Source organism: Drouetiella sp., from assembly GCF_059504425.1.
In genome coordinates, this window is the sequence record NZ_JCACIN010000081.1 from 57672 (window position 1) to 105008 (window position 47337).

General features: G+C 50.1%; 34 protein-coding genes and 1 pseudogene. 23 read left to right on the forward strand and 12 right to left on the reverse strand.

Annotated features, from left to right (window positions below; translation table 11 throughout):
- The first annotated feature begins 599 nt into the window (after positions 1-599).
- Together AC5JMP_RS18790 and AC5JMP_RS18795 are read left to right on the forward strand one after the other, a co-directional pair.
- A complete protein-coding gene (locus AC5JMP_RS18790; protein WP_495853013.1) occupies positions 600-956 on the forward strand; it encodes an NINE protein in 357 nt (118 codons plus the stop codon).
- A gap of 33 nt (positions 957-989) precedes the next feature.
- Positions 990-1493, forward strand: coding sequence for a ComEA family DNA-binding protein (locus tag AC5JMP_RS18795; RefSeq protein WP_495853014.1), 504 nt, complete (start codon positions 990-992; stop codon positions 1491-1493).
- Here the strand turns inward: AC5JMP_RS18795 and lepB are convergent.
- Positions 1490-2245 carry a signal peptidase I gene (gene lepB, locus AC5JMP_RS18800; RefSeq protein WP_495853015.1) on the reverse strand — a complete coding sequence of 252 codons (756 nt, stop codon included), beginning with the start codon at positions 2243-2245 and terminating at the stop codon, positions 1490-1492. The two genes, AC5JMP_RS18795 and lepB, sit on opposite strands and share 4 nt — an antisense overlap.
- A 63-nt stretch (positions 2246-2308) precedes the next feature.
- Here lepB and AC5JMP_RS18805 point away from each other — a divergent pair, with 63 nt between their 5' ends.
- The 6 genes from AC5JMP_RS18805 (at position 2309) to AC5JMP_RS18830 (ending at position 8755) form a co-directional block, all read left to right on the forward strand.
- The gene (locus tag AC5JMP_RS18805; RefSeq protein ID WP_495853110.1) at positions 2309-2536 is read left to right on the forward strand and encodes a DDE transposase family protein; all 228 of its coding nucleotides are present in this window, start codon (positions 2309-2311) and stop codon (positions 2534-2536) included.
- 20 nt (positions 2537-2556) lie between these two features.
- The gene (locus tag AC5JMP_RS18810) at positions 2557-3141 is read left to right on the forward strand and encodes a hypothetical protein (protein ID WP_495853016.1); all 585 of its coding nucleotides are present in this window, start codon (positions 2557-2559) and stop codon (positions 3139-3141) included.
- Between the two features lie 161 nt (positions 3142-3302).
- Positions 3303-5780, forward strand: a complete 2478-nt coding sequence (gene ptsP, locus AC5JMP_RS18815) for a phosphoenolpyruvate--protein phosphotransferase (protein ID WP_495853017.1) — start codon at positions 3303-3305, stop codon at positions 5778-5780.
- Complete coding sequence (locus AC5JMP_RS18820) at positions 5777-5905, forward strand: hypothetical protein (RefSeq protein ID WP_495853018.1); 129 nt, start codon at positions 5777-5779, stop codon at positions 5903-5905. The genes ptsP and AC5JMP_RS18820 overlap by 4 nt, the downstream gene beginning before the upstream one ends.
- A complete protein-coding gene (gene pfkB / locus AC5JMP_RS18825) occupies positions 5902-6840 on the forward strand; it encodes a 1-phosphofructokinase (RefSeq protein ID WP_495853019.1) in 939 nt (312 codons plus the stop codon). Before AC5JMP_RS18820 ends, pfkB begins: the two co-directional genes overlap by 4 nt.
- Positions 6841-6913: 73 nt before the next feature.
- Positions 6914-8755 (forward strand): PTS fructose-like transporter subunit IIB, encoded by a 1842-nt coding sequence (locus AC5JMP_RS18830; RefSeq protein ID WP_495853020.1) that lies wholly within the window; start codon positions 6914-6916, stop codon positions 8753-8755.
- Between the two features lie 79 nt (positions 8756-8834).
- Here AC5JMP_RS18830 and AC5JMP_RS18835 read toward each other — a convergent pair whose 3' ends face one another.
- Positions 8835-9038: a hypothetical protein gene (locus AC5JMP_RS18835; RefSeq protein WP_495853021.1), complete on the reverse strand. Its 204-nt coding sequence runs from the start codon at positions 9036-9038 to the stop codon at positions 8835-8837.
- Positions 9039-9360: 322 nt separating this feature from the next.
- On the opposite strand from AC5JMP_RS18835, the gene AC5JMP_RS18840 reads away from it, so the two are divergent.
- The 9 genes from AC5JMP_RS18840 (at position 9361) to AC5JMP_RS18880 (ending at position 25147) form a co-directional block, all read left to right on the forward strand.
- Positions 9361-11679, forward strand: a complete 2319-nt coding sequence (locus tag AC5JMP_RS18840) for an NACHT domain-containing protein (RefSeq protein WP_495853022.1) — start codon at positions 9361-9363, stop codon at positions 11677-11679.
- Between the two features lie 337 nt (positions 11680-12016).
- Positions 12017-13897, forward strand: a complete 1881-nt coding sequence (locus AC5JMP_RS18845) for an NAD(P)H-quinone oxidoreductase subunit F (RefSeq protein WP_495853111.1) — start codon at positions 12017-12019, stop codon at positions 13895-13897.
- Positions 13898-13917: 20 nt separating this feature from the next.
- Entirely contained in the window at positions 13918-15423 is a 1506-nt protein-coding gene (locus AC5JMP_RS18850; protein WP_495853023.1) for an NADH-quinone oxidoreductase subunit M, read from the forward strand.
- A gap of 76 nt (positions 15424-15499) precedes the next feature.
- On the forward strand, positions 15500-16807 hold the full coding sequence (locus AC5JMP_RS18855; protein ID WP_495853024.1) for a CO2 hydration protein: 1308 nt from the start codon (positions 15500-15502) through the stop codon (positions 16805-16807).
- 638 nt (positions 16808-17445) lie between these two features.
- Positions 17446-18564: a hypothetical protein gene (locus tag AC5JMP_RS18860; protein WP_495853025.1), complete on the forward strand. Its 1119-nt coding sequence runs from the start codon at positions 17446-17448 to the stop codon at positions 18562-18564.
- Positions 18565-18645: 81 nt separating this feature from the next.
- The gene (locus tag AC5JMP_RS18865; protein WP_495853026.1) at positions 18646-21450 is read left to right on the forward strand and encodes a two-partner secretion domain-containing protein; all 2805 of its coding nucleotides are present in this window, start codon (positions 18646-18648) and stop codon (positions 21448-21450) included.
- Between the two features lie 145 nt (positions 21451-21595).
- The gene (locus tag AC5JMP_RS18870; protein WP_495853027.1) at positions 21596-23296 is read left to right on the forward strand and encodes a VWA domain-containing protein; all 1701 of its coding nucleotides are present in this window, start codon (positions 21596-21598) and stop codon (positions 23294-23296) included.
- 4 nt (positions 23297-23300) lie between these two features.
- A complete protein-coding gene (locus AC5JMP_RS18875) occupies positions 23301-24035 on the forward strand; it encodes a hypothetical protein (protein WP_495853028.1) in 735 nt (244 codons plus the stop codon).
- Positions 24032-25147 carry a substrate-binding domain-containing protein gene (locus tag AC5JMP_RS18880; protein ID WP_495853029.1) on the forward strand — a complete coding sequence of 372 codons (1116 nt, stop codon included), beginning with the start codon at positions 24032-24034 and terminating at the stop codon, positions 25145-25147. Before AC5JMP_RS18875 ends, AC5JMP_RS18880 begins: the two co-directional genes overlap by 4 nt.
- A 114-nt stretch (positions 25148-25261) precedes the next feature.
- Here the strand turns inward: AC5JMP_RS18880 and AC5JMP_RS18885 are convergent, their stop codons facing one another.
- Positions 25262-26137, reverse strand: a complete 876-nt coding sequence (locus AC5JMP_RS18885; RefSeq protein ID WP_495853030.1) for a dienelactone hydrolase family protein — start codon at positions 26135-26137, stop codon at positions 25262-25264.
- A gap of 493 nt (positions 26138-26630) precedes the next feature.
- Here AC5JMP_RS18885 and AC5JMP_RS18890 point away from each other — a divergent pair, with 493 nt between their 5' ends.
- Complete coding sequence (locus AC5JMP_RS18890) at positions 26631-28013, forward strand: efflux RND transporter periplasmic adaptor subunit (RefSeq protein WP_495853031.1); 1383 nt, start codon at positions 26631-26633, stop codon at positions 28011-28013.
- A 52-nt stretch (positions 28014-28065) separates the two neighbouring features.
- Complete coding sequence (locus tag AC5JMP_RS18895) at positions 28066-31356, forward strand: efflux RND transporter permease subunit (RefSeq protein WP_495853032.1); 3291 nt, start codon at positions 28066-28068, stop codon at positions 31354-31356.
- Positions 31357-31468: 112 nt separating this feature from the next.
- Here the strand turns inward: AC5JMP_RS18895 and AC5JMP_RS18900 are convergent, their stop codons facing one another.
- Positions 31469-32494, reverse strand: coding sequence for a 2-hydroxyacid dehydrogenase (locus AC5JMP_RS18900; RefSeq protein WP_495853033.1), 1026 nt, complete (start codon positions 32492-32494; stop codon positions 31469-31471).
- Positions 32495-32642: 148 nt separating this feature from the next.
- Positions 32643-35078 carry a phosphoketolase family protein gene (locus AC5JMP_RS18905; protein WP_495853034.1) on the reverse strand — a complete coding sequence of 812 codons (2436 nt, stop codon included), beginning with the start codon at positions 35076-35078 and terminating at the stop codon, positions 32643-32645.
- A 1867-nt stretch (positions 35079-36945) separates the two neighbouring features.
- Here AC5JMP_RS18905 and AC5JMP_RS18910 point away from each other — a divergent pair.
- The 3 genes from AC5JMP_RS18910 to AC5JMP_RS18920 all read left to right on the forward strand — a co-directional run bounded on the left by AC5JMP_RS18910 (position 36946) and on the right by AC5JMP_RS18920 (position 40681).
- Positions 36946-37464 carry a GtrA family protein gene (locus AC5JMP_RS18910; protein ID WP_495853035.1) on the forward strand — a complete coding sequence of 173 codons (519 nt, stop codon included), beginning with the start codon at positions 36946-36948 and terminating at the stop codon, positions 37462-37464.
- A gap of 218 nt (positions 37465-37682) precedes the next feature.
- Positions 37683-39176, forward strand: coding sequence for an MptA/MptB family glycosyltransferase (locus tag AC5JMP_RS18915; protein ID WP_495853036.1), 1494 nt, complete (start codon positions 37683-37685; stop codon positions 39174-39176).
- 44 nt (positions 39177-39220) lie between these two features.
- Positions 39221-40681: a glycosyltransferase family 4 protein gene (locus AC5JMP_RS18920; RefSeq protein ID WP_495853037.1), complete on the forward strand. Its 1461-nt coding sequence runs from the start codon at positions 39221-39223 to the stop codon at positions 40679-40681.
- Positions 40682-40795: 114 nt separating this feature from the next.
- On the opposite strand, the gene AC5JMP_RS18925 is transcribed toward AC5JMP_RS18920, so the two are convergent.
- Positions 40796-41362 (reverse strand): FKBP-type peptidyl-prolyl cis-trans isomerase, encoded by a 567-nt coding sequence (locus tag AC5JMP_RS18925; protein ID WP_495853038.1) that lies wholly within the window; start codon positions 41360-41362, stop codon positions 40796-40798.
- Positions 41363-41485: 123 nt separating this feature from the next.
- Positions 41486-41809 (reverse strand): phasin family protein, encoded by a 324-nt coding sequence (locus AC5JMP_RS18930; RefSeq protein WP_495853039.1) that lies wholly within the window; start codon positions 41807-41809, stop codon positions 41486-41488.
- A 316-nt stretch (positions 41810-42125) separates the two neighbouring features.
- Between AC5JMP_RS18930 and AC5JMP_RS18935 the strand changes: the two genes are divergently transcribed.
- A complete protein-coding gene (locus AC5JMP_RS18935) occupies positions 42126-42431 on the forward strand; it encodes a TIGR03792 family protein (protein ID WP_495853040.1) in 306 nt (101 codons plus the stop codon).
- Positions 42432-42479: 48 nt separating this feature from the next.
- Here the strand turns inward: AC5JMP_RS18935 and acs are convergent, their stop codons facing one another.
- From acs to AC5JMP_RS18960, 5 genes and pseudogenes are all read right to left on the reverse strand, one after another.
- Entirely contained in the window at positions 42480-44444 is a 1965-nt protein-coding gene (gene acs / locus AC5JMP_RS18940; protein WP_495853041.1) for an acetate--CoA ligase, read from the reverse strand.
- 216 nt (positions 44445-44660) lie between these two features.
- The gene (locus tag AC5JMP_RS18945) at positions 44661-44915 is read right to left on the reverse strand and encodes a hypothetical protein (RefSeq protein ID WP_495853042.1); all 255 of its coding nucleotides are present in this window, start codon (positions 44913-44915) and stop codon (positions 44661-44663) included.
- 163 nt (positions 44916-45078) lie between these two features.
- A pseudogene (locus AC5JMP_RS18950) lies at positions 45079-45183 on the reverse strand (IS982 family transposase); the annotation flags it as partial.
- A gap of 58 nt (positions 45184-45241) precedes the next feature.
- The gene (locus AC5JMP_RS18955; protein ID WP_495853043.1) at positions 45242-46165 is read right to left on the reverse strand and encodes an RpnC/YadD family protein; all 924 of its coding nucleotides are present in this window, start codon (positions 46163-46165) and stop codon (positions 45242-45244) included.
- A 243-nt stretch (positions 46166-46408) separates the two neighbouring features.
- Positions 46409-47337: tetratricopeptide repeat protein (locus tag AC5JMP_RS18960; protein WP_495853044.1), on the reverse strand; the 929-nt coding region annotated here is incomplete at its 5' end.

Below are 47337 nucleotides of genomic sequence, written 5' to 3' on the forward strand. Positions count from 1 at the left end.
GGAATCACTAGGTTGAGTTAAAATAGGCGCAGCCTTCTCAGTTAAGAGCTTTAGTAGAGTCAGCGTTAGTAGATCACAACACTTCCCTACTTTCTATGTACGTTTCTCGACTACTCCGTAGATTCATTTTTTAGTAGCAGAAAGCACAGCAAGAGCCAGTCAGTTTCCTGGCGATCGCTGAGATAATTTAGACTAACCCAATAGAGCGATAAACCCCAATAGATTCACCAGATTCACCGCTTCGGTGCTAAGTTCCAAGCGGCCCAATAGAAACTGCTGAGCAATCTTTAGACAGTTGCCTCTGGCTCTCCAGACTCTAACTCTGTAAAAGCTGACCATTCAACCTATGTAATCTTGAGCCTTGACCCTGAAGGCTTTATCGTACTTTCTAGTACGTCGGTAGATTTAGATTGACTGAATGTAGATTAGTTAGATGCAAATTAATCATAGCCTAACTTAAGATTTTGCTCGATATGGCAACCGCCAAGACTGTTAGGACGGAGACATTTAGGGTGGGGCGCTTCGCGCCCCACCCTAAATGTCCTAAGCAAACTGACGACAGCTATATCATGAGGGAAGGTCATTCTTTATTAGACTGCATGTTAAGCAAGCCGAAAGACCGAAGAATCGCTGTCCTCCTAGCTTTGGTGGGAACAATATCGCCCGTTTCAGGATTCCATAAGTTTTATATGGGGCAACCTAAGTGGGGCATCTTGTATTTGTTATTGTCTGCAACGCAAGTTCCTAGGATTGCCAGCGCGATCGAGGCAATTTACTATCTGTTTCAGGATGATGCCTTTGCTCACTCGCCATCTGGTGCTCAGGAAACGGCACCCATCCAGACGATCGCTGTTGCAGATGCGCTGCGGCAGTTGGAGCAGCTCCGGCAGGAAGGGCTGGTTTCAGAATATGAGTTTGAGCAAAAACGGCGACAGTTGCTTGATCGCATGGGTTAAGGCATGAAAGGGTAAGAGATAAAAGGTTAAGGCATGAAGGGAAGTGTGCGATCGCAAATTTTGAATGACCCTTACTATCGGCTGCAATCGTTGGCTGAGGTGCGTTTGGCAGCTGAGTTGGGCGTACTCATAGATGTGAATAGAGCCTGCGTAGATGATTGGCTAAGGTTGCCCGGACTGTCGATTCATCAGGCGCGATCGCTGGCGGCTCTCAGCCAGTCGGGGGTGCAGTTTCATGCGATCGAGGATATTGCTGCCGCGCTGAGTTTGCCTGTTGCGAGGCTGCTGCCCCTGTCGCCCGTCCTCCAGTTTTGCTACTACGACTCGGAAAGCCCTGTTGAAGCACAGCCCATTAGTCCTAATCTCGCCTCAGCAGAGCTATTAATCCAGATTCCGGCAATAGATCTATTTTTGGCACGGGCGATCGTCCAAAATCGTCAGGCCTATGGAGCCTATCGCAGCCTTGCCGATCTCCAACGGCGGCTGGCGCTGCCCGGTCAGCTAACGGCTGATTTAATGCACTATTTGAGGTTTTAAGAGATGGGCTGAGATTCGGAGGGGTAGGGTGATTCAGGTTGATCGGGTGCAAATTTCACCCGTCCGATTCGATCGATTGGAAAGAATCGAAACACGGCGCGGCCAATCACGTTCTCTTGAGGCAAAAATCCCCACACGTGGGAGTCATTGCTGTTGTTGCGGTTGTCGCCCATGACGAAGAGCTGGTTGGGCGGCACCTGCACTGGCTCCATTTCGTAGTCGGGTGGCTCAGCTGTGTAGGGTTCGGTGAGGGGCTGGCTATTGAGATAGACCTCGCCCTGCTTTACCTGCACAATATCGCCCGGAGTACCAATTACTCGTTTGATAAAGGCTTTATCGGGCGCATAGCCATAGATCTGGAGCTGTTGCGGCGGCTCAAAGACCACGATATCTCCCAAAGTAGGCGGATGAAAGCGATAGCTGATTTTTTCGATGACCAGGCGATCGCCAATCAGTAAAGTCGGCACCATCGAATCGGAAGGAATGAAGCGCGGTTCGGCAATGAACAGGCGAATGATAACGGCAAGGGCGAGGGCGATCGCCACAATTTGCAGGTTTTCCTTCTGAGATTTCTGGAGACGAAAGCTCGGCTTGTCTAGATCGGGTTTGCTGGCATTGGGTTTACTGGAATTTGGTTTGCTGAGATCTGGTTTACCTAGATCCAGGTAAGCGGAGCTAGTATCAGAAGATTCGCCTTGGGGCTTCAAGATTTGCTTTTCGGGATTGCCAGCGTTTTGCTGTTCAGAACTCATAGAGAAGCCTGGGCGAAAGAGTAAAGTAGAGAGGCAAGTGAATTCACTCGACATGGAGCAATGATGATGACATCAGCAACCTGGTACGTCGTTAAGCAACCTGACGGTCACTGTGAAGTTATGCAAGATGAGATTATACCAAACGCAGGAATGTCCGATGATGCCAGCGCACCGGACGGTAATGCTGAAGGGCAGCCGAGAGCCGATCGCTGGGGCCCTTTCGAGTCTCAGGCAGAGGCGATCGCTCGTCGGGTTGGGCTAATTCGCGCTGGGAAATGTCAACCGCTCTAGCCGAATATTGAGGTAGTCCTATGGAGCATACCTTTCTCCTGTCAGATCCCAAATTAGACTGTTTACGTGCAGTTCTCGGTCGTCATGCTCTACATATGTTCACGCCGACCATACATGTTTCTGAGCATTCTACTCGTGCTCGTGATTTCTCAATTGCACTCAGTTCAGGTTTTTGCGTAGTAGAGAGCGATTGGGGCGACACTAAGAAAGAAGCCATCGACTACCACGTTATGCATGTGTCGCTTGCAGATCATCCTAAAAATGTGCCGATGATTGAAGAGCTGCTTGGAAAAGACGGAAAGGGTCAGCTCGTCTATCGTAGAGGTATGCCTTCTTGCAGTTCTGTACATGTCGGTGGGGCATATGCAACTTCCACTCACCTTGCCGAGGTTGTAAAGATTGAAGTCTTGGAATATCAGAAAAGAGGCATTGAAGATCACGTTCGCTATGACCACAGTATTCTCGTGACTTTTGATAATGCTCGACAGTTTATATTCTCACCACCGCAATCTATGTCTATTCTCGGAGGATTAGAGTTCACAGGTGACGCAGCGACGATTGAAGCGTTGATACCAAAGTTAACAATTCGATGCACTTTAGAGTAGTTCACACGAGAACTCAAGTTTTTCGATATGTAACAGTTTTGGTATACAGAGTGTAACTCTCTCGTTAGAGTGACCAAGACAAGATTGTATCCGTGGTAGCATTTTCATCTGAATGAAACTGGCGTTTAACATCCTCTTCAAGTCGCCAGCTTAAAGATAATATGCTCGATTTAAATACAAATAATGTTTTGCTTCAGGCAGCGATCGCCAATAAAGCTGAGGCGATTCGACAGGTCGGGGCATTGCTGGTGAAAAACGGCAATATGCGATCGCGATATGTCGATAGCATGATGGCTCGTGAAAAAGTCGCCAATACCTATTTAGGTAACGGTATTGCGATTCCTCACGGATTGCCCAAAGACCGAGACTTGATTGTGCAGACTGGAATTGCCGTGGTGCAGATTCCTGAAGGCGTGGAATGGAACACCGGAGAAGTGGTTCATCTGGTAGTGGGTATTGCCGCCAAATCCGATGAGCACCTGGAAGTCTTGGCTAATCTCACCCACATTTTGGATGATGAAGCCACGATCGCTTTTCTCTCTAAAACCACCAATCCCCAAGACATTATCCAGCGCCTAACGCAGGGAGCCGCTAGCTCTGGTGAAGAAAACAAGTTTGGTGAAGACAGCAAGCAGGAAAAAACGGGGCTAGATTTCACCCAAGGTGTAGAGGTGAAGATCGCAGGTAAAGCAGGGCTACATGCCCGTCCGGCAACGGTGCTAGCCAGTCTGGCGAAGCAATTTGAGTCAGAGATTCAAGTGCGCTACGGCAACCAGACAGCCAATGCCAAAAGCCTGCTGTCCCTGCTAAAGCTGGGGGTAGAAGGGGGCCGATCGGTTCTCTTAATGGCTCAGGGTGCTGATGCGGATGCGGCACTAGAGGCTTTGCAAAAGGCGATTGTAGCGGGGCTGGACGATGAGCCTGAAGAGAAGATATCCATTCCTTCGGAGCATTCCCTTCGCTTCGATTCTCCCGCCATTTTTGGAATTTCGGCATCTCCCGGACTGGCGATCGGCACTCTGTTTCAGCTCAAGCGCGGCAAGATCTCCTTCGATGCGACGGCAAAAGATCCGGTGGCAGAAGAGCTGAAGCTGCATCAGGCGATCGAGATGGCAAAAGCACAGCTCCAAGAGCTTTATAACGATGTGAAGGAGCGATCGAGCGCTGGGAAAGCCGCCATCTTTCTAGCGCATCAAGAATTTCTAGATGATCCGGATTTAATGGCAGCCACGATCGCCGATCTCCAGCCCAATCGCAGCGCGGCTTGGGCATGGCAACAGGCTTTTGAGCAGCGGGCGCACTCGTTAGAAAAGCTCTCCGATGCCTTGATCGCGGGACGAGCAACCGATCTGCGGGATGTAGGGCGACGGGTGCTGCGGCTGTTGGCAGACAAGGTGGAGGATGAGCCGAGCTTGCCCGATCGCCCCGCTATTTTGATTGCTGAAGATCTGACTCCTTCTGATACAGCAGGACTCAATCCTAGTCTTACCCTTGGCTTCTGTACTGCCTATGGCGGCCCCACTTCCCATAGCGCCATCATCGCCCGATCGCTAGGCATTCCGGCGATCGTGGGGGCTGGAGAGACAGTGCTAAACCTGGCAGACGGCATTCCCTGCATTCTGGATGGGGAAAGCGGTGCGCTATATCCGCAGCCCGACCAGGCGGATTTGGATAAGGCAGCGATCGCTCAGCAAAATTTGCAGGAAATCCGGGCTGCCGAACAGCTCTCTTGCTATCAGCCTGCTTTAATGACGGATGGACACCGGGTGGAGGTGGTGGCAAATATCGGTGCGCCAGCAGAAGCAGAACAGGCGGTAAATGCCGGAGCCGAGGGCGTGGGGCTGCTCCGCACAGAGTTTTTGTTCCTTAACCGAGTCGAGCCGCCGTCAGAAGAAGAGCAGTTTGCGGCATACCGACAGATGACGCGCGCCCTCAACGGGCTGCCGCTGATTATTCGCACGCTTGATATCGGCGGTGACAAGGCAGTGCCCTACCTCAACCTACCAGCCGAAGAAAATCCCTTTCTAGGCGTGCGGGGCATTCGTCTTTGTCTACAGCGTCCCGACCTCTTTAGACCGCAGCTGCGAGCCATCTTTCGCGCCTCCCAATTGGGGACGATCGCGATCATGTTTCCCATGATTTCTACTCTAGAAGACCTGTGGACGGCTCGCCAAATTGCTGAAGAAGTGCGGCTGGAAATAGGCGCTGAACCTGTCCAGATTGGCATGATGGTTGAGGTGCCTTCTGCGGTCGTGATGGCGAACGAGTTTGCCAAGGAAGTCGATTTCTTTTCGATCGGCACCAATGATCTGACCCAGTATGTCTTAGCAATGGATCGGGGACATCCTACTCTGGCCAAACAGGCTGATGGCTTACATCCGGCTGTGCTGCGGATGATTCATCAGACGGTACAAGCTGCCGATACCGCAGGGAAGTGGGTCGGAGTCTGTGGCGGCATTGCCGGAGATCCAAAGGGAGCCGCAATTTTGGCGGGGCTAGGAGTCAAAGAACTCAGCGTCAGCATTCCTAGCGTTGCGGCAGTTAAAGCTAAGCTGCGGACGCTCTCTTGGTCGCAAACGCAGGAATTGGCCACCCGCGCCTTGAAGTGTCGCACGGCTCAGGAAGTTCGCGCCCTGTGATTTTTGACCTGCAACGAGCCTGTAACGAGCCTGTAACTTTTGAGCCAGTAGTCGATTGCCGCGATCGGTTCGGCGATCGTCCAGCCTGCCATACCTACCCTGAAGCCTTGCCACAACCGCCATGAAGCCCAGCATTGCTACCATTACCCTAAACCCAGCCGTTGATCAAACGGTTTCTATTCCTAACTTTCGAGCCGGAGAGGTGAACCGAGTCGAGTGGGAACAGTCTGATCCGGGCGGCAAGGGCGTTAATGTCGCCTCGTTTTTGGCGGACTTTGGCTGTTCTGTTTCAGTCTCTGGTTTTTTGGGAAAAGACAACGCCGAGCTATTTCAAACCTTTTTTGCGCAACAAGGCATCCAAAATCGGTTTGTCCCTGTGGCTGGTAAAACTCGCGTCAACATCAAAATTACCGATACTCTGCTCAACCAAGTTACGGATATTAATTTTCCGGGTCAGCCGCCGATCGCTGCCGATCTGGCAACCCTGCACCGGGTAATTGATGATTTGGCGATCGCCCACGACTGGTTTGTCCTTGCTGGGAGCCTTCCCCACGGGCTGTCCCCTGCCATCTATGGCGAGTTAGTCGCTCGGCTCAAAGCTCAGGGCAAAACCGTGGTTTTGGATGCCAGCGGCGAGAGTTTTCGTCAGGCAATTCCCTTTGCGCCCTATGCTATCAAGCCCAACGTGGAAGAATTGCAGGAGTTGTGCGGTCAGCGTTTAGAGACTGAGGCAGCGATCGTCCAAACGGCTCAAGACCTTCTGAGCAAAGGGATTGAATGCGTCGTGGTTTCTATGGGTGCCCAGGGAGCTATTTTTGCCGAAGCCAATGCGATCGTCGTTGCTCGCCCTCCCAAAATTGAGGTGGTTAGCACGGTGGGAGCGGGAGATGCCATGGTGTCTGGCTTGATCATGGGTAAATTGCGAGGATTTTCTCTCTCTGACTGTGCGCGACTTGCAACTGCTTTTTCCATGGGCGCACTCAGCCAGGTGGGACCTAGACTGCCCCCTCAAGAGGCGATCGAGTCCTTGATGCAGGAGGTGAGGGTGGAAACGCTGTAGAAAATTTTGGTAGAAAAGGTTTGGTTCTAGTTTGACAACTTTACGAAAGGCTTTTAGTTAACAATTAGATATTATGAAATCCATTCAAAAAATTGTGGCGGTGACAGCTTGCCCTACAGGCATTGCCCATACCTTCATGGCAGCTGAAGCGCTTAAAAAAACGGCTGAGATGATGGGCTATGACATCCAGGTGGAAACACAAGGTGCCAATGGTGTGAACTCGCCACTGACTGATGCAGCGATCGCTGCTGCCGATATTGTGATTACAGCTGCAGATATCCATGTGGATGCTTCGCGATTCATCAACAAACCCATTTATGCAACCTCTACGAGTCGCGCAATTCGAGAAACTCGGACGGTGATTGAAGAGGCGGTTCAACAGGGGCAGCAGAGGGGTAGGGATACTTATGTTACATCCAACGTGAAATCCTATGCAGTGGAAGGAGACAGAGGGGCGATTCCCGCAACCGTTCCCTCCGTTGTTGCCACGCCCCCAGCGGTCGAGCGCGCTCGGCTCGTGGGCATTACGGCCTGTCCTACAGGTATTGCCCATACCTTCATGGCGGCCGAAGCCCTGCGCAAGGCTGCCGTCGAAATGGGGCATGATATTCGGGTGGAAACTCAGGGTTCTGTCGGTGCAAAAAATTCGCTCACTCCTGAAGAAATTGCCCAAGCAGATGCTGTGGTGATTGCGGCAGATACTCACGTCGATCTCTCTCGCTTTGCCGGAAAAAGAGTCTATGAGACTTCCACCAAGCAGGCGTTAAAATCCGGACGATCGGTGATTGAAGCGGCTCTGGCTCTCCCTGCTGAAGCTTCTAGTCTGTCTGGCACTACAGAGGGTGACTATTTACAGTCAGTTCAACGGGCTAAGGCTGAGCAGTCGGCTAGGCGATCGGGTCCCTACAAGCATTTGCTGACTGGGGTTTCCTACATGCTGCCCGTGATCGTGGCAGGAGGCTTAATTATTGCTCTGTCTTTTGTCTTTGGCTTAAAACCAGAGCCGGGAAGCCTTGGCGATGCGCTGCTACAAATTGGGGGTAAGTCGGCCTTCGCGCTAATTGTGCCCGTCCTGTCGGGATTTATTGCGTTTTCCATTGCCGATCGCCCCGGCTTGGCTCCTGGTCTGATTGGCGGGATGCTGGCGGCAAACCTAGGCATGGGATTTTTGGGCGGCATTCTCTCAGGCTACCTTGCCGGATATATTGCCTTGTTTGTGCGAGAAAAACTGAATCTGCCTGCCAACTTTGAGGGGCTGAAACCGGTGCTAATTATTCCTCTACTCTCAACTCTGGCGGTAGGACTGCTGCTGTTTTATGTCTTCGGCACGCCCATCAAAGCCGTGATGGATGGTCTGACGGCTTTCTTGCAGAACATGGGGCAAACTAATGCGGTGCTGCTGGGCTTGGTGCTGGGGGGAATGATGGCGATCGATATGGGAGGCCCGGTGAACAAGGCGGCATACACCTTTGCAGTGGGGCTGCTGGCTAGCAACGTGGATCAGCCGATGGCGGCAGTGATGGCAGCCGGAATGACTCCGCCGCTGGGATTGGCATTGGCGACCCTAATTGCAAAGCGACAGTTTAACCAAGATGAGCTTCAGGCAGGTCGAGTGGCAGCGGTGCTGGGCATTTCCTTCATCACAGAAGGTGTAATTCCCTTTGCGGCAAAAGATCCGGTGAGAGTTCTCCCGGCCTGTATCTTGGGTTCTGCTATCACAGGTGGACTGTCGATGCTGTTTGGCTGTAGTCTCCGGGCACCCCATGGTGGCATCTTTGTGCTGGCGATTCCCAATGCTGTGAGCCAAGGCGGTTTGTATGTGGTAGCGATCGCGGTTGGTACGCTGGTAACGGCTGTGGCAGTCACTCAATTTAAGCGTTGGCAGCCCAAGTCTCAGGTTAGTTCACAGGTTTAATTTCTCTCGGAAACAAACAGAAAGAGGGATGCAGCGTTGCATCCCTCTTTCTGTTTTTAGAACCTTAACTTTTAGAGTCTTAATTGAGGTAGTCCAGATTTAAAACTTCGGTACGTTGAAGTCTCTTGCGGATCATAGAAGGTAGAGCGATCGGCCAGAAAACCGTTGCGACTGTCAAAACTATCCAGGAAGCGACGTGATCCTTAGGAGTGGTCGCGTCTTTCAGGAAAGCGTTGAGTAAGATGCCGAAGACTACCGTTGCGCCTGCAAAATAGAGTGTCATAACTGCTTTCCTTATTTCAGTTGGTTTCCTGATGTTTCTATGAAACCATCTGTTTTAGGAGAATACTATTGCTGGAAACACGGAATTGGAGGGGATACGCTCCGGTCTTTGAGGCAGTAACTCCGTGTTCCTATCAGGGAAGCTCCACCCATAGCATTACGTCATTGAGTCAGGACGAGTTATTTTTTGAGAGCTGTGCTCCGCGCAGCTCTCAAAAAATAACTCATTGGAGCTATGCGCATAGCGCCATACGATTAATTCGTCCTGTTGGCAAAGGCTACCGGGTGAAAGAAGAAAAAGCCCTTGTGGGTGCTCCGAATCAATGACGCAACCTTCCCCCAATCCGCAGACTTCATTTATTGAACAAATTAAAAAGCTGGTTCAGGACACTCTGCTGAGTTGGGGGTTGCCCGGAGCAGGGGTGGGCTTGACCGTGCATTTTGGCTTGCAGGGAAACTGGGGTGGGGCGATCGTCTCCCTGCTCGGCACCGCTATTCTCACCTTTCTGCTCAAGTTTTTCACCAAGCTTGATCCGCGTCTGGATGCTTTGGCAGAGTGGAGTGTCAGCCAGGTTGAGCAGTTTGCTCTATTGCTGTGGTGGAGCGTCACCGGACAATTTCAGGGCAAGTATTACCAGACGCTAATCTATCGACTGCGAGATTTCCGCGTTCAGGGATTAAAAACTAAAGGCTCTTTTTCCCTGGACTTGCAGAAGGTGTTTGTGCCATTGCGGGTGGCTCCTGAGAGTGCCGATCGCGTCCCTTCTGACCTCATCCAGACGCTCATTCAGGCTAGAGAAAATAACAAGCTGGGCATCTGGGATTTTTTGGCGGTCTTGCCACAGCAACCTAGCTTTCGACGCATGGTGATCTTGGGGCCTCCGGGTTCGGGCAAAAGCACGCTGCTAGAACATTTGGCGCTCAGCTATGCCCAAAATTCTCGCCAGCCTACACATCAGCGAGTCCCTCGACTGATCCCGATACTGCTGTATTTGCGGGACGTGCAGGAGGCGATCGCTACCGATTCACCGCCAACGCTGGCAGCCTTAATGGATCAACAGGAAAGCCTCCAAGAGCTGAGGCGATCGCCCCACTGGTTTGAGACGCGACTGAAGCAGGGCAGGTGTCTGGTGATGCTGGACGGACTAGACGAGGTTGCCGATCCGCACAGACGGCAGCAGGTGAGCCAGTGGTGCGATCGCCAGATTCAGCGCTACCCGACTACGCCGTTTATTCTCACGTCGCGTCCCTTTGGCTATCGATCGGCTCCACTGATGCAGGTCGGTATGTTGCTGGAGATCCTGCCGTTTGATTTGAAGCAAATGCAGCAGTTTATCCAAAACTGGTATTTGCAAAATGAGATCATGCGGGGGTTGGGCAGAGATGATCGGGGAGTGCGCCATCACGCCGAGCAGCAGTCGCGTGATCTGATTAAGCGGATTCAGTACAGTCCGGCGATCGCAGCTATGGCGCTGAACCCGCTGCTGCTCACCATGATTGCGACCGTTCACTGCTATCGGGGAGCGCTGCCTGGACGCAGAGTAGAGCTATATGCCGAAATTTGTGATGTGTTACTGGGACGGCGACAAGAGGCTAAGGGGTTGCCCGACAAACTTACTGCTCTTCAGAAGCGATCGGTGCTGCAAGTCTTGGCGCTGAATCGAATGCGGAAAGAGTCGAGTGACTTTACCTTGCTGCAAGGAAGTTTACTGATTCAAAAAAAGCTGGTGGCGGTGGCGGGAGACCGCGTTTCACCAGAGGAGTTTCTGAGGCAGGTCGAAAATATCAGCGGTCTGCTGTTGGAAAAAGAGTCAGGCAAATATGCCTTTGCCCACAAAAGCTTTCAGGAGTATCTGGCTTCAGCTCAGATAAAGGAAAGCCAACAAGAACTGCTGCTGGCTCGACATATTGACAATCCCTGGTGGGAGGAAACGACTCGCCTTTATGCTGCCCAAAGCGATGCTAGTTATCTGATCTGGACAGCGCTGCAAAAGGGCACAGTGGAGACTCTAACTCTGGCTTATGACTGCCTAGAGGAGAGCCTGAGCGTTGAGGATGGCAAAGTCCGTAAAGAGCTGGAAGAGAGACTAGAGCAAGGGTTGGAGGCGATCGATCCAGCCATTTTTAAACTAGCCGCAGAGGTAAAGCTCCAGCGCCGCCTCCATAAGTTGCTCCGCATTGACGATCGCACCGAAATTGACATGGGCTATGTGAGCTGTGCGGAGTATCAGCTTTTTGTAGACGAAAAGCGGCTCTCTGGTGAGAACTATCAGCCGCAGTATTGGACAGGCGATCGCTTCCCGCCCGGAACGGCAAATCAGGCGATCGTTGGTGTCCGAGCCAGCGATGCCAAGGCGTTTTGTGAGTGGCTAACTCAACATAGCAGCACTTTGGGCGAGACTTATCTAGAGGGCGAAGCTGCCGTCTTTATGGGAGAATTTCGCTTTCGATTGCCTACTCTTGATGAGGTTCAGCAGCATTCTGGCGCAGTCTCAATTAGCTGCTGGTGCTGGGATGGCGATCGCGTTGTGACTCACGGTATTAAATCGCGTGACCTATGGTACGACCAGAAACGTGACCCACAGCGCACAGATAAAATTCCTGCTTGGGATGGTATTCGGATCGTTCGCTACATCTGTTAAAGAATTTATTGTTTATTGAAAGCTGCTACCCTTATACCCATTTAAACTGGTTGTAAGGCAGATATTTTTTGCGAGTCACGCGGAGTGTGACTCACAAAAAATATCTGCCCCGTTTAGATTTTAAAGCGGTATCAGCGAACATTAGTTTTGCTTATATCTCTTGAAAAATCTGTTGATGGCAGCTGGATTCCCTTTGGGCGATCGTTGATGTACGATAAAGACTAATTTCAATGATTAAAGTTAAATACATAGATGAAAGTCTATTCTTTTTGATAGCTGAGTCTATTTCTCAAAGCACAGTTTTATCTGCACTTTTAGAGACACAAGGATGTCATCAATGCTCCAGTTTTTGGTTCAAACTGCATGGTTCATCCCCTGCTATCCGCTGGTGGGCATGGTGCTGTCGATCGCCTGGTTTCCGGCAATCACGCGGCGCACAGGCCCCCGTCCCGCAGGCTATATCAATGCCATTACTACTTTTTTGGCGCTGCTGCATGGGGTGTTGGCGTTGTTTCTTGCACTGCATCAGCCGCCACAGTACCTTTCGGTATCCTGGCTTCAGGTGGCTGGGCTAGATTTGAGTATTCCGGTAGAAATTTCGGCGCTGACGATCGGCGCAACGGTTCTAGTCAACGGGCTGAATTTTTTGGCGCAAATTTATGCGATCGGCTATCTAGAAATGGATTGGGCCTGGGCGCGGTTCTTTGCTATGTTGGCGCTATTTGAAGCGGGGATGTGTGCCCTTGTCCTGTCCAATTCGCTGTTTATTAGCTATATGATCCTGGAAATCCTGACGCTGGGAACCTATATGCTGATTGGCATGTGGTTTAACCAGTCCTTAGTGGTGACAGGTGCGCGTGATGCTTTTCTCACCAAGCGGGTGGGCGACTTGTTTCTGCTAATGGGGGTGCTGGCGATCTATCCGCTGACGGGCACCTGGGATTATAACCAGATGGCAATTTGGGCAGAAACGGCAAATATTGATCCCAAGCTTGCGGCGTTGGTGGGGCTGGGTTTGCTGGCAGGACCGATGGGCAAGTGCGCTCAGTTTCCGCTGCATCTGTGGCTAGATGAAGCGATGGAAGGTCCTTTGCCCAGCACGATTCTGCGGAATTCAGTAGTGGTGGCGACGGGGGCCTGGGTGCTGGTGAAGCTGGAGCCTGTGCTGTCGCTGTCGCCTGCGGTGATGAACACAACGATCGCCATTGGAGCCGTTACGGCGGTCGGCGGCACGCTAATCGCCATCGCCCAAATTGATGTGAAACGATCGCTCTCCTATCTGGTGAGTGCCTACATGGGTGTGGTGTTCATTGCAGTGGGCAGCCACCAAACCGAGGCAGCGCTGCTGCTGGTCTTGACCCACGGGATTGCGATGGCGGCGCTGGTGGCTAGCACCGGATCGATCGTGCTGAATACAGTCACCCAAGATTTGACGCAGTTAGGCGGGCTGTGGTCACGGCGACCGATCACCGGGCTGTCGTTTATTGCGGGAGCGATCGGATTAATCGCGCTACCGCCCTTTGGCACCTTTTGGGCAATGCTAAAGCTAGCGAATGAGCTGTGGGAAACGCACCCTTGGCTGGTGGGATTGCTGCTGGTGATCAATAGCTTGGCGGCTTTTAGCTTGACCCGCACCTTCGGACGGATGTTTGCAGGGAAACCTCACGCGATGGCGGTACGATCGCCTGAAAACATTTGGTCAGTAACCTTGCCGATGACGATCCTTGCCGGATTCTCGCTGCATGTGCCGATGATTTTGCAGAGCCTCAATTTGCTACCTGCTTGGGCAACCCTCAACAAAGATCTGGCTTTGCTGCTCACTTGGTCAAGTATTTTCGGTCTGAGTCTGGGTGGTTTAGTTTACGTTGGCAGCTATGTCGCTAAGCCTGTGCAGCTTCCCTGGAAGCCACTGCAAAACCTCCTGGCTTATGACTTCTATACGCCTACCCTCTATCGCTCTAGTGTGGTTGGCAGTGTGGATATTGTGTCTCGACTAACGGACTGGATCGATCGCTATATTGTGGATGGCTTAGTCAACTTCGTGGGTGTCTCTTCGCTGTTTGGAGGGGAGGCGTTGAAGTACGGCAATTCTGGTCAGAGTCAATCCTATGTGCTGACGATCGTTTTTGGGTTATTTATTGCTGCATTCCTCGTAAGCTGGTCATTTTTATCTCAGCTGCAAATTGCTCAAGTTGTTTCTCTGGTTGCAGGTAGCTAATCCTTCATTCCCTTACCTCTATGCTGAGTTCTCTCATTTGGCTTCCGATTTTGGGTGCGGCGATCGTCGCTCTTTTACCCGCTTCTCATTCCCAACAGCAGATTCGCGCAGGTGCTGTCTGGCTATCGGGTGGCGTTCTGCTGTGGACAATTTGGCTACTGACTCAGTTTGATATTGCCTATTCGGCGCTTCAGTTTCGGGAGTATTTGCCCTGGCTCGAAACCTTGGGATTGAACTACGAGCTGGGGGCAGATGGCTTATCGATCGTCATGCTGGCGCTCAATAGCTTTCTCACTTGGATTGCGCTGCTGTGTAGTGGTAGCACCGATCGCCCGCGCTTATTTTATTCGCTGATTCTGTTCATTAGCGGTGGCGTTGCTGGAGCTTTTCTAGCCCAAAATCTGCTGCTCTTTTTCTTCTTTTATGAGCTAGTTCTGGTTCCTTTCTATCTGCTAATTTCCATCTGGGGCAGCGATAAGAGAAGCTATGCGGCAACCAAGTTTTTGATTTATACGGCGACTTCTGGCATTTTGATTCTTGCCGGATTCTTAGGTTTGGTTTGGCTGACGAAGGCGGCTGATTTTTCTTATCAGTCGGTGTTAGGGCAAACGCTGCCGATGGGCTTGCAGCTTGTCCTGCTGGGTTTGCTGATCATAGGATTTGGCATCAAGATTCCCCTGGTGCCCTTTCATACCTGGCTACCTGATACCTATGTGGCGGCTTCTACGCCCGTCGTAATTTTGCTAGGCGGTGTACTGGCGAAGTTGGGAACCTATGGCATTATGCGGTTTGGGCTGGGTCTGTTTCCGCAAGCCTGGACGATCGCCTCTCCCTATTTAGCCACCTGGGCAGCCATCAGCATTTTGTATGGAGCAATGGCGGCGATCGCTCAAAAGGACATCAAGCGCATGGTTGCCTATAGCTCGATCGGGCATATGGGCTATGTGTTGCTGGGGGTGGCGGCTCTCACGCCATTGGCATTAGTGGGCGCAGTGTCGCAGATGGTGGCGCATGGATTAATTCTGGCGCTGCTGTTTCATCTGGTGGGGGTGATTGAAGTTAAAGTGGGCAGTCGGGAACTGGATGTTTTGAACGGCTTGCTGAACCCGATTCGCGGCTTGCCTTCAGTAGCTTCAATGCTGATTTTAGGAGCTATGGCAAGCGCCGGAATTCCGGGATTGGCGGGTTTCATTGCCGAATTCCTGGTGTTTCAGGGCAGCTATGCCGTGTTTCCTTGGCAGACGCTATTGGCGGTTATCGGTACGGGACTCACAGCCGTTTATTTTGTGATTCTGCTGAATCGTACTTGTTTTGGCAAGTTGGACAATGCGATCGCCTATTTTCCTAAAGTTTACTGGTCTGACAAAGTACCTGCGCTAATTTTGGGAGCGCTGATTCTGTTCTTGGGAATTCAACCTGTGTGGTTAGTGCGGTGGACAGAATCAACGACAACGGCTTTGGTTGCTACAGTACCCGATCGGGCGATCGTAGTTCAGGCGGACGATGCGAGCACAAGTTCCCTGTAAGTCTTCTTTCTATCGAAAATGATTGCCCGAATGCTGCCCCTACACCTTAATATCTCACCCTACATTGACTATCCCTATGACCACTACCCTCGAAAACCCGACGATCGCTAAGTTACCGCCTTCCACCCATGAATTTTCCGACGTTATCCGTCGCTTGGAGGCAGGTGGGGCGATGCTGCCGGATACGCCGGAGAACTTGATGCAGATCATTGGGTTGTACAAAGCCTATGCTGTGCCGATGGATTTCTACTGGCGCGATCTGCTGTACATTGCCGAGCGCGTGTTCCTGAATCCGCTGCCGTTTTTTAAGTATTTCATCTCGCAGGATTATCTCGATCGCCCCAATCACTATGCCGGAGAGACTGCCGATCTGCGGATCTGGCGAGGCAGAGCCTCAGCGCACCCGGAGCTATTGGAATTTATGGCGAAAGGGGAAACTAATTCAAAGCTGCCCCGACTGTTTCATCATCTCTGGCACGATCGCATTAACATGGAGTTTGCTGAAGAATGTATGCGATCGATGCTCTGGCATGGGCGCGATATGGGCATGGGACAGTTTGATGCTTACCTAGACAGCGAGGAGTATCGTCAAAACGCCGATCGCGCCATCAAAGCCTACTTCAAGGGTAATCTGGCAATGCTGGGGCTATATAAAATGTTTCCTGAAATGTTCCTAGAGCAGGTACGGCAAATGTCCTACTACTCAAATTTAGGTCTGTTTTGGGAGGTAATGGCTCCGGTATTTTTTGAGATGTCGGATCTCTACGATGAGGGTAAGATTGCTAGCGTCCCCGATGCGATGAATTTCTTGGTGAACGGTATCTTTGCGATCGCCGGACGACCGATTTATCATCATCTTTACGTTGGCGACGAATGTTACGAGATTATCCCCAAGTCGAAGGGTTTTATGTGGCTTTACGAGGCAGCGCTACCCTATGTAGAAGCCGTGTTTTATCGCACTTCTCCATTCCGGGGCACTAAGTCTTACAATGCTCAAGCCGGACAGGTGCCCACCCAGCAAAAAGACTTTCACTATGGCGTGCTGTATGCTGACAAGTTTCCCGTTGGCTCTGCCGGAATTCCACCAACGCTGCTGGCGCAGGATATGCTGCATTTTTTGCCGCCCTACCTGGTGGAATATTACCAGCAGCACTGCCGGGGTGAAGATGACATGCTGGTGCAGTTGGCGGTTAGCTTTCAGCGATCGATGTATTGCGTTACCTCTGCGGTGATTCAGGCGCTGCGAACTGCCTTACTGTATCCCTTGGACGACCCTAACCCAGAACATTTGCTGGCAAACCGCAAGTTTTTTGAGGCACAGCTCGATCGATTTAAGCGATCGGAGTCACGGATTCGGGAGATTCAGTCTCAGGAGTATCGCTAAATCAAGTTTGCATTCTCGCGATCGCTATTGGCTCAAGCAAAACTAATGTTTGAGTTGCCAAAATCAATATTTGCTTAAGCGAAACCAGCATTTGCTTCAGTGAAATTAATATTTGGGTTCCCAAAATCAAGGTTTGGGTTCTCGCGATCGCTGTTGGCTGGGGCGAAATCAAGGTTTGCTTAGACAGACAGTGATCGCGAGAACAGGGCAATAGATAGGCAACGAAGGAAGCGGATGAACAATTGAGCACCTGTTTCATCCGTTGCCTATGGGTTATCTAGTTGGTTGGGCGATAGTGGGTGCTATGAAGTGCCCCCCTGCCTTCGGACAGATTGTTCGCATTACCTTGCAGCATCAACTGCTGATGATTTTTCCTAGAAGTAGACCCACTCTACTTCTGCCTCAATTGCTTGCCGATAAAATCGAGTGACCTACATCCCCAGTTCCGCTTGATTCAGTCATTGGATGCAACTATACAAATGGCATCAATAACTTTTCACTGTCCAGTCATTCAAGATTTAGAGCAAAATTATTAAGTTACGCAAATTAATTCCGAGACTTGGCGTAATTCCTCTGGATTTGGATGATAGATGAGATAAATGAATCAGTGCTACAGCAAGTTCTTGAAGGAGCCTACCATGCCGCCAAAAACCTCATGTAAGCCACGTGGGAAACATCCTACCAACGCCGATCCTACCTATACAAGACCTTCCTACACAACGGATGGCTCTAAAGTCTATATGGCGGCTCGGTTCGCTCCCGATAATGATCCCACGCCTGAGCCTAGTTTTCTTGCAGATGCGAATTATTGGAATTTCTCGCTATTAGAAGCAGGGGGTTTCACAGGTGTAACCGTCAAAAGATTAAACTCTGGCAATCGAGGCTTAGAGGTGACGCTGTCTACTAGCGCTAGATCCACTCGCAAGGACATCGAACTAGATGCGTTTGTAAATGAGCCGCTTTTTCGCACCTCAATCGTCTTTGAGAATGGGTCGATCGCCAAAATTGCCTACAGTGGAGAACCAAATCTTACAGGAAGAAATAAACATGATTTCCTCTACGGTGGTGATGGCGCTGAAGTCATTGACGGACGAAGAAGCTCAGACTATATGAAGGGGGGCGGCGGTAATGATGTCTACATCGTTAACAACGCCAGTGACTTTGTAGATGATTCTCCTGAGACTGGAACGGAAACTGTTAAGGCTTCCGTAGATTGGTCTTTAAGTAAAAAAACTCAGAATGTAACTTACTACTCTTATGCCTCACAAGACCCAACGGGTATTGATAATCTTGTTTTGACAGGTGGCAGCAACATCAAGGGGACAGGAAACTACCTTAATAATGAGATTACTGGCAATGATGGTAATAATTTATTGGTAGGATTCGTGGATCTGCCGCGTTATTCTGATGGAACTGTCTTTGGCATTACTGATGCTGGCATCCTACAGCGTGCTGAGGATAGGTATAGACACCAGGTTGATAAACTAACGGGTCGAGGTGGTAAAGACACATTTGCGTTAGGGGACACTTCTCAAATTTTTTACACCTTGAGCGGCAATGGAGATTATGCAGTCATCAAAGACTTTTCAGCAGGTACCGATAAGATTCAGATTAAAGGGGCTGCAATCAATTATAGATTGCAGGTAAGTGGCGGCAATACTCAAATCTTTGCGAAAACTGGCAACGAGCTGATTGCAATCGTAGAAGGCAAAACGAACATTGGAGCGATTACCAACAGTTTCATTGTGGCAACCTGAGCTTTAATCTACGGGCAATCGCCAATCGATCGCTCTATTTAAAGGCTTGCAAGATTGAGAGCTTAATTTGACTACTCTATTATGATACAGCCTGCTTGTGTGATTTCCAGAGGGGCAATTGGTTTATTAATTTGGATGCTCTGGGGAAGCAATTTAGCCCTATCTCAAGTCGTTGGAGATACTACGCTTCCGCGTCCGTCTCAGGTTGGAAATCAAGGTAACGCTCTGGTAATCACGGACGGCACTGAAGCCGGTACAAATCTATTCCACAGCTTTCGAGAATTTTCGGTGCCCAATGGCAGAACGGCATCGTTCCGGGGCGTTGATCCAGCAATTACCCATATCTTCTCTCGCGTGACCGGATCGCGTATTTCTAGAATTGATGGCACGATTGAAGTCTTGAGATCAGATGGCTCCCTCAGCGCTGCCAATCTTTTCCTGCTCAACCCCAACGGCATTGTGTTTGGACGCAATGCTTCACTCAACGTTGGCGGATCGTTTTTAGCAACTACCGCTAACCGGATCAACTTTGCTGACGGCACACCGTTTAGTGCTGTTACACCACAATTGGCGCTGCTAACGATCAGTCTTCCAGTGGGTCTTCAGTTTGGCAGAAATCCAGGAAATATCGTTAATCGATCGACCCAAGTTATTCGAGACACGCAGGGCAATCCTGCTCTATTTGATGGCGAATCGTATCCTGGCGGATTGCAAGTCCGTCCCGATCGCACTGTGGCTTTGGTGGGCGGAAACGTCGATCTGCTGGGCGGATACCTATTTACAGCTAGCGGACGAATTGAACTAGGCAGTGTCATCAGTCCGGGTCAGGTGAGCCTGTCTACAATAGACGAGGGATGGCGTTTAGGATACGAAGGGATACAAAAGTTCGGTAGAATTCGCTTGTCCCAGGGAGGAAGCGTGGATACTAGCGGATCGATTGCAGTTGATGCTGGCGTAGGAGGTGGTGGCGCAATTCAAATTCAGGCAGGACAAGTCAGTCTTACAGATGGCTCACAGATACTTTCAGTGACGGAAGGAACCGCATCTGGACAAAGGCTTTCTATTCACGCGATCGATTCTATTACTTTATCAGGCATCGTTAGCGGAATTAATAGTGGTTTTTCGACGACGACAGTAGGTTCTGGCAATGCTGGAGACGTGCTTGTTTCTACGCGATCGCTCATCATCCAAGACGGAGCTTCAGTCAACTCCATTACGAATGCAAACGGCAAGAGTGGCAGTCTGAATATCCGAGCCTCAGATGCCGTCATTCTAGACAGCGCCCAGCCTAACTTTGGCACAGGTTTAGTGACTCAGACTGGCTCTGATGCGTCAGGAAATGTGGGAGATATCCGCATCAGAACCGGACGTTTGATGATTCGTAATGCGAGTTTAGGCTCTCTGACGCTAAGTTCAGGGCGCGGCGGCGATGTGTCTATCCAGGCTCAATCTATAGATATTTTAGGTAACGGTCTTTTATATTCCCAAACGCAGGGCAATGGAGTCGCAGGTCGCGCCGGAAATATCACCCTTCAAACTCAGCAGCTTCGTAGCCAGGAAGGCGGGGCAATTTCCTCAACAACTTTTGGATCTGGGCGGGCGGGCGACATCACCGTCAAAGCAACGGATATCGCTATGGCAGGAATTTTGCTTTTATCGAACGGTCAGCCTCAGCTTAGCCCTGAAGGATTGACCTTTCCTGGAGGCATATTTTCTGGCCCTGATGTGAGGGCGATCGGCAATGGCGGACAGATTTTGGTCGAAACTCAGCGATTACGCCTCAGCGGGGGTGCCGTTTTGCAAACTAACACCTACGGCAGCGGAGCAGCAGGTAACTTGACTGTACGTGCTAGAGAGGCGATCGAGATTAGTGGCACTGCCCCAAATGCTCTTTCTCCGACAGGTCTACTGGCTGTTTCTGGAGGGCTGCCCGGTCAAAATTTTCGAGCGGTGCGTCAGGCGACTGGAGCAGGAGGCAATTTGAACATTACAACTCGGCAATTCACAGTTCGAGAGGGGGCAGTGGTGGCGGTAAGCAGTATAAATCCGCAGGCTACTGGCGCAGGACGTTTGCAGATACGGGCACAGAACATTCTGCTAGACAGAGGATTAGTAGATGCTCAAACCGAATCAGGATCGGGAGCAAACATTGACATCCGCCAAGCAGAGGTCTTACTCCTGCGACGCAATAGCGCTATTACGACATCGGCAGGAACTGAAAGCGGAGGCGGGACAGGGGGCAATATTGATATCCAAAGTAACTTTATTTTGGCAAATCCTGATGAGAATAGCGATATCACGGCAAATGCGATCCGGGAAAATGCGGGGAACATAACGCTAAACGAAAAAGCACTCATCGGAATTGCGCCACAGGAGCAGCAGACGATTGAAAGTGATATCACTGCCAGCTCAGAGTTTGGCAACAGCGGCGTTATTAGTTTCAATACGCCCAGGATCGACCCGACACGGGGCTTAGTGGCACTAGCGAGCGATCCTGTTGATGCCTCTCAATTGATCGATCGCCAGTGTACCGCAGGAAACGAACCCGCTCAACGCCTTGCCAGCGAATTTGTGATGTCGGGTCGTGGAGGTCTGCCTCCCAGCCCAACAGATTTGGGCACAACTCAGGCAGTGCTGACAGATTGGGCAACCTTGGATGCGAAACCAGTCCCGCCAGCAAATAGACTTCCTCCGCCTGTTGCCTTTAGGGAAGGCGTTTCTGAGGCTGATCGTTCTAGCCATGCAGGGACGATCGCCGAAGCCCAGGGCTGGGTCATTGATAAAAGTGGGGTGGTTATCTTGACAACTCAGGCTACGGGTCGCTCCTATCCCTCTGAGTTAGCACCTGCTTGTGCCGCTCAACTCTCTCAAACTCATCATCCTTGAATCTGAAGTGCCCACCATAGATGTCTTAAACAAACTGACGACAGCTATTAAAGATTGATTTCAAAGTGAGTGAATTTTGGAATCTGCACCGGGAATATTGTAACTAGAGTCAAACCGTTTCTCCTGTCGCTTCACGGATCAATCTATGCTCTTCAAGATTAAAAGACTTGCGGTTTACTTGTTTCTGACCTTCTCTGCCGTTCTGCTCATTCATGCCTGTGGCAGCAGCGCTCCAGCCGGATTTGAAGTGAAGATGCTCGTGGGTAGCGCCCTACAGGATTTTTGTACCCAATCTGCCGATCGCTTTAACCAGCAGCAGCCGAAGCTTCAAAGCGGCGAGGCATACTACGTTTCCTGTGAGGCTTTGGGCAGCGGCGATGGGGTGGCAAAAATGGTGTCCTTGGCGCAGCAGTTCAAAGCGGGCACTTTACCTGCCGATGCTCCTGAGTTTCCAACGCTGCTCTCGGTGGATGGTGAAATCTATCAGAGTTTATTGATCGATCGCATCAACCAAGTGTTTCCAGGACAGAAATACATCCCTGAAATCACCGATTCACCGCTGCTTGCCAATAGCCCGATGGTGTTCATGGCTCCGGCAGACTTGGCTCCCGGATTGCGGCAAACGAATGATTTGTTTAAGGCTCTGGTGACGGCAAAAACACATCGAGATATTGATGCTGCCAGTCAGCCTTTGCCCGTTCACTATGTCCAGACTGCACCCACCAAATCTAACTCTGGGCTGCAAACGCTAGTGGCGCAATATGCCTCGGTTTCGGGTAAGCGACCTGAACAAATGACGGACGCAGATGTCAAGCGCTACACGGCAGATGTGAAAGCCATTCAGGAAAAGATTACGCGATACGGCGTTTCTACCCACTCTCTAGCCACAGCAATGGTGCAGAACGGCAGCTTTTGGGCTTCGATCGCCTCTGTCTATGAGTCTTCAGTGATTGCGGCGAATGCGGGGCAAACGCCAGGGCAAGCCAAGTATGAAGCAATTTATCCCAAAGCGACCTTTTCATCTAACATGCGATCGATCTTGCCCACCGCTCCCTGGGTCAGCGCTCAGGAAAAAGCAGCAGCAGAGCAGGTCGTCACCTATCTGCAATCTGCCGAAGCGCAGCAGATTGCTGCCAGCCTCGGATTACGACCTGGTACTCCTGGCGTGGCGCTGGGGGCAAAGTTTAGCCCAGAGTTTGGCGTGAATCCCCAGGCAAAATACGACTCCTACCGTCCGCCCCAGCCCGAAGTGGTGGAGGCCATGCTGACCGCCTGGGAACAAAACGCTAAAAAGCCCTCCTTGGTGGCGATCGTAGTCGATTCATCCGGTTCGATGGCGGGCGACAAAATGCCAGCCGTACAGTCCACGCTGCAAAATTATATTAAAGCTCTGACTCCCAACGATCGCATTGCCCTGATCGATTTTGATACTGCTATCCGTCCTCCCATTCTGGTGGATGGCTCTCCTGCTGGACAGGCTAAAGGGCTAGAGTTCATTAGTGGTTTAGCGGTAGAGGGCGGTACTGCGCTTTACGATGCCTCGCTCTACGGTCGCAACTGGCTCCAGCAAAATCTTCGTCCTAATGCCATCAACGCGGTACTTGTGCTAACGGACGGTCAAGATACGGACTCCAGTATTGGCCTTGACCAGCTGGCGACCGATTTAGCCAAGAGCGGCATTGAGAGCGACCAGCGTATTTCCTTTTTCACGGTCGGCTATGGCAACGAGGGCGAATTTGATGCCAGCGCTCTAGAAAAAATTGCCCAAACGACAGGCGGCTACTACTCTAAGGGAGATCCTGAGACGATTTCACGGGTCATGCAAAACCTACAACTGGAGTTTTAGGATTGTGAAATTTGCTAACCCTCTTTACTATCCTCTGCCGATGCTGATAGGTGCGATCGCCCTAGTATTCAGCATCCGGGTTGCCAAATTGCCAAGCTGGGTGGCACTGCCTGCTGCGGGGGCGATCGCCTTTACAGGAGCCGCCTTCCGCAAAGGGCAGGAGCCGGAAATGCTGAATCTAGAGAATCCGGAATTAGAACGGGAACTCCTCTCAGTGCAGCAGCAGGCGAGGCTGTTAGCCGAAAAGGCGATCGCACTTCGCGCCGAGGCGGCAAGGCTAATTACCGATTCCCTGCAAATGGATCTGCTGGCATCGGTGCAATTGGCTTGCGATCGGTCAACGGAGCTACCCCAAAAGATAAATGCACTTGCCCAACGAATGCAGGGTAGCGATTCGCTGCTGTCGGTAGATGATTTACGCAAACAGTTGAGCGGAGTGCAAAATCGCCTACAAACAACCCGCTCAGGTTTAGTGAGAGAGCAGCTTGAATATCTGGCGGAAAGCTTGGAGCAAAATATACAGCTTGTCCAAACTGGAGAGGATGCTCGGCAGGCACAGGTTGCCAACCTGTCTACGCTGGTTGTGGATTCGGCAGGCGTGTTGCAAGCCCTGCAAAATAAACTGCGATCGGCAAACCTGGCAGATGCGCAGCAAAGTCTAGAACTGCGATCGCTCAGCGACGAGCTGAGCCTCTTTCAAGAAAACGTCGATTTGCTGATGAGCCAATCATCCCCATGAAAAGAACTCAATCTCGCCTGACCCGTCGAGCCTTTCTCTCTAGCCTTATCTTCCTGACAGGACTCGGTCTTGCCTACGCACCGATACCGGGCTTGAGTCAGACAATCGCGATCGTGAGCGGCACAGAGCTTCAGGAACCGCTGCAGGCTCTAGAAGCTAAATTTGAGCAAGCCCATCCTGATATCCAGATCGAGCTAAAGTTTCAAGGCTCTCAGGATATTGTCAACAACTACATTGACGACAAAAACGAGTTCACTCCAGCAGTACTAATCCCAGCAAATGGCGAAAGCCTGACGGAGCTAGAGGAGCGCTGGCTTGCCCAAAACAGTGAACCTCCCTTTTATGGGGCACCCCAGCCGATCGTCAAATCCATTCTGGTGGGCATTGCCTGGAGCGATCGCGGCAAAGTTCTATTTCCCAACGGACGTTTTGACTGGCAACAGCTAGAATCTGCTCTACAGAAAGGCAACTGGAGCGCGATCGGCGGTGACAAAAGCTGGGGCAGCATTGATTTGGTTTTGACCGATCCGACGCGATCGAATAGCGGTCAGTTGGCGATGGGGCTATGGGCAGGATCTAGGGGGGCAGGATCTAGCACTCTCAATTCCAGTGTGCTGAGTAGTCCAGCGATCGCCTCTCTATTTAAATTAGCAAAGCAGTCGGTTTACAATCCGCCGCGATCGACCGACACCTTGCTGCAAGAATTCATCACGCGCGGTCCCAACGATGCTGATGTGGCAGTCGTTTACGAAAGCATTGCCCTACATCGCTGGAAGCAGTCCACTACGACGCAAGGAAAGCCCTACCAGATTTACTACATTGACCCGACGATCGAGACAGTTTCAACAGCAGCGATCGCCAAACGTAATGTCAGTCAAGGTGCTGCTAACGCCGCTCAGCAGTTTCTAGAATTTCTGAAGCAGCCCGAACAGCAGGCTGTGTTTGTGCAATATGGCTTTCGTCCGGTGAATCCCTCAGTGGACTTGCGATCAATCCCCAACAGCCCTTGGAATCAAAATATTCCCGGTGCCGAAGTCAACCCGCCCGGAGTTCAGCCAACGCCCGATCGCAATACCCTAGACGAAATCATTCGCCTGTGGCAGCGAGGATAGCTCAGCATACCACTCAGAAGCTTTGCAGCCGCTAAAAAATGGGCGTTGCTGATTTCGTGTATAGATTTTTTGAAAGGGGTGAGAATCGCCCCTTTCAAAAAATTAAGTCGTGGCTTAAGCCTTCAAATAATAGTCAAAAAATGCGATCGATCGTTCCCAGGCAAGCTGGGCAGCATTGGCATCGTAGCGCGCTTCACTGGTGTCATTGTGGAACGCATGATTCACTTTGCCATACATGCAGAGGGTGTAATCTTTTCCTCCAGCTCGCAGCGCCGCCTCGTATCCAGGGATTCCTTGATTGATTCGTTCATCAAGTCCGGCATAGTGAAGCAACAGCGGCGACTGAATCTTTGGCACATCCTCAACTGGGGGAACCAAGCCGTAGAAAGCGATCGCTGCCCCCAAGTCCGGCGCATTGACTGCCAACTGATTAGTCATCGCCCCCCCCCAGCAAAAGCCTACACAGCCGACTTTACTGGCACCGCGACTTTGCAAAAATGCCAGGGTTGCCATGAGATTTCCCAAGGTTTGCTGAGCATCTAGAGCGCCAATTAGCTCACGCGCCCTATCTTCATCTTTGGGAGTGCCACCTGCGATCGAGAGAAAATCTGCTCCCAGAGCCTCATAACCCTCCAATGCGACGCGACGCACGACATCTTGAATATGGGCAGTCAAGCCTCGATTCTCGTGGATCACGATCACTTTGGGCAAGTCCCCTGAAGCATTTTTGGGTCGAGCTAGATACCCCATCATTTCTCCACCCGCACCAGGATAGGTGATGGTTTCGGTGCTGAGCTGAGGATCATCTTCTGCCACCATGACCGCTTTGGCGTAGTTACTTTCCAGAATGGGCAGAAGGGCTGTAGCTGCCGCCGTGCCTCCCGCCAGCAGAACCAATTTTTTAAAGAAGTCGCGCCGAGCCAAAGCAGTATGGGTGTATTCGTCAAATAGATCAATAATTTCTTGGTTCACCTGATTTGCTCGCTTCATTGGGTGATAATTCCTGTAATGACAATTCCTATATGGCTGAAGTAACCCAGCCTGAACTTAAGGACATATAGTCTGAGAACATCTGGAAAGAGAGCCTTGTCTCTTTAAGCATTCTGTAACATCTTATATTTTTGTAACGCCACAATGCCGTCCGACACATTACAAATCTGTAATCTAAACGATCGCCCCTCTGTTATCAGAACTGCCTTTAATAGCTAGCAGTCGTATGTTCCCCTTGTGGCTCGGTAAATACGGCACCTGAGCGTTGCTGATTTCAGAGAGAGATTTTTATGAGAGAGGAACGCGGGGTGCCACGCTCACAAACAATATCGCTTCAAAAAAATATCTCTCGATGAAGCCATGACTCTGAGGCTACAACTTCAGGAAGAGATAAGTTTACAAAACTCAATGTATGCTCAGATCTATGACTTTCAATGCTTGTAACACTGCGTGACTCATGCTGCCAACCTCAACCCATAGATCCTCTAACAGATTGACTGATCGATCGCAGCTGGCGGCAATACTGAGCCGCTTTTGGCTAACCGGACTGTTTCTTTTACCTACGGGCTGTGCCTTGATGCCGCCTGGAGATGCCCAAACGGCTGACCAGTCACCTCGATCGCAGCAGCCTCAATCTGTTGCCGTGGATGTAGCGATCGCCCGTGAGGCGCAGCTAGAGCAAGACCAAGCCTATACGGGTACAACTCTGCCCTATCGCCTAGTGTCTGTGCGATCGCAGGTGGAAGGGCAGGTTTTGGACGTGGCGGTAGATGTGGGTAATCCAGTACAGCAAGGACAGGTTGTGGCGCAGCTAGACGATAGTCTGCTGGCAGCAGCAGTCGTGGAAGCTGATGCAGAAGTGGCGGCGCGTGAGGCGGATGTCGCCAGTCTGCAAGCCGAAGTGGCGGATGCTCAAACCCAGGTCAGACAAGCAGAGCTAGAGCTTCAGCAGGCGCGATCGGACGCAGACAGGCTGGAGCAGCTTTTTAGAGAAGGCGCGATCGCCGAGCAGGAATTTGAGCTGGGACGCACAGGAGCCGCAACGGCAGAACAGGCAGTGCGATCGGCGCAGCAACAGGTACGTAACCGTCAGAGAGCCGTGGATGCGTCTCAGCGTCGGATTTCTTCTCAAGAGGCGTTGGTGGCTCAAGCCCAGCAGCGACAGGGTTACACAGTATTACGCGCCCCGGTAGAGGGTGCAGTTTTAGAGCGGGTCATGGAGCCGGGAGACTTAGCTCAGGCGGGTAGCGAAATTTTGCGGTTGGGAGATCTCAGCCAAATTAAGGTGGAAGTGCAAATTTCAGAGCTAGAGTTGGCTGACATTCGGTTAGGTCAGCCTGTGCAGGTTAAATTGGATGCCTTTGCCGCTCGCACTTTCCAAGGTCGCGTTTCTCAAATTTCTCCTGCTGCCGATCCGACTGCTCGGTTGGTGCCCATTGAAGTGACGATTCCTAATTCAGAAGGGCAGATCGGCACTGGGCTGCTGGCGCGAGTTAGCTTTACTCCCCAGACGGCGCGGCAAGTCGTAATCCCTGAAGCTGCGGTGCAGGTTGCTTCTAGAGGCTCAGCGCCATCGGGTTCGCAGGCATCCCGATCGCAGGCATCCCGATCGCAATCAGGCTCAGCGCCGTCGGGATCAGCCACTCAGCGCTCTGAAGCCAAGACTGCGACGCTTTTTGTGGTTAAAGGAGAGGGCGATCGCGCCACGGTAGAAGCTCGAACGGTGCGTCTGGGCGATCGGGTGGATGATCAGGTGGAAATTTTGTCAGGACTGAAGCCGGGTGAACAATTCGTGGTTCGCAGCAGCGGAGAGCTGAAGAGCGGTAATTCGGTACGCCTTAGCCTGATTTCTGAAACTCCCTCAGCAAGCCTCTAAACGAATTTTTAAGCGAATTTCCAAGCAAACTTCCGAGCCAAGAGCCTTCACTATGCAGACTCCCCAAACCTCCGGCTTCAGCATTAGCAGTCTTGCTATTCGCCAGCACATTGGCACCCTCATGATCACGCTGGCAGTGATGGTGATTGGTATCTTTTTTATTTTCAATCTCCAGGTTGATTTACTGCCTTCTATTACCTATCCCCGGATCGGTGTACGCCTTGATATTCCGGGTATCTCGCCAGATGTAGCGATCGATGAGGTGACAAGACCCCTCGAAGAGGCGCTTTCTGCGACGGAAGGTGTTGTGCAGGTTTACTCCCAAACCCGTGAAGGTCAAGTCAGCATTGATTTGTACTTTGAGGCTGGGGGTGACATTGACCAAGCGCTCAATGATGCTACGGCAGCCTTCAACCGGGCACAGGCGAATTTGCCGGATGTGGTAGAAGCCCCGCGCCTTTTCAAAGTAGATCCGTCTCAGCTGCCTGTGTATGAGTTAGCGATCGCATCTGCTTCCCTCGAAGCTGTAGATTTGCGGGTGTTCGCGGATGAAGAGCTAGCCCGTGAGCTTGGAGTAGTCTCAGGAGTTGCTTCTGTAGATGTTTCGGGCGGTGTTTCCGAAGAGGTTCGAGTTACGGTTGATCTGAATCGGCTGCAATCTCTTGGAGTCGGGCTGAACGAAATACTGACTGAGCTTGAGGAAACGAATCAGGATGTTTCGGGAGGGCGAATTCTGGGTGAGCGTTCAGAACCTCTCACGAGAGCTATAGGACGGTTCCAAGATGCCGATGAGATTCGCAACCTTTCCTTTAGAGTCGCTGTTCCGGCTGGAGAGACTGAGTCTAGTGCGCGTCGAGTGTATCTGCGCGACTTTGCAGAGGTTGAAGATGGAACAGAGAACCAGCGGATTTTTGTCTCGCTCAACAAGCAGCCTGCCGTTAAGGTCAGCATTCAGAAGCAGCCTGATGCCAACACGATCCAAGTAGTTGAGGGCGTAAAGCGCCGCATTGCAGAGCTACGACAAGCTGGAATTATTCCAGAAGGGACGGAACTGATTCCGACTCTGGATGAGTCCATATTTATTCAAGAATCGCTGAATAGCGTTACCGATGCAGCGCTCTCTGGAGCTGCTCTTGCTGCTTTGGCCGTGCTGGTGTTTCTCGGATCGCTACGGCAAACCCTCATTATCAGCTTGACGATTCCTCTCTGTACTTTGGCAGCTGCGATCGCCATGAGGCTCTGCGGCTTCTCGCTCAACGTTTTCAGCTTGGCTGGACTGGCTATCAGCGTTGGACAGGCGGTAGATACTTCAGTTGTAGTGCTAGAAAACATCAACAAGCGATCGGCTGCTCAGCTTAGCTCTAGCGCTCTTGAACAGAATGGGCAGCAAAATGGGCAGCAAAATGGGCAGAAGAATGGGCAGCAAAATGGGCGATCGCGTCAAACCGCAATTGATTTAGTGGAAGAGAGTAGCCGAGAGGTGGAATCTTCGCTTGTAGCGGCAACCGCAGGCAACATTGTGTCGGTGCTGCCGTTCGTTCTAATTGGGGGGTTTATTGCTCTACTGTTCAATGAGCTGATTCTGACGATTTGCTTCGCAGTTTTGGCATCGCTGCTAGTTGCGGTTACCGTAGTCCCGATGCTCTCATCTCGGCTGATTACCATCCGCTGGTCGAGTCGGATCAATCAGTTATGGCTGCTGCGAGAATTTAATCAGCGACTTGAAGGCGCAACCCGCCGATATGCCAAAGTATTGGGGTTAGCAGTTCATCATCGACTGGTGGTTTTAGCGATCGCTTTTGCAGTCTTGGGCGGCAGCAGCTTGCTGATGATCGGTCAAATTCCACAAGAGGTTCTGCCGCGTATTAACACAGGGCAAGCGCGGCTCAATGCTCAGTTTCCACCCGGAACGCCGCTAGAGGTGAGCCAGAAGATCATGACTGCCGTAGATGACATTTTCTTGGCTCAGCCGGAAACGCAAGATGTCTTCTCTACAGTGGGCGGTTCTCTATTTGCCAGCAGCACCAGCGAAAACCCGCTCCGGGCTTCTAGCACCATTACCCTGAAGCCAGGGGCAGATGTTGAGCAGTATGTTTCTAAAGTTTCACGGGAGTTCAATCAGCTCAATCTTGTTGATGTTCGATTGCGGATGAGTCCGGGTGAAGTGCGAGGATTAATTCTCAATAATTCCCCAGTGCGATCGGATGTGGACGTGATCTTGCAAGGAGAAGATGCCGAAGTTTTGGAACAGGCAGGACAGCAGGTGCTGCAAGCTCTGGAGGAGGCAGAGCTATCAAGCTTCCGACCCGATGCAGATAGCCGTCAGCCTGAGCTACAGATTCGACTCGATCGCGAACGGGCAGCCGATCTGAATCTGAATATTCAAGATGTGGGTGATGTGTTAACGACGGCGATCGAAGGGTCTGTTCCCACGCAGCTCCAGCGCGGCAATCGCCTAGTAGACGTGCGCGTACAGCTCAATCAGGATGAAATTCGCCAATCTTCTCAGCTAGAGGCTTTGCCTCTCTTTACCGCAGACCGACAGCTTGTGCGGCTGGGCAATGTGGCACAGATTCAGGCTGGGCAAGCTCCTGGGCAAATTCAGCGGATTAACCAACGCCAAGTTTTTCTAATCGCGGGAACTCTGAATGAAGGAGCAAGTCTGGGAGCAGCTTTGGAGGAGGTCGATCGCGTCATGCAGGGCATTGATCTGCCACAGGGTGTTAGCCGTCTGCCTAGTGCTGCTGCTCAAAGCAACCAGGATATTCAGGCAGCACTGCCATTGCTGGGCGGACTAGCGGCTTTTCTGGTGTTTGTAGTGATGGCGGTGCAATACAACTCTCTAGTTGATCCGCTGGTGATCATGTTTACCTTGCCTTTAGCTTTGGCAGGCGGTATTTGGGGGCTGTTCTTCACTCAAACGGCGATTGGTGCCACGGTAATTGTAGGTGCGGTGCTGCTGGTGGGTATTGTCGTCAACAATGCCATCATCATGGTGGAAACGGCGAACCAGATTAGAGAGGAAGAGGGAGTCGATCGCCGAATAGCTATTCTCAGAGCAGCTCCCGAACGCCTTCGTCCTATTTTGATGACAACTACAACAACTGTTCTGGGACTGTTTCCTTTAGCGTTGGGGCTAGGGCAAGGAGGAGAGTTCTTGCAGCCTTTGGGCATCGTGGTGTTCTCAGGGTTGACGCTAGCAACCCTGCTGACCCTGTTTGTCATTCCTTGTTTTTATTTACTGCTGCATGATTTGTTTAGCCGGGGATCAGATCCTGCACCTGCTATGGAAACGCTACCTTTGAAAGAAAACCCCAAAATCACCTCTCATCGTAAATCTTGATGCGATTGCATTTAGCTGTTGAAAGATAAAAGATGGTAGCCAGCATTCACCTGTGTTCTACTATTGGTAGCTACAATCTTGGTGCGATGAATCAAGGGTTTCACAGTAGACTTCAAATAGCCGTTTTTTCGAGAGTAGGAGGCTGATAAATCACTTCATTCTTTAAGGGATTCCCCTGCTCAAAATCAGTGATGTTAGACAGGGTCGTGGTGGCAATGGTTTCTAGGGCATTTCGGGTGAAAAATGCCTGGTGTGCTGTAACGACTACATTAGAAAACGATAAGAGCAATTGGAACGTGTCGTCCTGGATGATGGTATTGGACAGGTCTTGGAAGAAAAGCTCATTCTCCTGTTCATACACATCAATGCCCAAGTAACCAATTTTGCCGGACTTAATCCCCTGAATCACAGCAAGTGTGTCAATCAAGCCACCGCGACTGGTGTTAATTAACATAACTCCCGATTTCATCTGGGCGATCGTCTCGGTACCAATCAGATGATGCGTCTCAGGGAGCAGCGGACAGTGGAGGGAAATGATGTCAGATTGAGCCAAAAGTTCTGCTAGGGGAACATATCGGGCATTGCCGATCGCTTCAAATTGAGCATTGGGATAGGCATCATAGCCCAACAGTGAACAACCAAAGCCCTGCATAATTTGGGCGAACACAAGACCAATTTTTCCGGTGCCCACCACGCCAACCGTACAGCCATGCAGGTCAAATCCCAGCAATCCTTCTAGGGAAAAGTTGTCCTCCCGCACCCGGTTATAGGCCTTGTGGAGTTTGCGGTTCAGAGTCAGAACCAATGCAACTGCATGTTCGGCAACTGCGTAGGGAGAGTAAGCCGGAACTCGCACTACCTTGATACCCAGCTCTGCTGCTCGCTTCAGATCGACTGTGTTGAACCCAGCCGAACGCAGTGCCAGCAGCCGAGTTCCACGGGAGGCAAGAACGTCCAGCGTTGTCGCATCGGCAATGTCGTTGACAAACATACATACGGCTGGAAAATCTTCTGCCAACAGAGCCGAATGTCCGTTGAGTTGGGTGTCAAAGAACGTCAGCGCATGATGATGGTTAGCGTCTGCAGCTTCAAATGATTGGCGATCGTAGGATTTACTACTAAAAAAGGCAACCTTCATGATGCAAGCTCCCAAGGGGCAGGATGTTACTGAGCAGAAATCAGCAGGCTAGAGGGCTTAGCGCAACATCAAGTTTTACCTAACTTGGTCAGAACAACAAAGGGCATCCATTGTTGGTATGCCCTTCGCAATTAGGTAATGAAGCTAGTTAGTAAGGCCACTTCCAATCCACCACATCAGGGCGATCGATACCATACTCATAGGCGTAGTTAGTGCAAGAAATCTGCTCGTCTTTGAGCATTTCTTTAACATGAGCACCCGCTACCCTAAGATGAGGAACTCGGTCAATCACATCGATCGCAATACTAAAGCGGTCAATTTGGTTTTGGATCGCCAGGTCTAACGGGGTGTTGATGTTGCCCGCCTCCTTGTAACCCCGCACATGGATGTTTGCATGATTGGTACGACGGTAGGTGAGACGATGAATCAACCAGGGATAGCCGTGGAAGTTGAAAATGACGGGCTTATCGGGAGTAAAGAGACTGTCAAAATCGCGATCGCTTAATCCATGAGGATGCTCTGATTCAGGCTGCAACTTGAACAGGTCGATCACGTTAATAAAACGAATCTTCAAATCCGGGAAATTCTCCCGCAGCAGCCACGTGGCTGCCAATGACTCCTGTGTAGGGATATCACCCGCAGTTACCAGCACAACATCCGGCTCTCCTCCTTGGTCATTGCTTGCCCAATGCCAGATATCAATGCCTTTCGTGCAGTTCTTAATCGCATCATTCATGCTGTGATACTGCAAGTGCAACTGCTTATCACACACGATGACATTGATGTAATTCTTGCTGCGTAAGCAGTGGTCTGCCACCGATAGCAACGTGTTAACATCAGGCGGCATATAAATGCGAACCACATCTGGACTCTTATTCAGCACAATATCAATGAAGCCTGGATCTTGGTGGGTAAAACCATTATGATCCTGCCGCCAAACGGTCGAGGTAATCAGCAGGTTAAGAGAGGCAACCTCTTCTCGCCAGTGAATGTGATTGCAGATGGACAACCACTTCGCGTGCTGGTTGAACATGGAATCGATCACGTGAGCAAACGACTCATAGGTAGAGAAGAAACCATGCCGTCCGCTCAGCAAGTAACCTTCTAGCCAGCCTTCCAGCGTATGCTCACTTAACATCTCCATGACCCGACCATCGGGAGACAGTTCGCCACCGTCTGCATCTTCAGGCAAGTAATCTGCGATCCAGAACTTCTTGCTGACCTCGTAAACCGCGCCCAGTTTATTAGAAGTGTTTTCGTCAGGACCAAAAACTCGAAAATTCGTCATGTTGTTTTTCATGACATCCCGTAGAAACACGCCCAGAGGCTTGGTGTTCTCAGCCTCCGTTAAACCGGGCTTGTCCACCTGCACACCATACTGCCGGAAATCGGGCATATTTAGCTCATGCAGCAACAAACCCCCGTTTCCGTAGGGCGTGGAACCCAGTCGCTTATCGCCGATCGGCGCCATTTCTTTAATCTCAGGCAGCAAAGCGCCGTTGGCGTCAAACAGCTCTTCTGGCTTGTAGCTTCGCATCCAAGCTTCTAACTGACGCACATGCTCAGGATTGCTGTGCATTCCACCCATCGGCACCTGGTGAGAGCGCCAAAACCCTTCGACTTTATGACCATCTACTTCTGTGGGACCTGTCCAACCCTTGGGGGTTCGCATGACAATCATCGGCCAAATAGGGCGAGTGGCAACCCCGCTGCTGCGAGCTTCCTGTTGAATGCTGTGAATCATAGAAACACAGTGATCTAGGGTAGCTGCCATTGCCTGGTGCATTGACTCAGGATCAGAGCCTTCAACAAAGTAAGGTTCATAACCGTAGCCTTCAAACAATGCTTTTAGCTCTCGATGGCTGATACGCGACAGAATTGTGGGGTTATTGATCTTGTAGCCGTTCAGGTGCAACACAGGCAGGACTGCACCATCTCGGATGGGGTTGATAAACTTGTTGGAGTGCCAGGAGGTAGCGAGAGGACCCGTCTCAGACTCGCCGTCGCCCGGCATAGACACCACAATCAAATTAGGGTTATCAAAGGCAGCGCCGTAGGCATGAGAAAGGCTATAGCCCAGTTCGCCCCCTTCATGAATGGAACCTGGAGTTTCGGGGGTGCAATGGCTGCCAACACCGCCTGGGAATGAGAATTGCTTGAAGAACTGCCTCATGCCAGCTTCGTTCTCGCAGCATTCAGAATAAAACCGCGAATAGGTTCCTTCAAGGTAGCAAGGACCCAGGAAACCGGGCGCACCATGCCCTGCACCGACCATGAACAGCATATCTTGATCAAACTTCTTAATCACTCGGTTTAGGTGAGTGTAAAGAAAGCTGATGCCTGGACTGGAACCCCAATGCCCCAGCAATCGTAGCTTAATCTGTTCAGACTTGAGGGGTTCTCTCAGCAAGGGGTTTTCCCGCAGGTAGATCATCCCAACTGCCAAATAGTTTGCAGCTCGCCAAAACGCATGCATCTTGCCAAGCTCGTCCGCACTCAGGGGTGCTCCTTCAACGGTGGAACGTGCGGTACCAAACGCACTAATCGAAGTCTCTATATTTGCTTTTGGGGGCGTTGCTACCATAGTCGCGATACTCTCTATAAAATTACAGTTTTCACTCTAAAGATTGCATGGAATGGTCGAACCAGAATGCTGCCCTTCCAACGATCAACACATCTCAATCACTAAAACCACACCCCTTCGTCTTATCGCGATCGAAACACCACAGAAGGAAGTAACAATTACCTTCCTGTGGAAAATGAGCTTACCTAATTGATGCCTATACCAGTAACAATGATGATTTTCATAGAAGTCAAGATATGCCCTACAGAAGTACTATCACTCAACGGTTTTGCTAGGCATCAACGTAAGAGATGAAAATAACAACCTTGTATAAAGCCCATAGACTCAAGCTGACCGAAACATCTAAATAGATAGACAAACCTAAATGAATTCATAGCGCTATTCAGATACAGTCAGCCTTTCAGAGCGAACTATTTTTGCTTTAATCAGGTCGTTCTAACTATTGATCAGAATTAAGTGCGTTTAATAGCTGGAGTTTTATTTTTAGCTTAGCGGGAGATGAAATAATAGGTTTAAACCAACGACATCTATGTAAAGGTATACATTAAGATATCAGTTTTGGCTAGGGTAGCTCCCTATAAAGTGTCCCAGCGCACCTGGATTAAACCCGGTTTAAGTAAAAATAATCTAGAGGTAAAGTGCTGTGAAGCAACGTGTTTTAAGCACCTTAGAGTCAAGCTATGACAAAAATAATGAAAAGCTGCTGTTCCATGTCTTAGATAGTTCTAGCTGAGTCAAACTGAACTTTCGCCTGATGAGATAGCTCCATCAAAAACAGGTGACTATGTATGAGGATGTAATATGTATGACGGCATAACAAGGTTGAACTACTTATAAAGGTGTCACTTCTCAAAATAAAGGTTTAAGTAGCTCGTCGTCTTATTGATTAAAGTAACTGTCGATACATCCTACTAATAACTTTTGTCAAATATAGCAATTCTAAATCACTTGCGAGAAGGAGCCATAGGTGAATAGCTTTGGAAAATCAAAGACCTGACGATGAGTGGCAAACTCAAACATAAACTTAACTGCATCAAATGATTTGCACAAATGGGAGGAATCTCGAATCAGTCGCTTGGCTTGAAATCTACCGTTACTGAAGCGGTTCAGTTAACCAAGCCAGTCTAGCTAACCAAGCTAAAACTTCCTCTTGATACTCAAATCGATGGTGGATGCAGTGAAAAGGATCAAAAACATGCCAATAAATTCTGCTGGTTCTGGGGTCAATAATTTGCTCTATTTGCAGTTCTTGAGATTCAACCAGCAAGGTTTTCAAATATTGCAATAGCCCTCCAAAGATCTTCTGCTCAAGCCTATGAGGTGGGCTAATCTTCCAGCAATTTTCTAAGAAACTGTTAATTACAACTCTGTCTAGTGAAGAATGCATCTTGACCTCTGAAGACTAGAAGCACAGATCTAAAGGTATTTTCTTCCTCGCTTTGAATTAACTCTGCGATCGAGGTTTAGATTCTGATATCAGTCTCTCGTCAATCACCGTTCCAGGCTTCCTGCCACCAAACGATTGAGATATCCCCCCAAAGCATTACCCGACTGGTAAGAATGGAGTCATTTTCTTCTGCCAATCCATCAGAATATCAGTGCGCCTAACTAAAGGAGTATTTACAGCCAATTTGTTTTGACTTTAACTTAGAGTCGTGGATTAAATAACTTGTACAACCGCTCTGCCGTATGGGCTTAGCTAAGCCCATACCTTAACCAGCGCAATTTAAGTAGATTAGCGGCTATTATGAGGCGGTTTTGATTTGAGGCAGTTTTGACAGAACTTGCTGGTGGAAGAAGATGTTGCATAGAGGCAAGTTCAACAGTTCTCCTGAGTTAGCGACCTATTCACTCTGTCAATCATTAAATGCTGAATACTCAACAGAGCAGTTGTTTTCAGGTGCCAACTGGATTGCTAAAAGTTCCTGGTTTAACCGAAATCTACTCACAAGGTGGCGATGGAGAATCGATAAGGTTGACCCTGCATTGTCAGGATGAGCGAGGGCGGTCGATTGCATTGCCCAAAGTTTTGAGTAGCATCACTGAACCGATGAGCGGCTACTTTTTGGTGGGTCGTCAGGCGATCGCAGGTATTTCCCTAGCTCCTGGCTACAAAATTCTGCTAGAAGTGCTGGGTCGTGGCAATATCGGTGGCTGGACATTCAAAGATCTTGCGCAGCAGCAAGGCTCTCAGAGACGGACTCTCAAGTGCTTGCCAAAGTTCAACCCCATGGGTTTGATGGGACTAATTCTACAGGTCTTGCTTTTGAATCTGCTGTTCAACGCCTTGCATCTCAATCCGTATCTTGCTAACTTTTTAGCAATTGCTGCTGTCGCCATTTGGAACCTTTGGATTAATCTAAAGCTCAACTGGCAAGTCACTTAAGTTACCTCGCTTAAGTAAGATGCTTAGGCAGGTTATGGGGAGCAGGTTGTGGGACATTCTTCTAAATAGTTTGATTTCTTCAGAGTTTTGCAGGTGCAAGTTTCGCAAGGTACAAGTTTCGCAGGGTGCATTGTGTCAGAGGCTTCTTAACTATCTTTAATCAGGGGTTACGATCGCTTTAATCCTTTAGAATTCTTTGCAGTTTCCTTGGAAAAATCATGGTGAGAGCGATTAAAAGTCAGGGCTTTCTGTTTGCATTTGCACTGTCTGCTGCCTTGGTTTTGTGCGTTATTTTTACGATCGGTGGAGTGACGAGCTTTTCGGACATTATCACGGGCGAAGAAGCCAGTTTTAACGATGCATCGTTCAACGGTGTCAGCTCTGTTAGATTTGTATCAACGTTAGCCTATCTTTGTACTTGTTTTGCCTATATTGCTTGGTTGTTGCAAAAACGAGAAGTTTCTAATGATCTGAAGTTTACTCAATTACTTAGACCTGCAACTCCCTTCTTAGTTCTAGCATTTATCGCATATCCACTCAGCAATGATATCTATCTCTACCTTCAGTATGGTCTGATGGGGTTGCGGGGTATAAATCCTTACATCATCCCTTCTAGTAAAGTCTCTACTGTACTTGATCCACTGCTATACTGGCTGCAAACTTCGACCTACGGCCCGATCTCCGAAGTGTTTTTTATGGTATCGGCTCTATTCGTTCAATTGAGTCCGATCATCGGAGTTTATGTATTCAAGATTTTTTGTGTCCTGGCTTACGTTTTAAACGCTTACTTGATCTGGCGGTTCCTCAAACCGTCTCCCCATCGAAGTAAGCTGACGATGATATATCTGCTAAATCCTTTTCTGCTGATGGCTCATATTGCAGATGCTCATGTTGACGTATTCCTGTGTTCTTCAATTATTTTGCTCATTATTTGTCTTTACAACCGTCTTTACGTGGCTTCAGTTTTAGCGGTTACGGCAGGATTTTTGACTAAAACCCTGCCTATTATTTGGTTCCCGCTGGTTGCAGGTTTCTTGGTTCGGCGACGGCGATGGCGCGAATTGGCGATCGCCACGGCAATCTGTTTAGCCATTGTTCTGGTGCTAAGCTACACCGTTTTTCCAACGCTGGCAGCTTGGAAAAGCTTGCTTAATCCGGGTGTCTCTGGATTAACAGCTCGATCGATCCACCATTTGGTTAACCTGATTATTTCATTCACCACAGGTTCAGAACTGTACCAAAATCAAGCCATCATGCAGCAAATGGCTCGGATCACCTTTTTGGGTTTTGCAGGCTTTTATGCCTGGAAATTATTTCAACCCTGGCTCAAGTCAAGATACTCTGAGGCTCATCTAATCGTTGACTTGGGATGGGTAACGCTTGTATTGCTCCTGGGAGCTACGCCTTGGCTGATGCCTTGGTATCCTTCCGTTCTTCTACCCTTTGCGCTATTGGCTATCAATGCGTCTATTTTCTCTCTGACCAGCTTTGTCTTCTGTTTAACGACTGGCGCAGTCATGGGTGCAGGTAGTGGCGACACCTTGCTGAGCTTTGCGGGTAGTTTGATTACGTGGGTGCCTGCTCTCTCTGTCCTTGTCTTTCGTCAGCAAATTGTGCTGGCGCTTGAAAATACTTTTACCACTTTAAGCAGTGATGAATTGCTTCAGCCTTCTCATTCGAGACAGATTCCGCCCTCTTCTCGATCGAAGTAAAATGTTGTGCTGTGCGGCGGCTTTAAGTTCTTAAGGGGTGTATTATGCTTCAAACATTCTTCAACGCGTTGACGACAAAAACCGCTCAACTCATGGAGCCGTTTAGCTCTCGCTCTAATTCGCAGCAAGCTGCATCGATCGCTCCTGCCGATCCCTGCAATCTAAGAATTTTGATTGTTGCTGAACATGCCTCAATGCGGTTTGGCGGCGAAGCCACCTTACCCTTGCACTATTTTAGAATTTTGCGTCAGCGAGGCATTGAGGCTTGGCTGGTGGTGCATGAACGAACGCGTGATGAATTAATGGATAGCTTTGCTGAAGACAGCGATCGCATCTATTTCACCCCAGATACAGCTGTTCACCGCGCCCTGTACTCTACAAGTCAATATCTGCCGAGAGCCATCTTTGCAATGACCTGCGGGTTTGCTATGCAGCTTTTGACTCAGATCTATCAGCGTCGTTTGAGTCGAGAAATCGTCAAAAGTCAGCGAATTGACCTCATTCATCAGCCCATCTGTGTCTCTCCTCGCACTCCTTCACTGATTTATGGCATGGGAGTTCCTGTGGTCATGGGACCTATGAATGGCGGCATGACCTATCCGCCCGGATTTCAACATATGCAAAGCCGAGCCGTCAGACTGAGCGTTTACCTGGGTCGCCTCTTATCCAATGTTCTCAACGCTTTGATCCCAGGTAAAAGGCTGGCAGATATTTTGCTGGTTGCCAACCAACGAACGCGAAATGCGCTGCCTACAGGTATTCAAGGTCAGGTGATTGAGTTGGTAGAAAATGGGGTAGATATCTCGCTCTGGAAGCCTAAGCTGTTTAATCCATCGATGTTGAAATCGCCCACACCCGAAAGTGCCGTGACGAGATTTGTGTTTATGGGGCGGTTGGTAGATTGGAAGGGCGTTGATTTATTGCTAAGGGCGCTTAAAAAAGTGCTAGAACAAACGCCTGCCAAATTGGAAATTATCGGAGAGGGCCCCGATCGCGCAGCGCTTGAGCAGTTAGCCCAAGAGTTAGGAATGATGGGTCACACGACTCAGGACAACCTCAAGGATTCTGAAGGCGATCGCACCTCCGATCGCGCGGCAGTGCAGTTTATAGGCTGGCTGTCGCAAGCTGAATGCGCCCAGCGACTCCAACATGCCGATGTCTTAGTGCTGCCCAGTCTGTTTGAATGTGGTGGAGCGGTAGTGCTGGAAGCCATGACGGTCGGTTTGCCTGTGATTGCCACCAGTTGGGGAGGGCCAATTGACTATGTTAACGAGCAGTCTGGTGTGCTAATTGCCCCCACTTCTCAAGCCGATTTCATTGAAGATTTGGCAGATGCGATGATCAAACTGGCAAAGTCTCCAATTCTGCGTAAACAAATGGGGCAGGCAGGACGGCAGCAGGTGCTTGAGCGCTTTGATTGGGAAAAAAAGATTGACGATATTCTGCAAGTTTATGCCGAAGTAACGCGTTCTTTTTCTCCTGCGAATACGCTGTGCGATCGCTAAGCAGACTGGCGGTAGCCATAAGCAATGCTGGTGATATTCCAGCGCTAGAAATAGAAATGCCGCCCAATTGGGCGGCATTTCTATTTCTAAAGCGGTTTTTACGGTAGATTATGACTACTTCACGCCTAGCAGCTCTACATCAAAAATCAGGGTAGCATTGGGAGGAATCACTCCACCTGCTCCCCGCGCACCATAGCCCAACTCTGACGGGATAACCAGCTTGCGCTGACCGCCAACCTTCATTGTGCTCAGCCCTTCATCCCAGCCTTTGATCACCTGACCTTGACCAATGCGAAACTCAAAGGGGCGATTGCGATCGCGAGAGCTATCAAACTTGGTGCCATCTTCCAACGTGCCCGTATAGTGAACAGTCACGGTTTGCCCTGACGTGGGAGTAGCGCCAGTTCCTTCTACGATTTCGACGTATTTCAAGCCAGAAGGAGTGGTTACGGTAGCTAGATCATCTTGTGTCATGAGGTCGGCTGCATTGGGTGTAGAGGAACTGGAAGCTTGAGCGATTACCTGGACTGCACTAGGCACACTAGCGATCATTGTTGAACTTAGCTCAGTGGTCGGCAGAGAAGAAGCGATCGCTTCACTGCCCCGATTCGTGAACTGAGCCACTACTAAAACCACTAGGCAACCCATCATCACGGCAAAGCTGATGAGAATTTCCCGCACAATCAATCCTCCTGTCTCTTCAAGTCCAATCCTCAGTGTAAAAGAGAATGGAGGACTAAAGGTTAAAAAAGGTCAAAGTTTCCATCTCTAGATCCAGAAGATGCAGATTTTAGGAAGCTGCTTCTAGCGCCACAGCTTATTTTCTAGATCGCGCACCTGACGTTCTAGGCGATCGAGCCGACCTCTCAGCTCGTCCATTTCGTTTTGGCGCGGCACGCCTAGGTCTTGCAGCATATTGCGGAACTGTCGCTGCATCTGCTCTTCGACGTTGCCCTGATCAGCCTTCAGCTTTTGCATCAGGTCATTGGCAAACTTGGTGGCTTGCTCTGGATCAAGGGTGCCGTCCTTTACCCACTGATCGCTTACCTCTCGGAGTTTGTCAGCAACTAACGAAGTGGTGCCAATGCCAAGCAGAAAAAGCTGTTGCAGAATGTTGTTGCTATCCATAGTTCAGTATTTTTGTGGTTTTTTACCGTCCGAGGAGGTTTGTCAGTCTAAGGCAGCGACCTTGACCCTCAAAACTGCTGTAATTCAAGTTGTCTGTGATTTTAAGCTAGAAGCAAGGCTTACTTCTAATATGCAATTCTATTCTGGCAAATCTAATTTACTTGCGATCGCTCTTTGAAGTGCGGCTATCCACACTCAAATTTTTGCTCACTGGCGCAGGGCTACGGCGTATCTCAGCAAAGCAAAAATTAGCGCAATGGTTTAACCTGTAAACTCTGTAAGGAAAAAGGTTCGAAGAAAGAGTAAGGAGCAGAATGTGGTAATCGAATGGCTGAAGGTTCGCGTCGAGCCAGACAAACGAGAGCAATACATCCAAAAAGATGCAGAAATCTGGACAAAGGCGCTATCAAAGTATCCTGGTTTCTTGGGCAAAGAGGTATGGATTAGCCCAGAAGATCTGTCAGAGGTGATCATGGTCATCCACTGGGAAAGCTTTGAGAAATGGTATGCGATTCCAGCCGCAGACCTGGAGAAAACTGAAAAGGAGTTTTCTCAGATAATGGGAAGCACCTATGAAATAGTACAGTCTGCTGGATATCAGGTTCGGAATATCACACGATAAGCCAACCCCTTTTTTGATAGGGACGCTTAACGCCCCTATCAAAAAACTTTATGCCCCTTCCCTCAATTTATCCAACACCGATCGATCTTCTAGCGTCGAAGTGTCTCCGGTAATCTCTTCGCCAGCCGCCAGCGATCGCAGCAGCCTACGCATGATTTTGCCCGATCGCGTCTTGGGCAGGGCTTCGCTGAAGCGAATCTCACCAGGACGCGCCAGAGCGCCAATTTCCTGCACCACATGCTTTTTCAGTTCAGCGCTGAGTTCAGGGCTAGGAGCAAAGCTGGGATCTAAAGTGACAAACGCCACGACTTCTTCGCCCTTCACTTCATCGGGCTTGCCAACCACTGCCGCCTCAGCAACGGCTGGGTGAGACACCAGCGCTGACTCAATTTCCATCGTGCCCAGTCGGTGCCCAGCCACGCTGATCACGTCATCGACCCGACCCATCACCCAGAAATAGCCGTCGGCATCTTTACGCGCCCCATCTCCCGCAAAGTAGGTGTAATGTCCGTCTTGGGGGGGAATATGCTCCCAGTAGGTGCGACGAAAGCGATCGGGGTCGCCATACACCGTGCGCATCATGCCCGGCCAAGGATGCTGAATCGCCAGATAGCCTCCCTCATGATCAGGGACGGGATTGCCCTCCAGATCAACAATTTCCGCCAGAATGCCAGGGAAGGGACGGGTAGCAGAACCGGGCTTGGTGGCGATCGCCCCCGGCAAGGGCGTAATCATGACCCCACCCGTTTCGGTTTGCCACCAGGTATCGACGATCGGGCAACGTTCGCCACCAATAACCCGGTGATACCACATCCAGGCTTCAGGGTTGATCGGTTCGCCGACGGTGCCTAATAGCCTCAGCGAGGACAGATTTCTGGCGTTGGGTTCGTGGTCACCCATGCGCATGAAAGCTCGAATTGCTGTGGGAGCCGTGTAAAAAATATTTACCCCATACTTCTCGATCACGTCCCAGAAGCAGCCAGGATTTGAGGCACGGGGTGCGCCCTCGTACATCAGCGTCGTCGCCCCGTTGGACAAGGGTCCATAGACAATGTAGCTATGCCCGGTGATCCAGCCGACATCGGCAGTACACCAGTAGACATCGGTATCCTTCAGGTCAAAAATCCATTTTGTCGTGACGTGGCTATACAGGTTGTAGCCAGCGGTCGTATGTACGACTCCCTTGGGCTTACCCGTGCTGCCAGAGGTGTAGAGAATGAACAGCATATCCTCGCTGTCCATGGGTTCTGCCGGACAGTCGGCTGAAACGCCCTGACGGATGTCATGCCACCAGTGATCGCGTCCCGGTTCCATCGCAATTGGCTGAGCTGTGCGCTGTACCACCAGCACATTTTTGACCGTGGGCGCATCTGCCAGGGCTTTGTCCACCTGCTCCTTTAGCGGCACGATCGCATCTTTCCGCCAGCCGCCATCTGCGGTAATCACCAGTTTTGCCTTGCCATCCTTCAGCCGATCGCGCAGAGCTTCAGCGCTAAAGCCACCAAACACGACGGTGTGGGGCGCACCAATTCGGGCACAAGCCAACATGGCGATCGCCGCTTCGGGAATCATGGGCATATAGATACCCACCACGTCGCCCTTCTGAACACCCAATTGCTTCAGGACATTGGCAAACTGACACACCTCTCGATGGAGCTGCGCGTAGGTAAAGGTGCGAGAATCGCCCGGTTCGCCTTCCCAAATCAGCGCGGCTTTATTGCGTCTCCAGGTGGTGAGATGGCGATCGAGGCAGTTGTAGGAAATATTGATTTTGCCGTTGACAAACCACTGCGCAAAGGGCGGCTGCCAATCCAGTACAGTGTCCCATTTTTGAAACCAGTGCAGCTCTGTTTCGGCAAGGTCTGCCCAGAATTTTTGGGGATCGGCTTTTGCTTTGGCGTAGAGCTGCTCATACTCGGCAAGGCTTTTAATCTCTGCCTGCTGCGAGAACTCGGCGGGCGGCTCAAAGAGGCGGCTCTCTTGAAGGGTGGAATCGATTGTTACTTCTGCCATAGCGTGTGTGCTTTAGAGGGAAGGGTTGGACTGATGGTCTAAAGGATCGCAAGTTGCTTCTTTCAAAACCATACTTTTTGGGTTGCTGTATTGAACCACAAGTTAGGGTTTCTTCAAAAATCAATTGTGTGACTAACAGCCCGGATGCCTTTTCCAAATCCCTTGCTAAAGCCGTTTAGGGTTTGAGAACAGGGTGTCCCCTAAACCCTAGGCAACCTAAAAATCGCGATCGACACTGCTAGAAAAGACGGGTTCAACTCGCAGCGCCAAAATTCGGGAGGGGCGAACTACCATGTATTCGCCCTGGATGTTCTTAATCGGCACGTTGATGAAATCGTTGGAGGCAGACTTGGGCACTAGCTCACTGCTGTACCACTTCTGAAAGTCCTGGATAGTGGGAAAACGGACTTCTTCACGATGTCCACCTTCCATCATGATATGTACCGAAAATTCGTTAGGAGTTCTAGGCATAGGAAATATGGGGGGTCTAAACGCCGGGATCGCCACCTTAAGAGTAGCCCCAAATGGGTCTGCTCTCAGCAAGGCTTACGAGGTCAAGAGTTCCCTAATTCAGCTCAAGAATGAACAATCCATTGCTGTGAGTAGAGTTTCATTGTGACGTGAGTTCAATGAACTAGAAAATAGCAGCAGGTAAGGCAGGCAAGCTTTTGGGCTGCAAGTCCAAAGACGGCAACTTGGGCAAGTAAATATAGGCTACTAATCCTGCCGCCAGATTCAATCATAGTCTCAGCTTTTTTTCACCCTTTTTGCCAAATTGAGGGTTAAAAGAATTTTCTCTATAGAGGCTGAAATCTAGCAAGTAGTTCCTCGCGAGACAGTTGCATCAGCAATGGTGTGAATTCTTCAGCTGGTAATTCCAGTAAAGCTGAAATTGTTGAAGAGAGCTGATCATCAAGATCGCCAAAACGCACCTTGAGGATATTCTCAATGACCAGACGTTGCCCAGCCTGAATAGCTCTTCTCTCAACACCAGTGATGTAAGGCATTCGCCGTTCCTCCTCATAGCGAGTAAGTTCCTGCCAGAATTTCTCATCGATCGCATCAGGAAGCGCCATTAGCCAGTCAATGAATCGAAATAGATTTTGGATGTCTAAGCGCTGATACCCTTTTTCATAGAGGCGCTTGACCAAGAATAGCTTCCAGTCCTTGCGCTCTTCTCCATTATCCCGCGTCGCCTGGGTTTTGAGATGCGCCATGACCACTGTGGCAAAGGGATTTTGGCTCTCCTCCAGGAATTGCCATTGGTCAGCATAGTCTAACAACTTCACGATCGGAAACTGGAATTGCACCCGACATCCGAAAATCTCGTAGCCAAAATCGCGAGGGCGCCAAGTCAATCGCTCATCGCCCAGCACAGCGAGGCTGGCAACTTGGCGGTTGTAGCGATCGTAAATCCGGTAGTTGTAGACATACATTCGCTCTGCAAACCCAGATTCCTCCTGGCTCTGAACCTCGACATGCACCAACACCCAAGCCTCTTCTCCATCGTGCCGCCAAACTTTAACCAGCTTATCTACCAAGCGCTTCCCTAGTTCTGCCTCCCGGACAACCTGTTGAAATTCTTTGTCCAGAAATTCATAGGGTTTACTCCAGTCGATCTGAACCAGAATATCTGGGAAGAAGAAGGCGAAGAAGTCTTGAAGGTATGTTTCTAAAATTAGCTTCCAGGGATTGTCGTAATCGGATGGAGCTTCGGTCATGAATTCGGCAGATAGACATTAGCTTGACAGGGTACAGTGTAGCCTCAGTTAGGCTCTGTTTCCTGCGTCATCAATAGCTCGACCCAAAAGAGTTATTTCCTGGGGCGATCGCCAAAATTTGACCCTACCCAATGACAAACTCTGCGCTGATGTAATTCTTTAAATCAGCACGATCGCATTTTCAGCCCAAATAGTCTCACACTCCTATCAACCCTAAAAGCGCTACAGCCTACACTAGGACTCTTAATAAACCAAAGCTCGAAATCGTTCATGAGTCCGAATACCGTCAAAATCTGGGTTGCGTTTTGCTTCGCTTCGGCTACGACGAGGGGCAATATCGATCGCTTTTTGCAGATAATCAATCGCCTGTTCAATCTCATTTTGTAAGGCATGGCAGCAGGCTTTGGCGTAATAGCTACTCTCATCCTTGGGATCTTGCTGAATCGTTTGTTCACAGTCAGCAAGGGCTTCAGTGTAACGCTCTGCCCTTGCCAAAATGATTCCTCGATTTGCTTTGAACACTGCTTCTTCAGGTTCTAAACTAATTGCTTCATCGATAGCCGAGAGGGCTTTCTCAAAATCTTTGACAAAACTCAAGGTTAATGCTTTAGAATTTAGAGCGTTAGCATTTTGGGGGACAATTTCAAGGGCTTGATTGAAAGCAGCAAGGGCTTCTTCATATCGTTTTACATTACGTAATACATCTCCTTTGTTCTTCCAAGCATCAACATCATTCGGGTCAAGTTCGATCGCTTTTTGACAGCTTTCAATCGCTTCCTCATATCGCTCTAGGCTGTCAAGCGCAGCCCCTTTATTTGCCCAAGCATTAACCGATTTTGGGTCAAGTTCGATCGCTTTTTGGCAGCTTTCAATCGCTTCCTCATATCGCTCTAAATTGCTAAGTGCAGCCCCTTTATTTGCCCAAGCATTAACATCTTTCGGGTCAAGTTCGATCGCTTTTTGATAGCTTTCAATCGCTTCCTCATGTCGCTCTAAATTGCCAAGTGCGACTCCTTTATTTACCCAAGCATTAACCGATTTTGGGTCAAGTTCGATCGCTTTTTGATAGCTTTCAATCGCTTCCTCATATCGTTCCAAATTGCCAAGTGCGACTCCTTTATTTACCCAAGCATTAACCGATTTTGGGTCAAGTTCGATCGCTTTTTGATAGC

Bases quoted from the DNA above. Each gene is read 5' to 3' on its own strand.
- AC5JMP_RS18795 (WP_495853014.1), top strand. From the start codon at position 990: ATGAAGGGAAGTGTGCGATCGCAAATTTTGAATGACCCTTACTATCGG.
- AC5JMP_RS18880 (WP_495853029.1), top strand. From the start codon at position 24,032: ATGAAAAGAACTCAATCTCGCCTGACCCGTCGAGCCTTTCTCTCTAGC.
- AC5JMP_RS18915 (WP_495853036.1), top strand. From the start codon at position 37,683: ATGGTGAGAGCGATTAAAAGTCAGGGCTTTCTGTTTGCATTTGCACTG.
- AC5JMP_RS18805 (WP_495853110.1), top strand. From the start codon at position 2,309: ATGATGACATCAGCAACCTGGTACGTCGTTAAGCAACCTGACGGTCAC.
- lepB (WP_495853015.1), bottom strand. From the start codon at position 2,245: ATGAGTTCTGAACAGCAAAACGCTGGCAATCCCGAAAAGCAAATCTTG.
- AC5JMP_RS18885 (WP_495853030.1), bottom strand. From the start codon at position 26,137: ATGAAGCGAGCAAATCAGGTGAACCAAGAAATTATTGATCTATTTGAC.
- AC5JMP_RS18910 (WP_495853035.1), top strand. From the start codon at position 36,946: ATGCTGAATACTCAACAGAGCAGTTGTTTTCAGGTGCCAACTGGATTG.
- pfkB (WP_495853019.1), top strand. From the start codon at position 5,902: ATGAAGCCCAGCATTGCTACCATTACCCTAAACCCAGCCGTTGATCAA.
- AC5JMP_RS18900 (WP_495853033.1), bottom strand. From the start codon at position 32,494: ATGAAGGTTGCCTTTTTTAGTAGTAAATCCTACGATCGCCAATCATTT.
- ptsP (WP_495853017.1), top strand. From the start codon at position 3,303: ATGCTCGATTTAAATACAAATAATGTTTTGCTTCAGGCAGCGATCGCC.
- acs (WP_495853041.1), bottom strand. From the start codon at position 44,444: ATGGCAGAAGTAACAATCGATTCCACCCTTCAAGAGAGCCGCCTCTTT.
- AC5JMP_RS18865 (WP_495853026.1), top strand. From the start codon at position 18,646: ATGATACAGCCTGCTTGTGTGATTTCCAGAGGGGCAATTGGTTTATTA.
- AC5JMP_RS18945 (WP_495853042.1), bottom strand. From the start codon at position 44,915: ATGCCTAGAACTCCTAACGAATTTTCGGTACATATCATGATGGAAGGT.
- AC5JMP_RS18905 (WP_495853034.1), bottom strand. From the start codon at position 35,078: ATGGTAGCAACGCCCCCAAAAGCAAATATAGAGACTTCGATTAGTGCG.
- AC5JMP_RS18830 (WP_495853020.1), top strand. From the start codon at position 6,914: ATGAAATCCATTCAAAAAATTGTGGCGGTGACAGCTTGCCCTACAGGC.
- AC5JMP_RS18790 (WP_495853013.1), top strand. From the start codon at position 600: ATGTTAAGCAAGCCGAAAGACCGAAGAATCGCTGTCCTCCTAGCTTTG.
- AC5JMP_RS18835 (WP_495853021.1), bottom strand. From the start codon at position 9,038: ATGACACTCTATTTTGCAGGCGCAACGGTAGTCTTCGGCATCTTACTC.
- AC5JMP_RS18930 (WP_495853039.1), bottom strand. From the start codon at position 41,809: ATGGATAGCAACAACATTCTGCAACAGCTTTTTCTGCTTGGCATTGGC.
- AC5JMP_RS18850 (WP_495853023.1), top strand. From the start codon at position 13,918: ATGCTGAGTTCTCTCATTTGGCTTCCGATTTTGGGTGCGGCGATCGTC.
- AC5JMP_RS18955 (WP_495853043.1), bottom strand. From the start codon at position 46,165: ATGACCGAAGCTCCATCCGATTACGACAATCCCTGGAAGCTAATTTTA.
- AC5JMP_RS18860 (WP_495853025.1), top strand. From the start codon at position 17,446: ATGCCGCCAAAAACCTCATGTAAGCCACGTGGGAAACATCCTACCAAC.
- AC5JMP_RS18840 (WP_495853022.1), top strand. From the start codon at position 9,361: ATGACGCAACCTTCCCCCAATCCGCAGACTTCATTTATTGAACAAATT.
- AC5JMP_RS18870 (WP_495853027.1), top strand. From the start codon at position 21,596: ATGCTCTTCAAGATTAAAAGACTTGCGGTTTACTTGTTTCTGACCTTC.
- AC5JMP_RS18855 (WP_495853024.1), top strand. From the start codon at position 15,500: ATGACCACTACCCTCGAAAACCCGACGATCGCTAAGTTACCGCCTTCC.
- AC5JMP_RS18920 (WP_495853037.1), top strand. From the start codon at position 39,221: ATGCTTCAAACATTCTTCAACGCGTTGACGACAAAAACCGCTCAACTC.
- AC5JMP_RS18810 (WP_495853016.1), top strand. From the start codon at position 2,557: ATGGAGCATACCTTTCTCCTGTCAGATCCCAAATTAGACTGTTTACGT.
- AC5JMP_RS18845 (WP_495853111.1), top strand. From the start codon at position 12,017: ATGCTCCAGTTTTTGGTTCAAACTGCATGGTTCATCCCCTGCTATCCG.
- AC5JMP_RS18895 (WP_495853032.1), top strand. From the start codon at position 28,066: ATGCAGACTCCCCAAACCTCCGGCTTCAGCATTAGCAGTCTTGCTATT.